Annotated in this window: 38 protein-coding genes (1 of these 38 cut by a window edge); 16 read left to right on the top strand and 22 right to left on the bottom strand. The window is 61.2% G+C overall.

The window, feature by feature from the left end; genetic code table 11:
* Together HMPREF3155_RS12970 and purT are read left to right on the top strand one after the other, a co-directional pair.
* A partial coding sequence (locus HMPREF3155_RS12970; protein ID WP_168162299.1) for a hypothetical protein occupies positions 1-428 on the top strand: 428 nt, incomplete at its 5' end.
* A 248-nt stretch (positions 429-676) separates the two neighbouring features.
* Positions 677-2,026 carry a formate-dependent phosphoribosylglycinamide formyltransferase gene (gene purT / locus HMPREF3155_RS00690; RefSeq protein ID WP_070432331.1) on the top strand — a complete coding sequence of 450 codons (1,350 nt, stop codon included), beginning with the start codon at positions 677-679 and terminating at the stop codon, positions 2,024-2,026.
* Between the two features lie 6 nt (positions 2,027-2,032).
* Here purT and HMPREF3155_RS00685 read toward each other — a convergent pair whose 3' ends face one another.
* Together HMPREF3155_RS00685 and HMPREF3155_RS00680 are read right to left on the bottom strand one after the other, a co-directional pair.
* Positions 2,033-2,860: a PRD domain-containing protein gene (locus HMPREF3155_RS00685; RefSeq protein WP_062037024.1), complete on the bottom strand. Its 828-nt coding sequence runs from the start codon at positions 2,858-2,860 to the stop codon at positions 2,033-2,035.
* Positions 2,861-2,989: 129 nt separating this feature from the next.
* On the bottom strand, positions 2,990-5,083 hold the full coding sequence (locus HMPREF3155_RS00680) for a glucose PTS transporter subunit IIA (protein WP_070432330.1): 2,094 nt from the start codon (positions 5,081-5,083) through the stop codon (positions 2,990-2,992).
* Positions 5,084-5,498: 415 nt separating this feature from the next.
* Here HMPREF3155_RS00680 and pta point away from each other — a divergent pair, with 415 nt between their 5' ends.
* The 3 genes from pta to HMPREF3155_RS00665 all read left to right on the top strand — a co-directional run bounded on the left by pta (position 5,499) and on the right by HMPREF3155_RS00665 (position 9,059).
* Entirely contained in the window at positions 5,499-6,857 is a 1,359-nt protein-coding gene (gene pta, locus HMPREF3155_RS00675; RefSeq protein ID WP_070432329.1) for a phosphate acetyltransferase, read from the top strand.
* The gene (locus tag HMPREF3155_RS00670; protein WP_061924828.1) at positions 6,858-8,078 is read left to right on the top strand and encodes an acetate kinase; all 1,221 of its coding nucleotides are present in this window, start codon (positions 6,858-6,860) and stop codon (positions 8,076-8,078) included.
* A 366-nt stretch (positions 8,079-8,444) separates the two neighbouring features.
* Positions 8,445-9,059 carry a hypothetical protein gene (locus tag HMPREF3155_RS00665; protein WP_148138202.1) on the top strand — a complete coding sequence of 205 codons (615 nt, stop codon included), beginning with the start codon at positions 8,445-8,447 and terminating at the stop codon, positions 9,057-9,059.
* Between the two features lie 318 nt (positions 9,060-9,377).
* Here the strand turns inward: HMPREF3155_RS00665 and HMPREF3155_RS00660 are convergent, their stop codons facing one another.
* From HMPREF3155_RS00660 to HMPREF3155_RS00650, 3 genes are all read right to left on the bottom strand, one after another.
* Entirely contained in the window at positions 9,378-11,750 is a 2,373-nt protein-coding gene (locus tag HMPREF3155_RS00660) for a serine/threonine protein kinase (protein ID WP_371441320.1), read from the bottom strand.
* A 114-nt stretch (positions 11,751-11,864) separates the two neighbouring features.
* Entirely contained in the window at positions 11,865-12,872 is a 1,008-nt protein-coding gene (locus tag HMPREF3155_RS00655) for a glutamate ABC transporter substrate-binding protein (protein WP_070432326.1), read from the bottom strand.
* Positions 12,872-14,332: a hypothetical protein gene (locus HMPREF3155_RS00650; protein WP_070432325.1), complete on the bottom strand. Its 1,461-nt coding sequence runs from the start codon at positions 14,330-14,332 to the stop codon at positions 12,872-12,874. Before HMPREF3155_RS00650 ends, HMPREF3155_RS00655 begins: the two co-directional genes overlap by 1 nt.
* A gap of 97 nt (positions 14,333-14,429) precedes the next feature.
* Between HMPREF3155_RS00650 and HMPREF3155_RS00645 the strand changes: the two genes are divergently transcribed.
* Genes HMPREF3155_RS00645 through HMPREF3155_RS00635 form a run of 3 tightly spaced genes read left to right on the top strand, consistent with a single transcriptional unit; the run spans position 14,430 to position 16,711 of the window.
* Positions 14,430-14,939, top strand: coding sequence for an NUDIX domain-containing protein (locus HMPREF3155_RS00645; protein ID WP_062044452.1), 510 nt, complete (start codon positions 14,430-14,432; stop codon positions 14,937-14,939).
* Positions 14,940-14,969: 30 nt separating this feature from the next.
* Positions 14,970-15,929: an ABC transporter ATP-binding protein gene (locus tag HMPREF3155_RS00640; protein ID WP_061924817.1), complete on the top strand. Its 960-nt coding sequence runs from the start codon at positions 14,970-14,972 to the stop codon at positions 15,927-15,929.
* A 14-nt stretch (positions 15,930-15,943) separates the two neighbouring features.
* Positions 15,944-16,711 carry an ABC transporter permease gene (locus HMPREF3155_RS00635; protein WP_062044454.1) on the top strand — a complete coding sequence of 256 codons (768 nt, stop codon included), beginning with the start codon at positions 15,944-15,946 and terminating at the stop codon, positions 16,709-16,711.
* 282 nt (positions 16,712-16,993) lie between these two features.
* On the opposite strand, the gene cls is transcribed toward HMPREF3155_RS00635, so the two are convergent.
* The 4 genes from cls to HMPREF3155_RS00615 are packed head-to-tail and all read right to left on the bottom strand — an operon-like array spanning position 16,994 to position 20,761.
* Positions 16,994-18,463, bottom strand: coding sequence for a cardiolipin synthase (gene cls / locus HMPREF3155_RS00630; protein ID WP_070432324.1), 1,470 nt, complete (start codon positions 18,461-18,463; stop codon positions 16,994-16,996).
* 16 nt (positions 18,464-18,479) lie between these two features.
* Positions 18,480-19,289: an exodeoxyribonuclease III gene (locus HMPREF3155_RS00625; protein WP_070432323.1), complete on the bottom strand. Its 810-nt coding sequence runs from the start codon at positions 19,287-19,289 to the stop codon at positions 18,480-18,482.
* A 3-nt stretch (positions 19,290-19,292) separates the two neighbouring features.
* On the bottom strand, positions 19,293-20,102 hold the full coding sequence (locus tag HMPREF3155_RS00620; RefSeq protein ID WP_061924807.1) for a GNAT family N-acetyltransferase, cg3035/Rv0428c family: 810 nt from the start codon (positions 20,100-20,102) through the stop codon (positions 19,293-19,295).
* 32 nt (positions 20,103-20,134) lie between these two features.
* Positions 20,135-20,761 carry a peptide deformylase gene (locus HMPREF3155_RS00615; RefSeq protein WP_061924803.1) on the bottom strand — a complete coding sequence of 209 codons (627 nt, stop codon included), beginning with the start codon at positions 20,759-20,761 and terminating at the stop codon, positions 20,135-20,137.
* 16 nt (positions 20,762-20,777) lie between these two features.
* Here HMPREF3155_RS00615 and HMPREF3155_RS00610 point away from each other — a divergent pair, with 16 nt between their 5' ends.
* The 3 genes from HMPREF3155_RS00610 (at position 20,778) to HMPREF3155_RS00600 (ending at position 23,079) form a co-directional block, all read left to right on the top strand.
* The gene (locus HMPREF3155_RS00610; protein ID WP_070432337.1) at positions 20,778-21,041 is read left to right on the top strand and encodes a DUF3263 domain-containing protein; all 264 of its coding nucleotides are present in this window, start codon (positions 20,778-20,780) and stop codon (positions 21,039-21,041) included.
* A gap of 17 nt (positions 21,042-21,058) precedes the next feature.
* Complete coding sequence (locus HMPREF3155_RS00605) at positions 21,059-21,835, top strand: LytR C-terminal domain-containing protein (RefSeq protein ID WP_070432322.1); 777 nt, start codon at positions 21,059-21,061, stop codon at positions 21,833-21,835.
* 107 nt (positions 21,836-21,942) lie between these two features.
* Positions 21,943-23,079, top strand: coding sequence for a glutamate--cysteine ligase (locus HMPREF3155_RS00600; RefSeq protein ID WP_070432321.1), 1,137 nt, complete (start codon positions 21,943-21,945; stop codon positions 23,077-23,079).
* 17 nt (positions 23,080-23,096) lie between these two features.
* Here HMPREF3155_RS00600 and HMPREF3155_RS00595 read toward each other — a convergent pair whose 3' ends face one another.
* The 8 genes from HMPREF3155_RS00595 to HMPREF3155_RS00560 form a co-directional block, all read right to left on the bottom strand.
* Positions 23,097-24,383: a glycosyltransferase 87 family protein gene (locus HMPREF3155_RS00595; RefSeq protein WP_083281213.1), complete on the bottom strand. Its 1,287-nt coding sequence runs from the start codon at positions 24,381-24,383 to the stop codon at positions 23,097-23,099.
* Positions 24,384-24,402: 19 nt separating this feature from the next.
* On the bottom strand, positions 24,403-24,783 hold the full coding sequence (locus HMPREF3155_RS00590; protein WP_061924793.1) for a monovalent cation/H(+) antiporter subunit G: 381 nt from the start codon (positions 24,781-24,783) through the stop codon (positions 24,403-24,405).
* Positions 24,783-25,055, bottom strand: coding sequence for a monovalent cation/H+ antiporter complex subunit F (locus tag HMPREF3155_RS00585; protein ID WP_061924789.1), 273 nt, complete (start codon positions 25,053-25,055; stop codon positions 24,783-24,785). Before HMPREF3155_RS00585 ends, HMPREF3155_RS00590 begins: the two co-directional genes overlap by 1 nt.
* The gene (locus HMPREF3155_RS00580; protein ID WP_061924786.1) at positions 25,055-25,573 is read right to left on the bottom strand and encodes a Na+/H+ antiporter subunit E; all 519 of its coding nucleotides are present in this window, start codon (positions 25,571-25,573) and stop codon (positions 25,055-25,057) included. Before HMPREF3155_RS00580 ends, HMPREF3155_RS00585 begins: the two co-directional genes overlap by 1 nt.
* Positions 25,573-27,345: a Na+/H+ antiporter subunit D gene (locus HMPREF3155_RS00575; protein WP_062043228.1), complete on the bottom strand. Its 1,773-nt coding sequence runs from the start codon at positions 27,343-27,345 to the stop codon at positions 25,573-25,575. The genes HMPREF3155_RS00580 and HMPREF3155_RS00575 overlap by 1 nt, the downstream gene beginning before the upstream one ends.
* Positions 27,338-27,838: a Na(+)/H(+) antiporter subunit C gene (locus tag HMPREF3155_RS00570; protein ID WP_070432320.1), complete on the bottom strand. Its 501-nt coding sequence runs from the start codon at positions 27,836-27,838 to the stop codon at positions 27,338-27,340. The genes HMPREF3155_RS00575 and HMPREF3155_RS00570 overlap by 8 nt, the downstream gene beginning before the upstream one ends.
* A 2-nt stretch (positions 27,839-27,840) precedes the next feature.
* Complete coding sequence (locus HMPREF3155_RS00565; RefSeq protein WP_070432319.1) at positions 27,841-30,786, bottom strand: Na+/H+ antiporter subunit A; 2,946 nt, start codon at positions 30,784-30,786, stop codon at positions 27,841-27,843.
* A gap of 377 nt (positions 30,787-31,163) precedes the next feature.
* Positions 31,164-32,546: a dipeptidase gene (locus HMPREF3155_RS00560; protein ID WP_070432336.1), complete on the bottom strand. Its 1,383-nt coding sequence runs from the start codon at positions 32,544-32,546 to the stop codon at positions 31,164-31,166.
* Positions 32,547-32,730: 184 nt separating this feature from the next.
* Between HMPREF3155_RS00560 and HMPREF3155_RS00555 the strand changes: the two genes are divergently transcribed.
* The 5 genes from HMPREF3155_RS00555 to ppk2 all read left to right on the top strand — a co-directional run bounded on the left by HMPREF3155_RS00555 (position 32,731) and on the right by ppk2 (position 38,805).
* Positions 32,731-34,752: an OPT family oligopeptide transporter gene (locus HMPREF3155_RS00555; RefSeq protein ID WP_246817620.1), complete on the top strand. Its 2,022-nt coding sequence runs from the start codon at positions 32,731-32,733 to the stop codon at positions 34,750-34,752.
* A 292-nt stretch (positions 34,753-35,044) separates the two neighbouring features.
* Positions 35,045-36,691 carry a chaperonin GroEL gene (groL, locus tag HMPREF3155_RS00550; protein WP_070432318.1) on the top strand — a complete coding sequence of 549 codons (1,647 nt, stop codon included), beginning with the start codon at positions 35,045-35,047 and terminating at the stop codon, positions 36,689-36,691.
* A gap of 670 nt (positions 36,692-37,361) precedes the next feature.
* Entirely contained in the window at positions 37,362-37,550 is a 189-nt protein-coding gene (locus HMPREF3155_RS00545; RefSeq protein WP_061924768.1) for a hypothetical protein, read from the top strand.
* Positions 37,551-37,622: 72 nt separating this feature from the next.
* The gene (locus HMPREF3155_RS13350) at positions 37,623-37,754 is read left to right on the top strand and encodes a hypothetical protein (RefSeq protein ID WP_256366445.1); all 132 of its coding nucleotides are present in this window, start codon (positions 37,623-37,625) and stop codon (positions 37,752-37,754) included.
* Between the two features lie 151 nt (positions 37,755-37,905).
* Positions 37,906-38,805 carry a polyphosphate kinase 2 gene (gene ppk2 / locus HMPREF3155_RS00540; protein ID WP_062037083.1) on the top strand — a complete coding sequence of 300 codons (900 nt, stop codon included), beginning with the start codon at positions 37,906-37,908 and terminating at the stop codon, positions 38,803-38,805.
* A gap of 215 nt (positions 38,806-39,020) precedes the next feature.
* Here ppk2 and HMPREF3155_RS00535 read toward each other — a convergent pair whose 3' ends face one another.
* The 5 genes from HMPREF3155_RS00535 to HMPREF3155_RS00515 form a co-directional block, all read right to left on the bottom strand.
* Positions 39,021-42,971: a Pls/PosA family non-ribosomal peptide synthetase gene (locus HMPREF3155_RS00535; protein WP_070432317.1), complete on the bottom strand. Its 3,951-nt coding sequence runs from the start codon at positions 42,969-42,971 to the stop codon at positions 39,021-39,023.
* Positions 42,972-43,430, bottom strand: a complete 459-nt coding sequence (locus tag HMPREF3155_RS00530; RefSeq protein ID WP_062037089.1) for a MarR family winged helix-turn-helix transcriptional regulator — start codon at positions 43,428-43,430, stop codon at positions 42,972-42,974.
* Between the two features lie 61 nt (positions 43,431-43,491).
* Positions 43,492-43,821: a type II toxin-antitoxin system HicB family antitoxin gene (locus HMPREF3155_RS00525; protein ID WP_062037092.1), complete on the bottom strand. Its 330-nt coding sequence runs from the start codon at positions 43,819-43,821 to the stop codon at positions 43,492-43,494.
* Positions 43,822-43,956: 135 nt separating this feature from the next.
* Positions 43,957-44,259, bottom strand: coding sequence for a rhodanese-like domain-containing protein (locus tag HMPREF3155_RS00520; RefSeq protein WP_070432316.1), 303 nt, complete (start codon positions 44,257-44,259; stop codon positions 43,957-43,959).
* A gap of 27 nt (positions 44,260-44,286) precedes the next feature.
* Positions 44,287-45,578, bottom strand: partial view of a hypothetical protein gene (locus HMPREF3155_RS00515; RefSeq protein WP_070432315.1) — the 3' portion only. Its footprint extends 724 nt past the window's final position; only the last 1,292 of its 2,016 coding nucleotides appear in the window; its start codon lies beyond the right edge, outside the window — the gene reads right to left on this strand; its stop codon occupies positions 44,287-44,289.

The raw sequence follows: 45,578 nt of genomic DNA, 5'->3' as shown, positions 1-45,578 counted from the left end.
TTAAGGGCCACGAGAAGGGCCAGGACAACAACGGCAACGGCACGCCTGCTGGTGAGCAACCGGGAGAGCCGAACGAGCCTACTCCGAATGAGAACCAGCGTTGCTTGGCTACTGGTCTGGGTGTTGGTATCCCGCTGCTGTTCCTGATTCCGGTTGGTTTGGCTTCCCAGCTGAACATTCCGGGTCTGAAGGACTTTGTTGCTCCGATTGATAGCCAGATTCAGGCTTTGAATACTCAGCTGCAGAAGCAGGCTGGTGTGTTCAATGGCCCGCTGGCTGGCCAGGTTGCTGGTATTGATGCGCAGCTGAAGCGCTTCGGTATCAATGGCAGCACCCTTGCTTTGGTTGCTGCTGGTGCGCTGGCTATCGGCCTTATCGCTGATGCTTGTGCTCCGGGTGCAGGTTCTTCCAACGATTCCTCCAAGTAAGAGAGACGCTGACGCACGCCGAGGGCCAGTCGGCCCTTAGGGGCCGGCTGACACATAGAAGGTCAGTCTAAAGACTAAGCCCCCTTTTCCACCGTTTCCCTGCGGTGGGGAAGGGGGCTTTGGTGATCCTGGGGCGAAGGGCGTGTTGTGTGCTGGTGCTCGGGTGAGGGAACGGTGAGATTGGGTAGGTGGGGGTTTGGGGGACGTCGCCAAGCAATGCAGCGCTAGAAGTGTGCGATAATTCGAGAATGACTACCGTAGGCGACATCGCAGGCCACATCGGAACCCCTCTGACAGGAAACGCCACCAAGGTGCTTCTTTTGGGGGCGGGCGAGTTGGGCAAGCAGTTGGTAATTGCCTTTCAAAACTTAGGGCTGGAGGTCCACGCCGTGGACCGCTACGCAGGAGCGCCGGCGCAGCAGCTCGCGCACTTTAGCTACATCGCAGATATCAGGGACCCGCACAAGGTGTGGGAGCTTACAGAGCGAATCAAGCCGGACTACGTGGTCCCGGAGGTCGAGACCGTCGCGGTGGAGGCGCTGAAGCGTATCGAGGAATTCGGCACCACCGTCGTGCCGACGGCGCGGGCCTGTGAGCTCACACAGTGCCGTGAGAGCGTGCGTGAGGTGGCTGAGAGCATCGGCCTGCCGGTTACGGCCTATCGCTTTGCTGAGTCCGCTGAGCAGCTGCAGGAGGCGGTGGGGGAGCTGGGACTGCCGTGCATCGTGAAGCCGGATATTACGACCTCCGGCAAGGGGCACGTCCTTCTTAAGGAAGAAGAAGAAGATGTGGAGGAGGCCTGGGCCATGGTGCGCCACGTGTCCTCCGATAATAAGCGCGTGGTGGTGGAGCGCTTCGTTGACTTTGATTATGAGGTCACGCTCCTTGCTGTACGCTCCATTGACCCGGCTACGGGCAAGATGGCCACGTGGTTCAGTGAGCCCATTGGCCACCGCCACGAGAACGGTGACTTGGTGGAGTCCTGGCAGCCCATGGCGATGAGTGAGGATGCGCTGGCGAATGCGCGCTCCGTCGCGGCGCGTATCTCCAACGAGTTGGGTGGGCGCGGCGTCTACGGCGTTGAGCTCTTCGTGGCGGGCGATGAGGTGTACTTCTCCTCCGTCTCACCGCGTCCTTTGGATACCGCCATGCTGACCGGCTACACGCAGCGCTTCTCTGAGTTTGAGCTTCATGTCCGCGCGATTTTGGGCTTCCCCATTGACGTGACGATGGTCAGCCCTGGTGCTGCGGTCATCCTGCACGCGGACGCTGAGCTTGACGACGTCTCCTTCACCGGCCTCGACACCGCCCTATCCTATGAAGAGACCGACGTGCGCCTGTTTGGCAAGCCCTGGGCCTACGCCGGACGCCGCATGGGCATGGTGGCTACGACCGCCGAGGACGTTGAGACCGCCCGCGACAGGGCAGCGCTCGCGGCCGGGAAGATTACTGTTGGGCCGAATACTGATAAAACCGTCCACGGTGACTCACAGCCGGTGGAACCGACGCCCAATGCAGTCTCCGATATTGAGGTCATTGAAGTCCCGGAACCGGTGGTCGATGTCGATCCGAAGCTGACCCGCTCCGCCGATGACTAGGCCTAGTTAAGCGGAGGACTCCTCTAGCCGCGCGATATGCAGCGTCAGGTAGGAGACTTCATCGGGGGTTAAAGTGCTGTCGAGGCGCAGCTCAATCAGGTTGGCTACCATCTGGGCGGTCTCGACGGCATCGGGGTAGCGCGCGGAGATGGCGGTGGCCACCTGGCGGTCGTCGGAGTCGAGCTGCTGGTGCTCCGCCATGCGCACGAAGAGATAGCGCAGGTGGGTAATGAAGCGGGCGACGGAGATATCTTCGCTGTTGAGCTCCGTATCGTTGTGAGATCCGATAACGGCCAGAATCTGTTGGATGAGGCCCGTCATGCGGTAGGTGCCGGAGAGATCCCCCACCGCGAACCCGGCGTTGACCAGGTGGAGGGTGATGGCCACGGCCTCATCAGGAGCCAGAGGTTTGTGCAGGCCGCTGTTGATGGCGGCGAGTAGCTGTTGCGCGAGGGAAAAATCGTCGGCGTAGAGGTGGCGGACCTCCGCTTCCAGTGGATAGGACACGGTGTTGCCGCGGCTGACTGCGCCGTGGATGTGATCCGCAATTGCCACGACCAGTGTGAGCTTGCTACGCAGTGTCTCCGACATGTCGACGGAGTGCATGGCGTCGATGACTAGCTGGACGTATTCGCCGGGAATACCGGCAATCATGGCGGCCAGGTGGTCCGGATCGCGGCCGGAATCAGGGACGAAGACCTTCACCACCTTGGCCGGGTCAATCTCAGCACCAGGTTTGGCTTGGAAGCCGATGCCGCGGCCGGTGACAATGACGTCTTCCGCACCGCGCCGCGCGAGCACGACGTTGTTATTGAACACGCGCAACAGTTGCACAGGGCACCTTTCTGGTTGGGGTTAACCGGTTAGGGCGAAAACGACTAAAGCCGGCCACGATGGTGGTTCCATCGAGCCAGCTTAGTCAGGGTTCGTTAGAGGCGTGCTAAAGGTTTCCTAGTGGGTCCTTTAGCGGGTCGTGGTGATGACCGTATCGCCAGCGGCGGCGTGGTTCAGACCAGCCGGGGTGACGGCGGACAGCGCCTTGGTGTTGGTGACGGCCAAGACGATGGTGGTGTCGTAGCCGGCTTCGGTGACCTTGGCAAAGTCAACGGTGGCAAGCAGCTCGCCCTGCTTGACCGTGTCGCCCTTCTTGACGGCTGGGGCGAAACCTTCGCCCTTCATCTTCACGGTGTTGATGCCGATGTGGACGAGGACCTCCACGCCGTCCTCGGTCTTGATGCCGTAGGCGTGGCCGGACTTCATGGCACTCATGACGGTGCCGCTGACGGGGGCGTAGACCTCGTTGCTCTCGGGGACGATGCCCACGCCATCACCCAGTGTGCCGGCGGAGAAGACCGGGTCATCGATCTCAGCCATGGGGACAACCTTGCCGGTCGACGGCGAAGCGATGTCGGTGGTGGTACCAGCGGCAGGCTCAGCCGCCTTGGCGGGGGCGTCTTCCTTGGTGGCCGTTGCGGTGGCAGCACCGGCGCCAGCGCCGGCAGCGGTGGTTGCGGGGGCGTCGGCAAGCGCGGCGTTGTCGGCGGTGTTGGCGTTGTCGAGCTCGGCCTTTTCGGCTGCCTCGCGGGCGGCCTTAGCCTCAGCGCGCTCCTCCGGGGAGCGGTAGTCAGTGATGAAGACCGCCAGGAAGGCCACGACGAATGCCACAGCAATGGCGATGGCGTACTTGGCCATCGGGCTAAACACAGAGATGGTGAGCACGGAGGTGAAGACGAAGGCATCGGTAGTAATGCCGTTCGTGCCCAGGGTCAAAAGTGCCACGGTCAGGCCACCGGCAAAGCAGCCCACCAGCATGCGCGGGTAGATGCGCTTGTAACGCAGGTGAATGCCGTAGAGAGAAGGCTCGGAGACGCCGCCCAGCAGGCCCGCAACCAAGGCGGAGCCGGCGGTCTGACGCATCACGGTGTCCTTGTCGCGGATGGACAGTGCCAGCACGGCGGCGGTGGCGCCGAAGCAGGCGAAGTTCCAAGCACCCATTGGGCCTTGGATGAAGTCATAGCCCAAGGTCTGGATGTTTACCAGCATCAAGGCGTTCAGTGGCCAGTGCAGACCCAGCGGAACCAGGAACGGGTAGATCATCGGGATAGCCAGGGCGAAGACGAACGGAACGTTGTCATTCATCCAGGACAGACCGGCGCCGATGCCGTTACCGGCCCATACGCCGAACGGGCCGATGATAAATGCCGTGAGAGGGATGACGATGAGCATAGTGAAGAACGGGACGAACACCATGTGCAGAGCCGAAGGAATGATCTTCTGGAAGAAGCGGTAGACCAGCGCTGCCACAAAGGCCATCATCAACGGTACGAAGACGTTGCCGCCGTACCCCGGAAGCTGCATGGTCATGCCAAAGATAGGAATGGAGCACTGCTCGCTGCCCAACGTATCGTTGACCACGCACTGGACGGCAGGGTTCTCAGAAAGGCCCAAGAACTCCGGAGTCAGCAGGGCGGCCATGATGGCGCCCGGGACCCATGGGTCGATGCGCAGCTTCTTGCCGGCGTTGTAGGCCACCATCAGCGGCAGGAAGTAGAAGACGGAGCGCCACATGGCGTCGACGAAGAACCACGAGGCGGGCTTGTCCTCGGCGCGGAAGTCGACGATTCCGAATGCGTCGAGGATCGACGCGAAGGCGATAATCAGCGAGGCGCCAAGCAACACACCCAGAATTGGTCGGAAAGAATCGGACAAGTACTCGAAGAACTCGTCCATAAAAGGAACCTTGCCCTTCGCCTTCGAGCGGGCCGCGGCTTTGATGTCCGCATTCGAAGCGCCGCCGTCTTTCATCTCCGGCAAAGCGTTGATCTCGTCGTAGACGGTAGCGACGTCGCCACCGATAACTACCTGGTAATTTGAGTCGCCTTGCGGCACGGCGCCGAGCACCTTGGGGATGGCGTCGAGCGCTTCCTTGTTGGCCTTCGAGGCGTCGTTAAGCTGGAAGCGCAGGCGGGTGGCGCAGTGCGTGAAAGAGGCAATGTTTTGCGCGCCGCCGATGCCATCCAAGATGGCCTCAGCTGTAGAGCGCGTTTGCGTCGACATGAGATTTCCTTTCGAACTTCTTTCAGGGCGCAATGCAGTTCGCGGAGGTTCCGGGGGCCTGCCCAGGAGGCCTAAAAACTACAAAAAGACCCAGGAAGCTGGGTCTTTGCATTTCACAGTTCAGTGGAATGCGCGGTGCACACAGCATCCTAGGTCTTGCCCGAAGTAACAATCCTTATAAATTGAACCTACTCCGCGGCTCTCACTCTGGGCAATTTATGTGACTCACCACACCGCTTTTTCGGGCGGCTGGGCGATTGGAGGTTCCTAAATGTGTTTTAGATTGCACTAAGCCTTTTTAAAACGGCTAAATTCGGACATCTCCAGTATGGTGAAGAGGTCACTGTATGTTGTGCCTCGTGACGCGCAACACACAACATCGTCTACTCTTTGGAAAGAGAAAGGCTAGCAGTAAATGTCTTCACAGAACTCCGCACTCGTGAGCGTCATGGGCCGTGGCTTTGACGGCCTCGATATCGCCTCCCTGGCAACCGACCTCGGCGCGACCTTCGCGCAGCTCGATGACCTGGGCACCACCCTGGACCAGATTCTGGTCACCGTTCCAGAAGGCGACGTCGTGTTGCAGGGCACGGGTGTGATGGACTTTGACGCCAAGGCCGCAGCGGCCCTGGGCATCCCGTTCGTTCTGATTTCCAACGCTCCGCAGCGCACCTCCGACCTGGCCCTTGCACATGCCCGTTCCCTGGGTGCTGAGGTAGTAGGCGCGTTTACCGACGTCGCGTCTGTCCCTGGTGCGCTCGCAGCCATCGAGTCCGTCGCGCCGGTCATGAGCGCGGAGGTCTTCCAGAAGCAGTTGCTTGACCAAGCCCGTGCCGCCGGTGCGCACATCGTTCTGCCGGAAGGCGAGGACGACCGCATTATCGAGGCAGCCGGAGCGCTTATGGCGGGCAAGGTGGCGAAGCTGACCATCCTGGGTGATGAGGCGGACGTCGCCAAGCGTGCGGAGCTCCTCGGCGTGGATCTCACTGGCGTGGACGTCATTGACCACCTGAACTCCCCGCTGGCAGAGGAGTTCGCGGCCGACTTCGCGGAGCTGCGCAAGAAGAAGGGCGTTACCCTCGAGCAGGCGCGCGAGACCATGAAGGATGTCTCCTACTTCGCCACCATGATGGTGCACAAGGGCCTGGCAGACGGCATGGTTTCCGGCGCTGCGCACACCACCGCACACACGATTAAGCCTTCCTTCCAGATCATCAAAACCGCGCCGGGCGCATCCGTTGTTTCCTCCATCTTTTTGATGGTGATGCGCGGACGCCTGTGGGCCTTCGGTGACTGCGCGGTCAACCCAAACCCGACCGCCGAGCAGCTGGGTGAAATCGCCGTGGTTTCTGCGAAGACCGCAGCGCAGTTCGGCATCGACCCACGCGTGGCCATGCTGTCTTACTCCACCGGCACCTCTGGCTCCGGCCCGGACGTCGACCGTGCAGTTGCTGCTGTTGAGGCTGCCCGCGGCATCGATTCCTCCGTCAAGGTGGACGGCCCGCTGCAGTTCGACGCCGCTTGTGACCCAGGCGTTGCCGCCAAGAAGGCACCGGAGTCCGAGGTGGCTGGTCAGGCAAACGTCTTCATCTTCCCGGACCTGGAGGCAGGCAACATCGGCTACAAGACCGCCCAGCGTACCGGCGGCGCACTGGCAGTCGGCCCGATTCTGCAGGGTCTGAACAAGCCGGTCAACGACCTTTCCCGCGGCGCTACCGTTCCGGACATCATCAACACCGTCGCAATCACGGCTATCCAGGCAGGAGTCAAGTAAATGGCTTACGTACTCGTTCTTAACTCAGGTTCCTCCTCAGTCAAGTTCCAGCTGGTTGACCCAGCAGGCAAAGCTACCGACGCCCCGCTGGTCTCCGGTCTCGTGGAGCAGGTCGGCGAGCCGATGGGTGCCGTCACCGTCAAGACTGGTGGCGAGGAATACAAGGAAGAGTTGGAGATTCCTACCCACTCTTTCGGCCTGGAGCGCGCGTTCGACATCATGCACCAGCACAATGTGGGCCCGATGGACGTTGAGGTCATCGCCGTGGGCCACCGCGTTGTGCACGGCGGCCGCCTCTTCTCCGATCCACAGCTGATTACGGACCAGATTGAGTCCATGATTGAGGACCTCATCCCGCTGGCTCCGCTGCACAACCCGGCCAACCTGGACGGCATTCGCGTGGCTCGCAAGATGCTGCCGAACATTCCGCACGTGGCCGTGTTCGATACCGCGTTCTTCAACACCCTGCCGCCGGCTGCTGCGCTTTACGCCATCAACAACGAGGTGGCCTCCAAGTACGACATCCGTCGCTATGGCTTCCACGGCACCTCCCACGAGTTCGTCTCCCAGCAGGTTCCGCGCCTTCTGGATAAGGACCCGAAGCGCGTCAACCAGATCACGCTGCATCTGGGCAACGGTGCTTCGGCAGCAGCAATCCGCCATGGCCGCCCGATTGACACCTCGATGGGCCTTACCCCGCTGGCTGGTCTGGCAATGGGTACCCGTTCCGGTGACATTGACCCGGGCATCATCTTCCACCTCTCCCGCCAGGCGGGTATGTCTATCGATGAGATTGACAACCTGCTCAACAAGCAGTCTGGCGTAAAGGGCATTTCCGGCGTCAACGACTTCCGTGTGTTGCGTGAGCGCATCGAAGCCGAGGACCAGGATGCATGGCTGGCATACAACATCTACATCCATCAGCTGCGCCGCTTCATCGGCTCGTACATGATTGCGCTGGGCCGCCTGGATGCGATCACCTTCACCGCGGGTGTGGGCGAAAACGACACTGAGGTGCGCCAGGATTCGCTGTTCAACCTGGGAATGTATGGCATCCACTTTGACAAGGAAGCAAACCTTGTGCGCTCGAAGGAGCCGCGCATGATTTCCACGCCGGACTCGCCGGTCAAGGTCTTCGTGGTGCCGACCAACGAGGAGCTGGCTATCGCACAGAAGTCCGCTGAAATCGCCGATATGGCGCGTGAGGCGGGGCTGTACTAGTCCGCGTTTGGAAGGGGCCAACCTGGTGGTTGGCCCCTTCGTCGCGATGAGTTATCCACAGATTTGACCTGTTGCGCCAATTCCCTCTTGCGCTAGTACTGGCCCTGCTAGTGGACTAGCCCTATGGAACAATTCGGGGGAGTAGTAGAAGGGCAGTCGCTGCCTTGGCATGAAGAGCAGCTGGCGCGGTGTTTGCGGGCGGGCCATTGTGCTAGGCGGGCTGTGCTCGTGGGAGTTTCGGCGGCGCGGGTGCATGGGTTGTGGGTCCTTCCGCCGCGGTGCGGCGAGGAGCCGGTGACGCTCGCTCTGCGCTCTGGCGTTATGCCGCCGCGGAGAGACTGGGGCCACGGCCGAAGTTACAAGAAGATGCGTCTGCCAGATTCTATGGTCGAGAAGGCGCAGGGCGTTCGCGTGACGTCTGCTTTGCGCGCCGCGTTGGATGTCGCGCGCTTCGAAGGCTGGATTCGCGGCTTCGTGGCACTCGAATCATGGTTCCGGATGCATCCTGAACTCGATGTCGAGGCTGCTAAGGCTATGGCTATGGATTGCCTCGAAACTATGGGGCGGGTCAAAGATATCGCTGAAGCACGTCGAGCTATATCGCTTCTCTCTGGTCAATGCGAGTCGCCCTACGAGGCATTATGTATCGCGTTATTGGCACACGCAAAGATGGGTCATTCCATCCAACAGCAAGTCTGGGTGATTCCCAGTGTTCGAGTTGATGTTCTGATTGATGGTTGGCTGGTATTGGAAATTGATGGAGCCGTGAAGTATGACGGCGAAACCTATGGCTCGGATACCCGGCGGGTAATCGTGGAAGAGCGTCGCCGCGAGGTGCGATTGCAGAATGCCGGCTACACGGTATTCCGTGTGACTTCGACTGAGCTGTTTCATCAGCCGCAGAAGTTCCTCGCAGATTTGCGGGCAACTTGGGTGTCTGGCCGTGAGCGGGGACTGCAGCAAGTGGTGCGCCAGGCGTAGGCGCTTCCTCTCACCAGGGTCCTCACCATTTGCAGGTGGTTGGCCTAGATGGTGGGGTCGAGCTGTAACTACTGTGACTGGCGCTGTCTGCTGGGGCTGGTGATCACTCACCTCACCATGTGGTCCTCACCATTTGGGCTGAGGCACGACGCGAATAGTCAAATGGTGAGGTCGCGATGTGGCTAGTGGAGTCAGTGTTCATGGTTGGGGCTAGTGATGGCTATTGAGGTGACGTTCGGGACGGTTGACCTCACCATTTGGAAGGGCAGACATGGCGGAAGGCAGAGCCATCGAGGGGAGCCGCGGAGGCGGACCAGGCTAAAAGTTGGTCACCGGCCGCACCTGGTTCGCCAGGTCCACCAGCGCGTAGCGGTGCCGCGCGAAGGGCGCCTGCCGAGCCAGGGCGCGCAGAGTATCGGCCAAGCCGTAGCGTAAGCCACGCTGCGTGAAGGCGAACTCGAAGAGGTCATTCGGAGAGGCCGCCGCATCGAGGTCACAGTCGCGGAGGAAGTTCAGGCCCGCGGAGATGACTGCCGCCTTGACCTGCAAGAATCGCGGCTCATTTTGTGGGATCTCCTCCAGACGGCGGGCAGCGCGGCGGATACGAGACTCGGAAAGATCGTGCAGTACCAGTTGCAAAATGGTGGTCAGCCGGGCCATGCGGTAGTGGCGCGAGGCGTTGGGCACGCGATCTAGCGTCGCCACGGCCAGCTCCACCTGCTGCTCCGAGCGCATCTGGCGGGCCAGGCCGAAAGCGGATGAGACCGTGGTCGGGTAGGTGGCCCACACGATTCCGTACAGACGCATCGAGTTAAAACGCAGGTGAGCCGGGTCATCGGTGACGTGATCCCAGATTCCTCGATCGTCGGTAAACAGTTCGTTCGGCAGCTCGTCCAGGCTGGTAGTGAGGTTCGCACAAGCCCGCGCGATGGCAGGATCGATGAGCGAGACTTCGTTGTAGCCCAGCTGCTGCAAGATGAGCTCGTTAATCGCCGCGATAGCCAGCTTCGGCGCCGGCTCGCCCGGCAGTAGGTTGAGGACGTTCGCGAAGTGCACTTGGGCGGCGCGATAGTCGTCGAGAAGCAGCACGGCGACGCCGGAGTACCACTGGAAGCGCCAATCGTTTCCGAGCTTGTCCTCAATCGAGGCGAGCCATTCGCGGGCCTGGCCGGTATAACCCAGGTCGATCATGGAACGCACCACGCCGAGCGGGATTTCTGCGGATTCCTCGTACTCCGGGGCCTGCATGGCCTGACGCAGCGTTTCGAGGGCTTCCTGCGGCTCCGTGTAGGAAGCACCCTGCAGGAGCGCGGCGCCCACGTCGGAGCGGTCCACCAGGGGCGCCGGCAGCGCCGAGACCACCTCGGAGGCGGTGATGCGCACGGTGCGGTCGATGCCGTCAATCAGCTGGTCCGTGCGAAAGACCAGGTGCTTGGTGCCGAAGGTCGTACGCTGTGGGGAAAACAGCGAGTGCTGCGAGGGATGCTGAACGCCATCGCGCAGGGCGATGACCTCGCGGAGCACACCAAAGAGCTGGTCCCGCAGCTGCGATACGCTCTGAAAGCGCTTGGCCGGATCTGGGTCCGTGGCGCGCAGCAGCAGCCGGTAGAAGGAGAGGTAGCGGCGCAGCAGCGGCTCCTCGGCAGGGGAGGGCAGTCCGGGTAAGTAGACGCCGTCTTCCTGCGGCAGATGGAAGGTCAGGCAGGCCAGCGTGCGGCCGATGGTGTAGATATCGGAGGCTACCGAGGGGCCATCCTTGGCAATCTCCGGGGCTTGGAAGCCCTTCGTGCCGTAGATGTGCCCGAAGGCGCCGATGCCGGAGACCGCGCCAAGGTCAATCAGCTTGACCTGGTCCTCGGTGATGATGATGTTCGAAGGCTTTAAGTCGTTGTAGACCACCCCGCGCGCATGGAGATAGTCCAGCGCCGGCAGCAGCTCCAAGATGTAGGCAATCGCGGTATCGACCGGGAACAGGCGGTCTGCCTGGTCGTTGCGCCGCTGTTTGAGCGAGGGGCCGCCCACGTACTCCATTACGATGAAGCCGCCGTCCACGCGGGGGTCATCGATGAAGTTGAAAATCTTCACGATTCCCGGGTGCGTAATATCCGCCAGGAACTCGCGCTCGACCTCTGCGGTGGCGGTCTCGTCTGATGACTTTTCCGCCTGCATGCCCTTGAGCACCACGATGCGCCCGGAGACGAAGTGGTCATTAGCCAGGTAAATCCAGCCCAGACCGCCGTGGGCAATAACGCCCAGAATTTCGTACTGACCTGCCACGATATCGCCGGGAGAAAGCTGCGGCGGGGCAACCTTCTCCTTTGCGGGGTCGATGAGCGCCGCCGTAGGGTTGCGCGGCACGATGAAAGGCAAGCGCGCCATGCCGTCGGCCACCTCGCGGTCGGTGCGCTTGGCCGCACGCCGCTGGCGGAAGGTATCGATGGCCGCGCGCCGCGAGCGCTGCGAGGCATCCTCCTGCTTGCGGCGGTCACGCAGCTGCCCCAGCTCCGCAATCAGGGCGCCGATATTATCCGGGTCGTTGAAGTCGCTGTCCGCATCCGCGCCGTCCTCGTCCGCGAAGGGGTCGAAGGCCACGGCCGAGGTACCCTCCTCATCTGCAAACGGGTCGAAGGGCACTGCTTGGGTGGCATCATGCGCCGCGCTAGCCGACGCCGCACTGGACGCCGTGTGCATCGCCGCCGCCGTCGCTTGATCGTCCGCGTGCTCGCTGGGCTCTTCCAGCTTCTCCGGCTCCAAGTGGTCGAGCTCGTCCTCGCTGAAGCTATGGCCTTGAGTAGGGCTCAACGCTTATGCCTCCTCATCGTCTAGGTAGTCAGGGCTGCCCAAAGCCGGCTTGGCCAGGTAGTCACCGAGCCAGCGATCAAAAAGCTTGTCCCAGGTGCCGTCGCTGTGGATGCGCTCCAGGGTGGAATTGACCTGGCGCAGCAGCGGCCGCGAATCATGGGTGGAATCGGGCTTGCGCACGGCCACGCCGTAGTCCTCCGTGGTCAGCGGCTCGCCGACGATCGAGGTATAGGAATCTTGGGCCACCATGCCCGAGAGGAGGGCGTCGTCAGCCACCACGCCGTCGACCTGGTTGAGCTGCAGCGCCATGAGGCAGTCTCCCCAGGCACGGGTCTGCAGGATATTCGCGGTGGAGGCCTCACGGCGGATGGTGTCCACGATGGTGGAGCCCTGGACCGCGCACAGCGTCTTGCCGGCGGTGTCATCGATCGAGCGGATGCCGGAGCTGGTCAGCACCAATAGGCGGGTCTTGGTGGTCATATACGGCGCGGAGAACGCAACCTCACGCTGACGCTCGGCGCTAATGGACATCGTGCGAATGACAATATCCACGCTTTCGTCGTTGAGCGCTCTCGTGCGCTCTGAGGACTCGACGAAGCGGAAGTCAACCTTGTCCGGGTCGCCGAAGATATCGCGGGCAATCTCGCGCGCGATATCCACCTCAAAGCCACGCACCTCGCCCGTTGCGGTGTCGCGGTAGCTCATCAGGTTATTGGAGCGGTCCACGCCGACGATGATGCGCCCGCGCTTATAAATGGCAGGGATTCTTTCCTTCGCGCTCTTGCCGTCCGGTTTATAGGTGCCCTTCAGCGGCGCGTCCAATACCGGCCGGGGTTCGGCGCTGCCGGCGGGCTCGAAGATGGAGTTATCGGGAAGGGGAGGGCCAGCCTCTGCGTCTAAGGAAGCGCGCGGAATCCTTTCCTCCTTGCTGCCTAAGTCGGGGACACCGCAGGAGGCGGCACACAGGGCGGCCGCAGATAAGACGGCTAGAAGGCGAGTGGAATGAGCCATTAGAGGTACTCCTGGAGTCGCGGACGAATACCCAACCAGACGGCGATGATAGCGCCCATGGTCAGCAAGAATACGGCCGTGGCCACCATGGTCATCGCGTTGAGGCCTTCTTCCAGATAGGAACGCATGGCCACGCGCGCCTCGCCGATGAGCTCCGCCAGCGCGGAATCCACGTCGTTGAAGGAGCTCGCGGTGGTCGGAGCGCCGTCCGGGGTAATCGCCGTGGCTTCGTGGATAGCGTCGTCATAGTGGCCGTCGGCAAGCGCGTTCATGAAGACCTCGTGTGAGGCCTCCCATTCTTTGGTGGCGCTTTGTGCGGTTGGCAGGAGGGCGGGATCGGTGACGGGAATGTCGTCGTCGGCAAGCGCGGCTTCGTAGTCCTCGAGGGCCTGGTTGATGGAATAGACCGTCGAGCCAAAGCGCACCGTCATGTCGGACTCTGAGGAGCGCAGGACCAGCGCCAGGGTCTCCGAGGTGCGGGTCTGCTGGGCTTCAATCCGGGAGGCGGTGAGCGAGTCCCACGGACGGGAGACCGTTTCGAAGCCGTGATAGCCGGAGCTCCAGGTGGCGAAGTTCGCCATCGCGGCCCAGGAAAGCGCCAGGAAGAGCAGCACGCTGGCGGCTAAGAAGCCACGGTTGAAGCGGCGGCGCGTCAGGCGCCACAGCCACCACTGCGCGACAAAGAGGAAGAAAAGCGCCGCCACTAAGCCGGAAAGCGGGACCCACTGGGGGCTGGTCAGGCGCTGCTGTTGCTCCTTGACCTTGGCCGTGGTGAGCGAGAAAAGCTCGGCGGCCGCGGGCAGGATCTTGTCACTCATCAGAGAAGAGGCGTTGGACATATACGAGTTCGCCACCGCATTGCCCGCGCGGTGGTTGGTTCGTGCCTTTTCCACCAGGGCGGTATAGACGGGCAGCTCGCGCTGGATAAAGGTGACCAGCTCGCGAATGCGGGCGTCGTTAGTGTTGGTGCCCAAAACGGACTCGGTGGCCGCCACGGAGGCAGCGTCGATGGCCTTGTTATAGCGCTTGCGGTTGATCTCGGAGTCCACGCCCGCCTGGACGAAGCCCGTGGTGGCGACGGTATCCGCCAGCGAAAGGTTGGTGTAGAGGTGGTGCGCCGCGTTAGACATCGGCTCGGTGGAATTGAGCAGCTCGTCCAAGGCCTCGTGGCGGCTGGCGGAAGTATTTGACATCGACAAGCCGGCGGCGGCGAGCGCCACCGTCAGAATCACAGTGACGGTAAAAAGCTTGCCTGGGGTAGTGGCCGCGAAGTGGTAGAGACGGCGGGCCAACCGCGCCGGGCCGGCGAAAGAGCTCATGGCCAGCTGCGTGGCGTTGTTGAAGGCCGGGGTAGCGGGCTCGGTGACTTCGTCGAGCCAGTGATCGCCTGGATGCGCTTCGTGCGCGGCCGGATGCTCGCTGGTACGTGCGGCAGCATCCTCCAACCCTGTGCCAGTCATTCCCATAGAATAGCGCAGTTCCGCGCCGCTTTGGTGATGCACGCCACCGCTGCGCGCTGTCGCTGCACGCTGTCGCATGCAGCGAGAGGATCGTAGGATGGGCGCCATGAAGCAAGGAGAGCACATAAGTGGCGATGGCTGGGCAGCCGGCCCGGGCGGGATAAAGCTATGGGGCAAGTTTGGCGCGGCCGGGCTTTTCCTCCTTGCCGGCGAGCGCGTGCTGCTCCAGCACCGTGCGGAGTGGACCAACCACGGCGGCACCTGGGGCATTCCCGGCGGCGCGCGGGATTTCCACGAAAGCGCCGTTGCGGCTGCACTGCGAGAAACGCAGGAGGAATGCGCCATCGCGCCTGCCGACGTCCTGGTGCTCGGCGAGCGCGTCACCGCCGGGCCCTATCCCGCAGTGGGCGAGCTGCCCGGCAACTGGACCTATACCACCGTCATCGCACGCACCCGTGGCGATGAGCCGTTGGACGTTATTGCCAACGAGGAGTCCAACGAGCTGCGCTGGGTGCACCTCGACGAGGTGGAAAATTTACCTCTGTTGGGGGCATTTCGTGAGGCCATCCCCTCCTTGCGGGCCTTTATTGCGGGCCAACCTCGGTGAGGAGGCTGAAACTATGGCACCCTTGACAGCATGATTGAAGTTGAGGGACTGACGAAACAATATAAGTCTGTCCGCGCAGTAGACGACCTCACCTTTAAGGTGGAGCCAGGCATCGTGACCGGCTTTCTAGGTCCGAACGGTGCGGGCAAGTCGACGACCATGCGCATGATTCTGGGCCTGGATACCCCCACGGCGGGTCAGGCCCGTATTAACGGCAAGGCCTACCGCGAGTTGAAGAGCCCGCTGCGGGAGGTCGGCGCGCTGCTCGACGCCAAGGCCGTGCACCCGAACCGCACCGCGGCCAACCACCTGAAGTGGATGGCGCAGTCCAACGGCATTCCTACTTCCCGCGTGGACGAGGTGCTGGGGCTGGTTGGGCTTTCCGACGTCGCCGGTAAGAAGGCCGGCGGCTTCTCCCTCGGCATGGGCCAGCGCCTCGGCCTGGCCGGCGCCCTGCTGGGTGACCCGGGAATCCTCATCCTGGACGAGCCGGTCAACGGCCTCGACCCAGAAGGTATTCGCTGGGTTCGCTCCTTGGTCCGCGCGCTCGCGGCAGAGGGCCGTACCGTCTTGATTTCCTCCCACCTGTTGTCGGAGATGTCCATGACCGCAGACCACCTCGTGGTCATCGGCCGTGGCCGCCTAGTGGCTAGCCAGTCCACCTATGACTTTGTAAAGCAGCACTCGGATTCCTCAGTCATCGTGCGCTCCGATCACCTCGAAGAGTTCGGCGGCGCGCTGCGTGAGGCCAACGTGGCTTATACAGACGGCAGCGACGAGGAAGGTCGCAAGACCCTCATCATCAATGACGTCAGCACCGATTTCATCGGCCAGCTGGCATATTCCACAGGCGTTCCGCTCAACGAGCTTAGCCTGAAGCGCGCTTCGCTGGAGGATGCGTTCATGCGCATGACCGGCGAGGACGTGCAGTACCACGCCAGCACCCCAGGTGCTGGGCAGCCGAACCAGCCTAACCAGCCTGCCGCATAGGAGGAATGCTAAAAGTGATTATCAATACCCTCCGCGCCGAGTGGACCAAGCTGCGCACCACCAAGTCCTTCTACTGGACCACCGGCCTGATTTTTCTCCTGTCCTTCCTGTGGGCGCTGTTCAACGGTCTCAACGCTGAGATGGACCCAGCGATGCCGATTAGCCCGCTTACTGCCGAGGGCATGAACTCCATCCTGCTGATGCTGGGCATCCCGATCATCATGATCCAGGCCATCATGATCGTGACCACCGAATACCGCTTCGGACTGCAGTCCACGGTCTTCATGGCGAACCCGAATCGCTCCATCGTCGCGCTGGTCAAGCTCCTGATGTACGCGGTTATTGCGGCGGTCATCCTGTTTCTGGCGCTGGTGCTGATTTACTTTGTCTCGGACCTTTCCGCATCCAAGGAAATCGCGGACATCTACAAGCCTTTCGAAGAAGACGGCGGCAAGCGCGCACTGTGGCTCTTACCTCTGCTGGGCTTTATGGTCGTGATCTTTGTGCAGGGCTTGGGCTGGCTGCTGCGCCAGACCGCTGGCACCGTGGCACTGTCCCTGATTCTCTACCTGGGCATTGAGAACGTCGTGCGCCTGCTGCCGAAGGTCGGCGACGACCTCATCCCCTACATGCCATTTTCCGCCTTCGGCAACTGGGCTTCGGACACTGTGCCGGAAAACGTCCCATGGGACTCCTCGGCGGGAAGCGCCATCGTCTTCATCGTTTGGGCGGTAGCGCTGTGGATCCTCGGCGTCTTCGTGCTTGAAAAGCGAGACGCATGATCTCTTGGCCACTCCTGGCTACATTGGCGCTGTTGTCTTCAACAGCGCCTTTTGTCACTCGTCGCCATTTGCAGCGTGCTTCCTCACCATTTGGCTATCTACCCAGGGCTGAAAACCCAGACCTCCTGTTCGTGGATCGCTGCGCTTGCCGACGCCCCTCATTCCAGCAGAGAGCTGCATTTCCAGGTCTGGGTATTTAGTGGGGAAGGGGCCAAACGCGACGGGAGCGCAGGCAGTGTGCGGGGGAGGGCGGCCCAGGCGGCGCTGACGGTGCCGGTGGCGCTATTGCAGCGCCGAGGTCAGGCGCATCACGTTGTCCATGTAACGGCGCACGAAGCCGCGCTCGTTCCATTCCTCCAAGGTCAGCTCATGGCACACCGCGCGGTAGTTGCTAGCAAGCTGGTTAAACTCCGCCAATAAGTTGCCCTTGGCCACCAGCATCGTGGATTCGTAGTTCAAACCGAAAGAACGCATGTCCATATTCGAGGAGCCGAACATGCACAGCGGGTGGCGGCCCGGCTCGTCTGGGTCCGTCATGATGAACTTCGAATGCAGCACGAAAGGCTCTGGGAATTGGAAGATCCGCACCCCTGCCTCCAAAAGTGCCTGGTAGTAGGAGGACTGCGCGTGGTTGACCATGAACTGGTCCGCCTTGGCCGAGACATAAAGCTCCACGTCCACGCCGCGATAGCAGGCAGTGGTGACCGCCTCCATCAAAGATTCATCGGGCACGAAATAAGGCGAAACCATTACCAGGCGGTCTTTGGCGTGGTGCACCAGTGAGTTGAACATGCGCAGGTTCGGCTCCGTGGTGTAACCCGGGCCGGACGGGATGAGCTGGAGGAAGTTGGAGTCCTCGGTATCCGCGTCGTCGTAAGGCAGCGGCTCCAAAGAAAGTGCTTCTTCTGATTCCAGGTACCAGTCCACCGCAAAGACCGCCGACATGGAGGTGACCACCGGGCCGGTGAGCTCTACCATGTAGTCCACCCAGTAGCGGTCCTTGGTGCGGTAGCTGCGCTTAATCATGTTCATCGAGCCCAGAAAGCCCGTTTGGCCGTCGATGATGACCAATTTGCGGTGGTTGCGCAGGTCAGGACGGCGGAAACGAAGCTTGTGCAGCTGCAGCGGCAGCATCAAGCGCCAGTCGACGCCGATCGCGCTAAGGCGCCGGCCGAATTTCCAATAGCCGTGGTACTTCAGGCTGCCAATCTGGTCTAAAAGCAGCTTGACTTCCACGCCTCGCGAGCGGGCGCGTTTGAGAGCCTGGTAGAAGACATCGGTGGCCTCGTCCCAGGATTGGATATAAATCTCGATGTAGACGTACTTCTCGGCGCGGTCGACGGCGCTGGAAATCGCGCGTATTGCCTCGTCGTAGTCGGCGTAAATGCCACGATTGTGGCCCACGAGCGCCGGGAAACCCGTCAGATTGCGATTGAGCGCAATGACGGATTCCACCTCCGGAGAAAGCCTGCCCAGCGGATGATTCGGCGTACTCGCCGTGACGTCTTCCATCAGGTCATGGGCCTCCTGCTGGATGCGGTGGCGGCGGCGATTGATATATGGCGAGCCCATCAGCAAAAACAGCGGCAGGCCCACGATGGGCAGCAGCAAAATAGCCAGCAGCCAGGCCGTGGAGCTCGAGGGTCGGCGGCCTTCGGGCACAAATCCGATGGCCAAGATTTTGATGCCGTAGTCCAAGATGAGGAAAAACAGCTGCCAGAAAGAAAGATCGATGTTTAGTGAGAAGTCCATGCCCCGGTAGGTGCTCCTAACGCACCGAATCGAAGTCAGGCAGATCGAAATCTGCCAGCAGCGGGCAGTGGTCAGAGGTCTTGTCGCCGGCGCGTTCTACCATGTCTACCTGCGCAGATTCCACCGTCGCGGCCAAGGACTTCGAAGCCAGCTGGAAATCGATGCGCATGCCCTCGTTCTTCTGAAAGCGCATCGACTTGTAGTCAAAGTAGGTCCAGCGCTGCTCTTCCGTAAAACGCCGCGTAACCTCCTCAAGGCCTGCCTCCTCCAGCATCTGGAAGGCCGCACGCTCTGGCTCCGTAACGTGGGTCTTGCCGCGGAAGGCCTCGATATCCCAGACGTCCTCATCGCGCGGGGCAATGTTGAAATCGCCGGTGAGCAGCAGCTTCGACTGCGCGCGGCTCTCGCTGTAGTGCGCCAGCGCGTAGAGGAAGCGCAGCTTGTAGTCGTAGTGGCGGTCGGTGATTTCGCGGCCATTGGGCACATAGAGCGACCAGATCTCTACGCCGCGAATCCGCGCGCCCACCGCACGGGCTTCCAAATCCTGCGGCTTTTCTGGGTCCTTGGCAAAGCCTGGCTGGCCGGGGAAGGAGTAGAAGACTTCCTCCGGCTCCGCCTTGGAGACGATGGCCACGCCGTTCCACTGGTTCAGCCCGTGATGGGTGACGTGGTAGCCGGCGGCTTCGAATTCCATGACAGGGAACTTATCGTCGGCAACCTTGGTCTCCTGCAGGCACAACACGTCGATGTCGTGTTTGGCCAGCAGGTCTACCGCCCGCTGCACGCGGGTGCGGACCGAGTTGATGTTCCATGTGGCTATGCGCATGGACTACAGGGTACCGCCTTTGCGCACGGCATACCCACGGCGATGGTGTTCTAAAAACCCGACTTCACTAAGCAGGGCCAACGCTGCGCTTTCCGACGCCTCCACCTCCACGAATGCATTCTCCGCACCGTTTGCTTTGCCCCAGGCCAAAAGCGCCTCCAGCTGTGAGGGGGTGGCGTTTCCAAGCAGCGAGATTCCCAGCCACACGCGCTCGTCGCCGGATTGGCTGAGCGTGGCGTCGAAAAGCGCGGAGTCAAGGTGCGGCTCGGCGCTCGCAGTGTCTAGGGAGCGGGTAAACACGAGGACCTCGGGCTCGAGCTGCCATGCCGCGGGCTCGTTATCGAGTACGCGCAATGCCGCCTTGCCGATGCGCTCCGGGATGGCCAGGCGGGTGGGCAGGTTGTGCTCGGCGTAGAAGGCGTCGATTTCTTCCATGGGCGCGGGCATGAAACCTGCGGAGGGGCCCAGAGGAATGGCGGAATCGGTGCCTTCGCCGAAGCGCATGAGCCATTGGCCATCATTGGTCCAGACTTTCGTCCCGCCGCGCGCTGCCGCGGCTGCCACCTCGACGGCGCGGATTTCGGAGTTGCGCACCGTGCGCGGCGAGAGCTTCTTGATGATCTTCAGCTGCTCGGCGGGGATTTCCACCGCCTCCAAGTCGGAAGGGTAGCCACCCACCGCCTGCGGCCGGATGACAAGCGGTGAGGTGCTCAGCACATGGCCGATGACATCGGAGTGGGTGCCGCCGAATTCGCGCCGGGCAACCACGCGGTCGCCGACGCTGACGGCATCAGAACGGAAGATATAGCTCATGTCGATTAAGGGCGATTAGGGGTGCAGTCTATTTACGCGCCGTGGCCGAAGGGATCCTCGTCCTCGCCTGGCATCCAGGTCCAGCCGGCCTCGGTCCAACCGTTGCGCTTGATGGTCTTCTTGGCCTGGCGCTTGAAGCGGCCGGTGAGCACGTCGGTGTAGACGTAGCCGTCCAGGTGGCCGGTCTCGTGCTGGAGCATGCGCGCGAAGAATCCATATCCTTCGATGGAAATGTCGTTGCCGTGCTCGTCCTTGCCTGTAACGCGGGCCCAGTCGGCGCGGCCGGTGGGGAAGCCCTCACCGGGCACGGAGAGGCAGCCTTCGTCCTCGGAGCCGTCGTCGGCAGGCATGCCCTCGGGGATCTCGGAGGTCTCCAGCACCGGGTTGATGACGCAGCCCTTGCGCATGCCGCTTTCTCCAGCGCCAAGCTGCTTGGCGCTGCCGTTTGGGCCGTCGGTGTCAGGGCAGTGGTAGACAAACAGGCGCTTGTTCACTCCTACCTGGTTGGCGGCAAGGCCGACGCCATGGGCGACGTCCATGGTCTCGTACATGTCGGCGATGAGCTGCTGCAGCTCTGGGGAGTCGATGGGCTCAGTGACCGGCTCGGTGGGATTGTGCAGAACCGGGTCGCCGTGGATAACGATGGGGCGAATAGTCATGCCCTACAGTTTAGGCATGCAATCCTTGTCAGACCTAGACGCGGCCATTTTGGAGTTCGAATCGCATGCCCCGCGCGGTATCGGGCCTAAGGAAGAGGCCATTCGCGCGGAGCTGGATATCTCGCCGGTGCGTTATCACCAGCGCTTGAACGTGCTTCTCGATGCCCCCGCTGCCGCCGAGGCCTATCCGGTGCTGGTTGCGCGTTTGCGGCGCGTGCGGGATGGCCGTCAGGAGGCGCGGCGCGCCGCGCGGGAGGATGCACCAGATCTCCCTAATTAGAGACTAGGGTTGCTGCTGTGACTAATGTGAATTCAGATAAAGCAGCAGAATCCACCTCCACACAGGGCTCACAGGGCTCAAAGGCGGGTGCGCACCGCAGCTCGTCTAGCGGCCTGCCGCTGCGCGGCTTCGCAATGGTGCTCATTGCCGTTGCTGTCATGCTCGGCATGTGGGGCCTGTACACGCTGACCTCCAAAGACTCCACCGATACTGCCCAGACCGGCAGCACCGGCGTCGCCACGCTGCCTGCTCCCGCCGAGGGCGAGCCCGGCGCACAGGGCAGCCCATCTGCGCAGCCGGGTGCTGCCGGCAGTGCCGCGCCGGGCACGCAGGATGCCAAGGCTGGCCAAGACGCAGCCGGACAGCCTGCCAAGGAAGGCCAGGATGCAGCCGGCCGTGAAGCAGCCAACAAGGACGGTGCCGCTGCCGGTGCTGCGGGGGCAGAGGGCGCCGCAGGCGTCGAGCGCGCAGCCAAGGACATCCCGGTCAACGTATTCAACAACTCCGGCCGCGCGAACTTCGCTGCAGAGCAGGCAGACAAGCTGAAGGAGAAGGGCTTCAAGATCGGCGAGGTGGGCAACCTGGCCGGCGATATCCTCACCGTTCCGCAGACCACCGTCTACTTCCCGGCAGGCGATAAGGACGCAGAGAGCCTCGCACGCGAGACCGCAGCGCAGTTCTACGGCGCGCAGTCCATCCCGGAGGGTGCCATCGCCGAGTACCCGGCAGAGCTCAAGGCTGAATTCACCAAGGGCAACGCAGTCGTTGCAGTTCTGGCCATCCCGCAGGCCTAAAAGATTCGCAAGATAGATGCACGGTGGAATAAAAGACAAAATCCACCGTGCATTTAATGCATAAGAAAATGCTCTAGCTGGACCTTGCTGCGGATAGACTCACAAGGGTGAACATTCCGGAAGAATCCTTCACCCGTTCGGCCGGGCCCACCTTGGGCGTTGAATGGGAAGTAGCCCTCGTCGATCCGCACTCTTGGGATCTGGTCCCACGCGGCGCCGAGCTGATTGAACGCGTGCAGGCGGCCACGCCCGAAATCCAGCTGGAGAAGGAATTCCTCCAAAACACCGTGGAACTGGTCACCGGAATTTGCCACACGGTGCCGGAAGCAATCGCGGATTTGTCGCACAAGCTAGAGCATGTGCGTGCCGCCGCCCGGGAAATGGGCGTGGCCCTGTGGGCCTCCGGCGGGCACCCTTTCACGGACTACCGCGAGAACCCTGTCTCGGATAAGGCAAGCTACTCCGAAATCATCAACCGCACCCAGTACTGGGGCAAGCAGATGCTGCTGTGGGGAACCCACGTGCACGTGGGTATCCGCCACGAAGACCGCGTGTGGCCCATCATCAATGCGCTGATGACCAAGTATCCGCACCTGCTTGCAATCTCTGCCTGCTCGCCAGGCTGGGAGGGCATGGATACTGGTTATGCTTCCAACCGCACCATGCTCTATCAGCAGCTGCCCACCGCCGGCATGCCTTATCAGTTTGCGGATTGGCGCGAGTGGCAGGACTATATGCGGGATCAAGCCATCTCCGGCGTTATCAACCACACCGGCTCGATGCACTTCGATATTCGCCCGGCGGCAAAGTGGGGCACCATCGAGGTGCGGATCTCGGATGCCTCATCTAATCTCCGCGAACTTTCGGCCATCGTCGCGCTCACGCATTGCTTGGTGGTCCACTATGACCGCATGCTTGATACAGATCAGGAGCTGCCCACGCTGCAGCCGTGGCACGTGGCTGAGAATAAGTGGCGCGCCGCCCGCTATGGCATGGACGCCTTGGTGATTACCTCTCGCGCCACGGATGAACGCTGGGTCAAAGACGAGTTGGTTGACTTGGTCGAGGAGCTAACTCCTCTGGCTCGCGAGCTGGGCTGCGAGGCCGAGCTGCAGCTCATCCACGAAATCATCGAGCGCGGGGCCGGCTATGAACGCCAGCGCCGCCTCTACGAGGAGACCGGCAGCTGGCAGAAGGTCGTGGAGGCCACGAGTAAGGAGATGGATAGCCTCCGTCCGCTCTAGGCCCCTCAAGGCTCGGCCTACTTGCGCACTACCGGAATGCGCACGTCGGTGGGGTAGTCCGCCACGTTACTCTGGCGTGCGGCATGCTTGCCGGATGGCTTGCCGTGCGGGAAGCACCCCCAAATGCCATAAACCGCGATGTAGAGGAAGCATGCAAAAGGCCACAGCAGCCATGCCCACGGATGCAGGTTCTCCATGGCCTCTAGGCCATGGGAGGACATCAAGCGCCACACCGGTGGGGAGACGAAGGGCAGCTCCACGAGCAGCAACGCCACGAAGGATGCCAGGCCCGCCAGCTGCGCACCCCAGAAGGAGGGCAGACGCTTGCCGACGGCCTCATTGACCGCCAGCATCACCCATACGCCGAGCGGTACTACCCAGACGAAGTGGTGGTACCAGGAAAAAGGCGAGACCAAGCAGGTGGCCAAGCCCGCCAGCGCCAGCGCGGCGGAGGAATTCCTATTGATCCAGGCGGTGCGCAGCGCCAGCATGGTCACCATCACCACGATGACCACGGCCAGGACCCACAGCGCGGTGTTCTCTTCGCCGTTGAGACGCGCGATGATCGAGCGCAATGACTTCGCGCCGGGGTGGTCCAGGTTGCCCACGCGATCAGAATTGAACATCTTATCCGTCCAGAAATCCCAGGCATCGGGGATCGTCCGCACTCCCACGTAGACGGTAAAGAAGAAGGTAAACACGCAAGCGAAGGCGGACCACCAGCGCTTCTGGAATAACAAAACCAGGCCCATGAAAGCAGGCGTTAGCTTCATGCCAGCGGCAAGGCCGATGCCGATGCCAGGCAGGCGCAACTTACGCGGTAGCAGGTCGAGGGAGACCAGGAACATCAAAAGGATGTTGATCTGGCCATAGAAGAAGGTGCCGTTTACCGGATCAGTAGCCAAGCTGCTTATAAGCAGCGCGAGGCCTACGAACCAAGAGGCTGGGCCCATCTTGTAGCCACGCTCGCGGATGACCAGCATGATAACGGCGAAAAGAGCGATGCCCGTGATCCACTGCCAAGTCACCATCAGGCCATGGTCGGAAAAACCAGCCATCCACTCGAAGAACCAGCCTGCAAACGGCGGGTAGGTGAAAGGAAAGTTGTGGATATACGGGGCGTCGTAAAGATCGCCGCCCGCCTTCACGTCGGCGCCGGCGAGCTGGTAGATCTTCAGGTCGAAAGGAATCCTGCCAAAGAAGGCGCGCCCGCGCTCATCCGAGACGTTGAAGCGGTAAATCACGAAGGCGGCGAAGGCCGTCAGGACAGTAGCCAACGTGGGCAAGCCGTAGAGCTTTTTCACCTGCTGTTCCCTTCAAAGGTTATTTTTTACGCAAAGCACGGGTTGCTGGTTTGTCGTTTCGGGACATCAGTTCCGGCGACCCGTAGAGGCCCTCACGGCGCGCGATTCGGGAAGTGCGCTGCGCCGTAACGGGACTCGTAATCATGGCAAACAGTACCAGCAACAACAGGATTCCCAGATCACCACGCTCTGCCGGGCCGAAGGAATCTGCGCCGGTGACGCGGAAGAATGCACCCAGGATGCTCAAGATGAGACCTGTCGTTTGCGGCTTAGAAATGGCATGCACGCGCGACATGGTGTCGGGAAAGCGCGCGACGCCGATTGCGGCTGCCAGCACCAAAAGCGCACCGGCGAGGATCAAGATGATCGAGATGATGTCGGCGAAAAGGTGATAGCTCACTAGGCATCCCTCTTTCGGAATCTGGTGACAGACACGGTGGAGATAAATCCCAAAAGGGCCACGACCAACATCGCGGAGACCACCGAGGTGTTCAGCGTCCAACAAATATAGGCGGCCATCGCGCATTGGAACATGGCCACGAACCCGTCCATGCCCACCAGGCGGTCCAGCGAATTCGGGCCGGTGATAATCCGCCAAGTGGTAATCAGGAAGGCCACGACCAAGATGCCGGCGGCAACGCCCAGAAGAATGTCATAAAGCTGGGGATCCATTAGGGGTGGCTCCTTTCAAAAATCTCAATCATGCTTGCTTCGAGCCCCGCGACGTTCGCGATTTCGCGCTCTAAAGCGGCTTCCGACGCCGCGTCCAGGACGTGGATGGTCAGCATGCGGTTGGCGATGTCGATGTCGGTTACCGTGCCGCCTGGCTGCAGGTTGTACAGGCTAACCGCCAGAGACAAGATAAACTCGCTGTCCAGGCGCATCGGCAGCTCGAGGATGGCCGTCTTCGGTGGATCTTGCGGGCGCACCGCCAGCCAGGCCACCTTGAACGAGGCGTGGAATAGGTCGATGGTCCAGCCCACCATGAATAAGGCTAGCTTGCCCCAGGAGACCTTCAGCTCGGCAATCGGCATGGCAGGCAGTGGCAGCGCAAGCACCACGAACAGGCCCACCAGTAGTCCGCCAACTAGGTTGGCTACGGTGACCTCGCCCATGAGTAGGCACCACATGGCGGTGATCCACGCGATGAACCAGGGGCGGAAGCGGTGGCGGAGTCCAGCAAATTTCATTACTTCGCCTCGCTTTCGGTGGGTTGTGATTTGGGCTGTTCCTGAGGCGCAGTTTCTACCGCCGGAGCTGGGTCCTTGATGGGCCCACGGCGTACTTCAAAAGAATCCTGCTCGTTGGTGTAGCGATCCTTCTGGTTCTTGTGCCGGGTGGGGTTATCTGCGTTATCGCCCAGGACCGCGTAGCGGTAGATGGAATCATCCTGCGCAGACTCGGCGGCGCGGCTGGTCACGCCGGAGATCGGGCCGGCCAGGAAGGTGATGGACACCGAGGCCAGCACCAGCAGGCAGGTGGAAGCCAGCATGCCAAAGGGCACGCGGCCGACGTCTTGGCGCTCGTCGAATTCGACGACATCCGTGACGTCGGAAAGCGGCGATGGATGCGCCATCACGATGTTGCCTTCCGGGGCGTCGGCGCGGTCACGCAGGAAGCCCTTGGACCAGACCAAAACCATGACGTAGAGGGTAAGCAGGGAGGTCACTACGGCACCGCCGATGACCACCCAGGCCTGCCAGGAACCCTCGTTGGCGCCGGCCTGCAGGAGGATGACCTTGCCTAGGAATCCGGAAAATGGCGGGATGCCGCCCAGGTTCATCGCCGGAATGAAATACAAGATGGCGATGAGCGGAGCGGTATAAATCAGCGAGCCCAGGCGCCGCAGGGAAGAGGTGCCGGCCTGGCGCTCGATGAGGCCGACCACCAGGAACAGTGCGGTCTGGACCAGAATGTGGTGCACGGCGTAGAAGATGGCGCCGGACAGGCCCTCGGCAGTGCCCAGCGAGACGCCGAAAATCATGTAGCCGATGTGGCTGACCAAGGTAAATGACAAAAGACGCTTGATGTCGGACTGCGCGATGGCGCCCAAGATACCCACCAGCATCGTGGCGAGGGCAACCCACATGAGCAGCTGGTCCAGCCCGCCAGCGGTGAAGATAGAGGTGCGGGCGCGGATAATCGCGTAGACGCCGACCTTGGTGAGCAAGCCCGCGAAGACTGCCGTCACCAGCGAAGGTGCGGTGGGGTAGGAGTCCGGCAGCCACGCCTCCAGCGGGAAGACGGCGGCTTTGATGCCGAAGGCGATGAGCAGCACCGAGAAAATAGCGGTGCGGGTACCGGCCGGGATTTCCTCCATGCGCATCCCGATCTGCGCCATGTTCATGGTGCCGACCGCGGCGTAGATATAGCCCAGCGCCAGCACGAATATCAGCGAGGAAGCCATCGAGACCATCACATAGCCCACGCCCGCGCGCACGCGCGCCGGGGAAGCGCCCAGCGTCAGCAGCACGTAGGAAGCCACGAGGAAGATCTCAAAGCCGACGTAGAGGTTGAAGAGATCACCTGCCAAAAAGGACACGTTCACGCCCATGGTCAGCAGCATGTACGTGGGCAGGAAGACCGCCACCGGCTCGTCCTTGGAACCGTCGCGAATACCCTGCGAGATGGCGTACCACATCACCGAAAACAGCACTACGGACGAGGTAAACAGCATCACGGCGGAAAGGCGGTCAGCCACCAGCGTGATGCCCACCGGCGCGTCCCAGCCGCCCACCTGGAGCGTTTGAATGCCGGCCGTATCGGCGATGAAGATCAGTAGCGCGTTCGCGGCGGCGAGCAACAGCAGCGAGAAGAATGCGATCTGGCGCTGCACGCCGGTAAAGCGCGCGCACAGCATGGTCAGGGCCGCAGCCAGTGCCGGGATTATCACCGGCATGGGGATGAGGAAGCCGGTATAGGGCAGCAGGAAGTTAACCAGCGGAAGCAGCGTCTCAGTCATCGTTTGCCTCCTTTACTGGCTCTTCGAAAAAGTTGGGGCCAAAGGCGTCGCCCTGCTTGGTGGCGCGGCCGGTGGTTGGGTCATTGGAAGCATCGTGGTCCGGTGCCGCCGCGGCGTTGCCAGGGCGGGTGGCCATCGCTGCAATCGCGGTATCTTCCGCGTCATCCTCAATGACGTCGGCGGTGCGGTAGCGGTACTGGCGGTAGGCCAGGGTCAGGATGAAGCCGGTCAGTGCCATGGAAATGACGATGGCCGTCAGAATCATGCCTTGGGCCAAGGGATCGGCGATTTGATCGCCATACTGGGCGGTCTCGCGGCCGTCGATAGGCGGCGAACCCGCCTTGCCGCCGGCCTGCAGCATGAGCAGGTTAGCGCCGTTACCGAGCAGCAAAATGCCCAGCAGCATCTTGGTCATCACGCGGTCCAGCATGAGGTAGACGCCGGTACCGCACAGCACGCCCGCGGCGAGGAGAAGGAACAGGTTTGCTTCCATGTTTATTTCTCCTTTCCGGAGGTCATTGTTCGGCTTGCGGATTGCGCCGTGGCGCGGTTGCGCTGGCGGCGCGCGAGGGAGCGGGCGCGGTCGCGGGCGCGCTGCTTACGCATGTCCTCTTCCTCGTCGAGCTTGGCGCCCAGCGAGTTCAGGATGTAGAGCGTGAGCCCCACGACGATGAGGTAGACGCCGGCGTCGAAGACCAAGGCCGAAGGTAGTGAGACATCGCCCACCAGCGGCACCGGCAGCTTGGTGTAGCCGGTGGTCAGCGGCGGATGGCCGAAGGCAAAGGGGACTACCACCGAGGCGATCGAAATCAGCAGGCCGGTGCCCATGGTGCGCCCGCCGTCGATTGGCAGTGCCTCATCGAGCTCTGCGCGGCCGCCGGCGAGATAGCGCAGGATGAGCGCGAGCGCGGCCACCAGGCCACCGGCGAAGCCGCCGCCCGGCGCGTTGTGGCCGGAAAAGTAGAAGTAGAGCGAAAGTGCAATCATTGAGGGGAAGAGCAAGCGCGTGGTGACGTCCACCATGAGCGAACGGTTCAGCGCCTGCTCGGATTCCGCACCGGCTGCCAGCCAGCGACGCCCGGTCACGCGCAGCGTAGGACGCCGCGAGGAGCGGGTAAAGGACTGGGTGCGGTAGATCAGCGAGGCGATGCCGGTGGCCGCGATGACCAGGACGGTGATCTCGCCGAAGGTATCCCACGCACGCAGGTCCACCAGCAGCACGTTGACGGTGTTTGCGCCGTGGCCGATTTCCTTGGCCAGCTCCGGCATGAAGCTGGAGATGGACTCGCTGCGGCGGGCATTGATGGAAAACATGCCCACCAAGGTCACGCTAAGGCCAACGCCAACGGCAAGCCAGGCGCGCAGGCGCGAGACCTTGGGGTCTTGCTTCCAATCGGTGTTTGCCGGCATGCGGCGCAGCACCAGCATGAACAGCACCATGATGATGGTCTCCACGAGCAGCTGGGTTAGTGCCAAATCCGGTGCGCCGTGCAGGGCGAAGATGAAGGACAGACCATAGCCGGTCACGCCGACGATGATGACGCCGGAGAGGCGGTTATCGGTCACCGTCGCCGCAATTGCCGCGATCATGATGATGACGGCGGCGACTACCTGCCATGGGTTTTCCGCGACTTCCATGTGCACGTTGGTCAGATCGCCGCGGATCAGCATGATGACCGGCAGGATCATGAGCGTGCCGAAGATGATGGACAGGTTCATTTGCAGCGAACCGCGCTGGGTGGAGGCGGTGGTGCGCAGCGAGAGGGTGCGCAGTGCCTGGAGCACGGAATCGTAGGCGGCGTCGGCTGAGCCCAGCGCCGGGTACTGGAACTGCCACTTGGCCACCACATTGCGCTGCCAGTGCACGACGATGCCCACCACCACGATGAGCAGCGACAGGCCCAGCGGAATGGTGATGCCGTGCCACAGCGCCAGATGGGTGTGCTCGTGGTGGCCGAAGAGATTGTCCAGATGCTGGTTGATGCCGAGGGAAAGCGGGCTTGGCTGCAGGCCCAAGAAGATGGTCAGCGCGGTCAAGATTGCCGGCGGAATCCACAGCAGCGGGGCGAGCGCATGCATGTTTTCCACGGCTTCGGAGGTGCCCAGACGCTCGCCGTCTTTATCCTTCTTTACGGCGAAGGCGCCCCACAGGAAGCGCAGCGCATAAGCCATGGTGAGCATAGAGCCCACCACGACGCCGACGAGCAGCATGTTGCGCGGCATTCCCACGAGGAGGGACTCGTGGAGGATGGCCTCCAGCGTTGCCTCCTTGGCCACGAATCCCAGCAGTGGTGGGATACCAGCCATGGACAGCGCGGGGATGATGGCCAGCAGATACAGTCCCGGTTTAGCGCGGCCAAGGCCGGAAAGCTTGGCGATGTCGCGCGTACCCGAGGCGTGGTCAATGGCGCCGACGATCATGAACAAAGCAGCCTTGAACAGCGAGTGCGCGAAGGTCAGTGCCAGGCCTGCTTGCAGCGCCTCCCGGGAGCCGATGGCCACGATGGAGGTGATAAAACCGAGCTGGGAGACGGTGCCATAGGCCAGAATCAGCTTGAGATCGCGCTGCTTTAGGGCCATCCAGCCGCCCAACAGCATGGTGAATAGACCCAGCGGAATAATGACGAGATGCCAGGTGGCGACCTCGTGTAGTTCGGGAGCGAGGCGGGTGACCAGGTAGATGCCTGCCTTCACCATTGCCGCGGAGTGCAGGTAGGCCGAAACCGGTGTTGGCGCTGCCATGGCGCCGGGCAGCCAGAAATGGGCGGGGGCGATGGCGGACTTGCTGATCGCACCGGCCAGGATCAGGACGATAGCGATCGTGATATAAGGCGTCTGTGTGATCTGCTCGAAATCTGCGAGTGCGCTGAAGGTCCACTGGCCGGTCTGTCGGCCCAGCAAAATGATGCCCATGAGCATCGCCAGGCCGCCCAGGGTGGTGATCATCAATGCCTGCTGGGCCGCACGCCTCGAGGAAGCTCGTTCTCCGTAGTAGCTAACGAGGAGGAAGGAAAGCAGGGAAGTGATTTCCCAGAAGACGTACATCATCAAGATGTTGTCTGAAACCACCAAGCCAAACATGGCGGTGGCAAAGGCAGTCATCTGCGCGCCAAACATCGCAAGGCGCCGCCGGGTTTGGTCGAAGTAGCCCCAGCAGTACAAAAGCACGAGCGCGCCCATACCTAAGATGATGAGGCTAAATAGCGCCGATAGCCCATCCATCCGCAGGGTGATGTTGAGGTTGGCGTCCGGCATCCATTTCAGGTTGTACTGCAGCGAGTTGCCGTCATTGAACGTGGAGTTTGTCAGCTGGCTGAGTACCCAGAAAAAGCCAGCGCCTGGGGCGATGGCAAGAATGCCGAAGGCAGGCCTGCCCAAGTAATAGATCAAAAATGGGGCGAGGACTGTGGCCAGTATTAGAGCACTCAGCACTGCTATCACAGTTAAGCCGGATCTCCTTTGCAAGATGGAGACGCGCGAGCATTTTTAGGCGCACGTGCGACGTTATATGTACACGAAATCGAGCATGCGCCGATGAAGACATCTAGGCCACCGAAAAGGCCTGGTTGATGAACCACTGTGAAAAGGAAACCCCACTAGAGGGGTGCCGCTGGCAGCGTCAACGCCCTGCCTCAAAAGAAAGTAGGGGGCGTGTCACATTTGGCGCAGCCAATACGGCCACTATACCGGCATAACCGGCAAAAGTCACAGGTTTTTAATTAGACAGTATTATATGGGGCTATTTTGGCTGAATACAGCCTCAATAGCCCCATGAGCTCAAGGCAGTCACAGCGCCTGCTGTGCGGTCTGCCGCGCGATTAGGCGAAGCGCTGGAGGAAATAAGCCTCGGCGGTGGCGATCTTTTCGATCTCGTTTGGATCGACGGACTCGTTTGCCGAGTGGATGGTGGCCTGCGGATCCTCCACTCCGAAAAGTGCGATCTCCGCGTTCGGGTGCTTTTCCTGCAGCTCTACGGTCAGCGGGATGGAACCACCCATGCCCTGGGAGATGGTCGCAGTGCCGTATGCCTCAGCTAGGCACTCGCCGAGCAGCGCTGCGGCTGGCTTTGCAGGATCGGTCTCGAAACCGCGGTTGGCCTCCAGAATGTCGACCTTGATGTGAGCGCCCCACGGAACGTGGTTCTTCAGGTGCTCGGCAACTGCCTCGGCGGTGGCGCGCGGATCCATGGTGGCCGGGGTGCGCAGGTTCAGTTTTGCAGCGGCGGTAGCTGGAACGGCATTGACGGCTTCGGCAACCGGGGTAGAGGTAAAGCCGGTGACGGTCACGGCCGGGCGAGCCCAGATCATGTCGGCGATTTCGGTGGCGCCGGCCGGATCTTGTGAGCCCATGATTTCGGTGCCCTCAAGCATCTGCGCGTCGGTACGGAAATCTTCCGGCTTATAAGCGGTGGTCTGGCCCTCAGCCAGCGGCCAGGTGCCGGCGCAATCGACGCCGTCGATAGTGGTGCGGCCGTGCTCGTCGCTCAGGGAATCGAGTGCGCGCATCAGCGCCTTAACGGCATCCGGAGCGGCGCCGCCGAACTGGCCGGAGTGTACGCCGGATTCGAGGGTGTCTACCTGGACATAAATCTGCGCGCCGCCGCGCAGGGAGGTGGTCAGCGTGGGCTGGCCAGCCTTGGCGTTGCCGGCATCGGCGATGAGGATGGCGTCGGCAGCGAAAAGCTCCGGGCGCTCCTCGATGAGTGCGGACAGGCCCTCGCCGCCGCGTTCCTCAGAACCCTCGATGAGGAAGGTCAGGTTGAGGTCGGTGCCACCGTTTGCATCGATAGCGCGCAGGGCGGCCAGGTGCATGGCGATGTTGCCCTTGCAGTCTGCCGCGCCGCGGCCATACCAGCGAGTATCGCCGGAAGGTGCAGTGCGCTCGGTCAGGGTCAGCGGGTCAGATTCCCATGACTCGCGTGGGCCGACCGGGACTACGTCGTAGTGGGAGTAAAGCAGGACGGTCTTGGCACCCTCTTTGCCGGCGCGCTTGCCAACGAGCGCGGTAGAACCGTCCGCAGTATTCACCGCCTCGACCTTGACGCCGGCGTCAGTAAGGGTCTTTTCAACCCACTGCGCTGCCTTCTGGGCTTCTTCCTCGAGGCCCGGCTCGTTGTGTACGGAGTTGAAAGAAACGAGTTCTTTGAGCTGCGCGAAGATATTCGCGCGATCATTTGCGATGTAGTCAGAAATAGCAGTCATGTTGTCCAACATACTCGCAGGGTTGGACACGCACGCCAGGTGCCGTTTGGAGAACCTGTCCGAAAATTAGTATTGCCTGAACGTTTGAGATCGTGCCCGGGTGAACTAGAGTTCTAAGAATATTTAATTCCCATAATTAAATACACATACCTTCACATTGGTTTCTCGTTAGAAAGGTCTCGGCATGGCACACGACGCCGTCCAGGCTTCCCCCGCTTCTGCGTCCCACTCACCAGGGGCAACAGACAATGATGCAAGTTCTTTGCGCGAGCTGACGCTGCGCGGCATCCTAATCGGCGGACTCATCACGTTGGTCTTTACCGCAGCCAACGTCTATCTCGGCCTCAAGGTCGGCCTGACCTTCGCCACCTCGATTCCGGCAGCCGTTATTTCTATGGCTGTGCTGCGTCGCTTTGCCGGGCACAATGTCAAAGAAAACAACATTGTGCAGACCATCGCTTCTGCGGCCGGCACTCTTTCTGCCATCATCTTCGTCCTGCCGGGCCTGGTCATGGTGGGCTACTGGAAGGGATTTAGCTTCTGGGAGACCGCAGCTGTCTGCGCCATCGGTGGCGTGCTCGGCGTAATGTACTCGATCCCGCTGCGCCGCGCGCTGATTACCAGCTCTGACCTGCCCTACCCGGAGGGCGTTGCCGCCGCTGAGGTTCTCAAGGTAGGCGATAGTAACGGTGCGTCGGAAGCCGCTGCGGAAGAAAACGCCCAGGGCTTGCGCGTCATCTTGGTTGGCGGCGTTATCTCCGCGGTGATGGCGCTGTTGGCTGCGATGAAGGCTGCAGCCTCCTCAGTCTCGACCTACTTCAAGCTGGGTTCTGGTGCCACCACCTTGGGTACTTCGCTGTCGCTGGCTCTCATCGGTGTGGGCCACCTCGTTGGCCCGGCCGTCGGCTTTGCCATGCTCATCGGCGTCATCATTTCCTATTTCTTCCTGCTGCCGATGCACACTGCGGGCGACGTCTCTGGCCTAGACGCCACTGCGCTGGCTGATACCGTCGATTCCGTTTTCTCCGGCGAGATCCGCTTCATCGGTGTTGGTGCCATGGCCATCGCCGCGATCTGGACGCTGATCAAGATCACCGGCCCGATCATCAAGGGCATTTCTGAGTCTCTGGCTTCCTCCCGCAAGCGCAAGGAAGGCCACACCGTCGACGTCTCCGAGCGTGACATCCCGTTCCCGTACGTGCTTGGCACCATCGTCATCTTGATGGTTCCGATTGCGCTACTGCTATGGGACTTCGTACGCGGCACCGATATCCACGAGCACATGGTCGTGCTGATTACAGTCTCGGTGCTGTTTACCTTGCTGGTTGGCCTCATCGTCGCTTCCGTGTGCGGCTACATGGCCGGCCTGATTGGTGCGTCTAACTCGCCGATTTCTTCCGTTGGCATCATCGCCGTGCTGGCTGCCTCGCTGCTGATTGCCGCGGTAACTCGCGGCAGCAGCGCGGACCCGCTTTCGCTGGTGGCTTATACCCTCTTCACCGCGGCGATCGTCTTCGGTATCGCCACGATTTCGAATGACAACCTGCAGGACCTGAAGACCGGTCAGCTCGTTGGCGCGACACCGTGGAAGCAGCAGGTTGCGCTAATTATTGGCGTCCTCTTCGGCTCCGTTGTCATTCCACCGATTCTGCAGATCATGCTCGACGGCTTCGGCTTCCAAGGCATGGAAGGCGCGGGCGAGGACGCTCTCGCTGCCCCGCAAGCTGCGCTGATGTCTTCGGTGGCATCGGGCATTTTCGATAACTCCCTGGATTGGAACCTTATCTTCACCGGTGCCGTCATCGGCGCGGTTCTCATTGTTATTGATGAGGTTCTGCGTAAGACCACCAAGAAGTTCTCCCTGTCCCCGCTGGCAGTGGGCATGGGCATGTATCTTCCGGCCGCGCTGACCATCATCATCCCGATTGGCGCAATCCTGGGTTACTTCTACGATAAGTGGGCGGCAAGGCAGGCTAATCCGGACTTCTCCAAGCGCATGGGTACCTTGCTGGCAACCGGCCTCATCGTTGGTGAGTCTCTGTTCGGCGTGGTCAATGCCGCCATCATCGCGGCAGCCGGCGGCGAGTCCCCGCTGGAGATCTTCGAAGGTGGCACCTCCGCCAACGTCTTCGGCCTCATCCTGTTCATCGCAGTGCTGGGCTTTATTTACCGTTGGACCGCCAAGAAGGTGAAGAAGGCCGAGTAGAACCGCGAAAACGCGAAGAACCCAGGAGACTCCGCAAACTCCGTAACTTAATTTCTGACACGAACTCCCTCTGGAACGCTCACAGCGAACGTACCGGAGGGCGTTCGTGTCTTTCCTTGCACTCGTAGTGGTCGAGTGCCAGAATGGTCGCTAGCACTCCCACCGGGTAAGTGCCAGAAAATCTCATCTATGTGGTTGAGGCTGGTTAACACTCACCAGCCGTGCCGTCGCGGGCGTCCGTATAGATACAGACGTGAGTGTCGTCCTAAACAAATCAAGGAGCACAAACACAATGGCAAAGCTTATTGCTTTCGATGAAGAGGCACGTCGCGGCCTTGAGCGTGGTCTGAACACGCTGGCCGACGCAGTAAAGGTCACCCTCGGCCCGAAGGGCCGTAACGTCGTCCTGGAGAAGTCCTGGGGCGCTCCGACCATCACCAACGATGGCGTCTCCATCGCTCGCGAGATCGAGCTGGAAGATCCTTATGAGAAGATCGGCGCTGAGCTGGTTAAGGAAGTAGCAAAGAAGACTGACGATGTTGCCGGTGACGGCACCACCACCGCTACCGTTCTGGCACAGGCACTCGTACGCGAGGGTCTGCGCAACGTTGCAGCAGGCTCCAACCCGATGGGCATCAAGCGCGGCATCGAGACCGCTACCAAGGCAGTCGTTGACTCCCTGCTTTCTTCCGCTAAGGAGATTGAGACCCAGGAAGAGATCGCTACCACCGCTGGTATCTCCGCCGCTGACCCGGCAATTGGCGCCAAGATCGCTGAGGCTATGTACACCGTGGGTAACGGCTCCGTGAACAAGGATTCCGTTATCACCGTTGAAGAGTCCAACACCTTCGGCGTGGACCTCGAGGTAACCGAGGGCATGCGCTTCGACAAGGGCTACATCTCCGGCTACTTTGCAACCGACATGGAGCGCCAGGAGGCAGTCCTCGAGGATCCGTACATCCTGCTGGTTTCTTCCAAGATCTCTAACATCAAGGACCTCGTTCCGCTGCTGGAGAAGGTCATGCAGACCGGCAAGCCGCTGCTGATCATCGCCGAGGACGTTGAGGGTGAAGCACTGTCCACCCTCGTCGTGAACAAGATCCGTGGCACCTTCAAGTCCGTTGCTGTTAAGGCTCCGGGCTTCGGAGATCGCCGCAAGGCTACCCTGCAGGATATGGCCATCCTGACCGGCGGCCAGGTCATCTCCGAAGAGGTTGGCCTTTCCCTCGAGACCGCGGAGATTGAGTACCTCGGCCAGGCACGCAAGGTTGTTGTCACCAAGGATGACACCACCATCGTCCAGGGTGCTGGCAACCAGGAGCAGATCGACGGCCGCATCAAGCAGATCCGCGCTGAGATTGAGAACTCCGATTCTGATTACGACCGTGAGAAGCTGCAGGAGCGCCTGGCCAAGCTGGCTGGCGGCGTTGCTGTCCTGAAGGTCGGCGCTGCAACTGAGGTGGAGCTCAAGGAGCGCAAGCACCGCATTGAGGACGCAGTCCGTAACGCAAAGGCTGCCGTTGAAGAGGGCATCGTTGCCGGCGGTGGCGTAGCCCTCCTGCAGGCTGCTTCCGCTTTGGATGCGCTGAATGACCTGACCGGTGACGAAGCAACCGGCGTCAAGATCGTTCGTGAGGCACTGTCTGCACCGCTGAAGCAGATTGCTCACAACGCTGGCCTGGAGCCGGGCGTTGTTGCTGACAAGGTTGCATCCCTGCCAGCAGGCGAGGGCCTGAACGCAGCTACCGGCGAGTACGTTGACCTGATGTCCGCTGGCATCAATGACCCGGTCAAGGTCACCCGCTCCGCACTGCAGAACGCTGCTTCCATCGCAGCGCTCTTCCTGACCACTGAGGCTGTCGTTGCTGACAAGCCGCAGCCGGCTGGCGCTGGCAATGCAATGCCTGACGCTGACGCTATGGGCGGCATGGGCTTCTAATAGAGCCAAACCCCTAAAGGCGTCCATGTAGCTCCGTGCGAGCTAGATGCTGTCGATTTAAGGCGCCCTACGTGAGATAAAGAACGTCTCTCGTAGGGCGCTTTCGCGTGTCGCTACACGGAAGAGATGAAAAGTGTGCTTCCAAACCTCAACTTTCACACTAAATAACAATTTTCACAGCCAGTGGCCCATTTTTGAGACTGAATGGCGGTTGATTGGTCGCGCCTTTGTCTCTATTTGACTGCCTAGAACTCCGGGCGGAAGCGGAAACGGCTAATCTGGGGCCGTTGGTGCACCCCCGCATTGGGGCAATTTTGAAACTAATTTCCTGCTGAATTTCTAACTTTTGGACCGTGTTCATCGGCGGGGTCCTGATGTTTGTTACACACTTTTTCCAAAGAATTTGATCATTTCTGTTCAGTGTCAGAAAACCCGCTGGTAATGGGCATTCTAATTAACTTTCGAGTAAGAAATGACTTGGAGTATGCTGTGTATAAAGTGACGGTTGGGAACTGTGGGGAGCTTTCCCGAGATTTAAAAACTCGAGAGTTTCGGATTGATCTTTGAGCGCTGTGTGACAAAATAGTTACTTGTGACGCCCGCAGAGGGTGTCTGCAAATCCGCAATACCCTCGGGTGTAAATACCCGAAACCTATCCAAGGAGTTCATTATGGACCTCTCCATGATTCAGACCCACCTCGACAACTTCGTTGACACCTGGGAAGGCTGGGGCAAGATCCTGGGCAACGTTGGTTCCTTCTTCCAGAACACCATCAAAGTCTTCGACTTCCTGTCCTCCGAGCCTGAGGCATCTGACTTCTTCCCAGGCACCTCTTCCCTGATTGCTGAGAACAAGTAATTCATTTACTTCTCATCGGGGCCTTTTAGGTTCTGATCTTCAATCTTCAAATACTAGTCCTAAGGAGATAAAATGGACGGCTTCATTAACTTCGCAATCGGTTCTTCCGAGTTCGCAAACGACCTGAACATCTACGCAACCCTGATCGATCCGCTCGTTCAGATTGCTAAGGGCGCTTCCCAGCTGATCGGCATGTTCGTCTAAGAACATCCATCGCGTAAGCGATTCTAAGAGCCTCACCTTTTGGTGGGGCTCTTTTGCTATGTCTGGGTGGGGGAGGGCTTAGGGGTAAATCGGTGGAGTTGCGGTGTACTTTAACGCGCCGAATAGTTGGGTGACCGGTAAACTTTTGAGTATGGCTGACATTAAAGACGACGAACTTCCCGAGATCGACCTTGCTAAGACCGACGGCTACGTCGTCGATGATTCTGATGAGGATGACCCGGCGCTGATCATGCCGGATGGTTCCCCCATCGATACCTGGCGAGAGAACTACCCTTACGAAGAGCGCATGTCGCGTGATGAGTATGAGGCCACCAAGCGCGCGCTGCAGATTGAGCTTCTAAAGTGGCAGAACTGGACCAAAGAAACCGGCCAGCGCCACATTATCCTTTTTGAAGGTCGAGATGCAGCCGGCAAGGGTGGCACCATCAAGCGCTTCAACGAGCACCTGAACCCGCGTGGTGCGCGCACCGTCGCACTGGAAAAGCCCTCCCCGCGTGAGTCCACCTCCTGGTACTTCCAGCGCTACATTCAGCACTTCCCAGCAGGCGGCGAAATCGTATTCTTCGATCGCTCCTGGTACAACCGCTCCGGCGTCGAGCGCGTCATGGGCTTTTGCACCGAGTCCCAGCACGCGGAGTTCCTGCGCGAGGTGCCAATGCTCGAGAACATGATTCTTGGTTCCGGTATTTCCCTGACCAAGCTGTGGTTCTCCGTTACTCGTAAGGAGCAGCGCACCCGCTTCGCTATTCGTCAAATTGACCCAGTGCGTCAGTGGAAGCTTTCCCCGATGGACCTGGCGTCCCTCGACAAGTGGGACGACTACACCAGCGCGAAAGAGGAGCAGTTCCGCTACACGGATACTGAAGAATCGCCGTGGATCACCATCAAGTCCAACGACAAGAAGCGCGCCCGCATCAACGCTATGCGCTACGTGCTTTCCAAGTTCGAGTACACCAACAAGGACCATGAACTGGTCGGCGAGCCGGATCCGCTCATCGTTATGCGAGGCCGTGACCAGATTGGCGACTAGCGTTAGTTTCGCCGTGGGGATCTAAGCGGCTGAGAACGTCGAAAGGCTGGATGCACGATGCATCCAGCCTTTTGCTTTGCGCCCTATCGCCCTAAGTGCCAAATCATGGGCCTACGATGGCTAAATCTTCCCACGATTTGGCATCTAGGCAGGCAAGCCGGCGAAAAATGCCGCTGCAGCCAATTCCGCAGAGGATAATCGGCGGCAGGCCGGGCCTAGTCCCACGGCTCAATTGGATTGCCCTGCCATACGGAGTTGGCGGGCACGCGGTCGCCGCGCATGACGAGCGAGCCGGGGCCGACGGTGCCGGCGTCGCCAAGCAGCGATGCTGGCAGTGCGACCGAGTGGGCAGCAAGGGTCGCGCCGTCTTCGATGGTGACGGTATCCAAGCTCATAACGCGGTCCTGGAAGAGGTGGGTCTGCACCACGGTGCCGGGGCCCACGGAAGCGCCCTTGCCCACGTAACAGAGATCCGTCTCCGGGAACCAGTAGGAATCGATCCAGGCGCCCGCGCCGATCTTTACGCCCAGCGCGCGCAGGCCGAGATTGATCTCCCCAGTGCCCAGCGTGTGCTGGAAGAACCACGGCGCCGCGACGGCCTCAACGAAGGTGTCCTGCAGCTCGTTGAGCCACACGAACGCGGACCACAGTGGGTGGTCGGCCGCGCGGTGCTTGCCCACGCAGATCCACTTCACGGCCACGGTGATGGCCATGCTGACCGCGCCAATTGCCATAAGCAGCAGTCCAGAGACAGCCCAGGCAAGGCCCACACCGTAGTTATCCACGAGCACGTAAATGGTGGCTAACGTTGCTGCCAGCAGCATCGCCGAGGTCATCGGCGCGAGCAGGCGCATGGTCTCAACGAGACCGCGGGCCGCCTTCACTCCGAAGCCAGGGTTATAGGTCAGGGACTCGCCCTGCACGCCCTCAACGCTGGCCTCCACGCGGCGCATGCGCTCCGGCGGCGAACCCCACCAGTTCGAGCCCGCCTTGGACTTCTTCGGCGTCGAGGAGAGCACCGCAACCAGCGAGTTCTTACCTAGCTTGCGGCCCGGGCCCGTGATGCCGGAGTTGCCCACGAAGGAGCGCTTGCCCACCTTGGTCTCACCCGTGAGCATCCAGCCGCCGCCCAGCTCGTAGCCGCCGATCATCGTGTCGTCGGCTAGGAAGGCGCCGTCCTTGATGTCCGTCAGCTTCGGAATCATCACTGCTGTGGAAATCTCCACGTCTTTGCCGATCTTCGCGCCCAGCGAGCGCAGCCACGTCGGGGTTAGCTGCGAGGCGTAGAGCGGGAAGAGCGTCGTGCGGGCTTCGTCCATGAGACGCTCAACGGACCACAGGCGCCAGCCAGCCGCAGAGCGCACCGGAGCTACTCCAGGTTTGAGGCCGATGGAGAGAATCCGCACTCCCAGCCAGGTCTGCGCCATGAAGCAGGCGAATGCCGCCAGTGCGCCTAGCGGCGCGAAGAAGATCGAGCCGATGAAGTCGTTGCCCGCGGTCATGCTGAGGCCCGCGACCACGACGGCCGCGCCCACAGCGAGAGCTACCACCGGCTGGATGGCCAGCAGGATCGACGTTGCGCCGTAGAACGCAACCCACCACGGGCGGCGCTTCGGCGGCTCGGCGGGGAAGCGGTGCTTGGAGCGGCCTACCTTCTTGGCAGGCGAACCGGACCAGCGCTGACCGTCCTTGATCTTCTTTCGAGCCGTGACCGTGGAGCCGGCCTCCACGTGGGCGTACTTGCCCACATTGGTGCCCGGCAGCAGGGTAGATCGCGCACCAACGCGCGCGCCTTCGCCAACGTTGATGGCGCCAACGTGCAGTACGTCGCCGTCGAGCCAGTAGCCAGAAAGATCCACTTCCGGCTCGATAGCCGCGTGGTCACCCAACTTGAGCAGGCCCGTCACCGGGGGAAGAGAGTGCAGGTCAACGCCGCGGCCAATCTTCACGCCGAGTAGGCGCGCGTAGTTGTTCACCCACGTCGCGCCCGCAATCGAGCGCGAGCCCGAGGCATCAGCCCAGCGCTCCGCGGCCCAAATACGCAGGTGCGTCGAGCCTCCGCGCGGGTAGTCGCCCGGCTTGATTCCCGCAGTGATGAGGCGCGCTCCGATGCCGCCTATCGGGATGCGGCCAATCGGTGTCGCAAAGAGCACCACCATGACGGCAACCAGCCACCACGGGGTAGTCAGCGCCCAATCCACACCGAGCGCGTTCGCTACATTCGAGCCAAGCAACAGCCAGGTCAGCCACGAAGTCGCAGCCAAGGTCATCACTGGAATCTGGATGAGCGTCTGCACCACGCGCGTGCCCATGCCCACCTTGCGCACCGTGCGTTTGGGCGCAGCCGAAGGCCGCTCCTCGACGCCGCCGATGTGCTCGGCCAGCGAGCCCAGGCGCGGGTGGTCGTAGAGGTCACGCACCGCCACGGTGGGGTAGCGCTCACGGATGCGGCCTACCAACGTCGCCGCGGCCAGCGAGGTGCCGCCCAGCGAGAAGAAGTCCGCGTTCTCATCCGAGACGGAAACGCCCAGCGTTTCCACCCACAGCTGCGCCAGCCACTGCTCGGTCTGGGTAAGGCCCGCGGCCTCCACACCCACGCCTGGAAGTGGCCACGGCAGGGCCTTCTTATCCACCTTGCCCGAGGTGCGAACCGGCAGCTCTTCCATCACGCAGATGCGAGGGACGAGTGCAGCCGGCATGGTCTCGGCCAGACGCTCGTGCGCGGCTTTTTCGTCAAAGCCCTTCGCCTCATCCTCCAAGGAAACGTAGCCCACCAGCACGGACTCGCCGCCCGGCGTCTTCTGCACTGCCACCGCGGAGTTATAGACGTTCGGCAGGGCCGCCACGTTGGCTTCGACCTCGCCGAGCTCGATGCGCCGGCCGCCAATCTTGACCTGGTCATCGATACGACCCACGAAATACAGGCCGTCTTCCTCCAGACGGACGTGGTCGCCCGTGCGGTACGCGCGCTCCCACGCCATCGAGTCCAGCGGTGCGTACTTTTCCGCATCCTTTGCCGGATCCAGGTAGCGCGCCAAGCCGACGCCGCCGATAACCAGCTCGCCGACCTCGCCTACGCTCACCGGGAAGCCTTGCTTATCCACGACCACCAAGCCCCAGCCGTTCAAAGGCAAGCCGATGGAAACTGGCTGGCCCGGCACCATGCGCTGGGCACAAGCGACGACCGTCGCCTCCGTCGGGCCGTACGTATTCCACATCTCACGCTCGTCTGTTGCCAGGCGGTCTACCAGCTCCTGCGAGCAGGCCTCGCCGCCGACGATGAGCAGGCGGATATTGTCCAGCGCCTCTGCCGGCCACAGGCCCGCCAAGGTCGGCACCGTGGAAACAACCGTGATGTCGCGGCGGATGAGCCACGGGCCTAGGTCCATGCCGGAGCGCACCAAAGAGCGTGGCGCCGGCACCAGGCAGGCACCGTGGCCCCAGGCCAGCCACATCTCCTCACAAGAAGCGTCGAATGCCACTGACAGCCCGGCTAGCACACGGTCGTCGGGGCCCAGCGGGCCATGTGGGTGATCGACCAAAAACAGTGCGGCCTCGGCATCCACGAAAGCGGCCGCGGAGCGGTGGGTGACGGCCACGCCCTTCGGCTTGCCCGTGGAACCGGAGGTAAAGATGATCCACGCGGTATCATCCGGCGTCGGTGCACCCTGGTGGGCGTCCTTTCCTACGCGCTCAGCTGAACGCAGCGATCGGAAGCCCTCATCCGTAAACAGGCCATCGATGTCGGCCTCGCCAAAGACCATCTCGGCGCGCTCGTCGGGATCGTCTGCGTCGACCGGCACATAGGCCGCGCCCGCAGCCAAGGTGGCCAGAATCGCGAGATAGAGCTCTCGCTTGCCGGAGGTCATGCGGATGCCGATGCGGTCGCCGCGGCAGACGCCGTTGGCCTGCAGCTCGGCGGCCCATGCCTGGACATCGGTGATGAGCTCTGAGTAGGTGAGCACCTCGCCGTCGTCAAGCGCGGCGGCGTCCGGGTTTAGCTCTGCAGTGGTTTGCACGATGTCCCACAGTGTGCGCTCGCGCGGCGCGCGATCCCGCAACAGGTATTGCTCCGGAACATGCACGAAGCCCGCGCCGGGCTGCCGGGAATCTAAAAGGTCTTCGGGCAGCGCGTGGCGCCCGGTACTAGCGTCCTCTTCCGCCATTTAAGCATCACCCTCGCTTGAAGACATGATGGCGCGGGCCAGCTTGCGCAGGTGCTTGAGCTGCTTGGAGGTGGACTCGTCGAGGGCTTCGTCCTCGGCTGCGGCGACGAGCTCCGCGAGCTCCTTGTGGGCCTTCACGCCTTTCTTGGTGGAAGCCACGATCTGACGGCGGCGATCCTTCGGGTCGCGCTCGCGCTTGGCCCAGTTGCGCTCCTCCAGGGAATCGATGAGGCGCACCATGTCGGAGGCGTCGATCGCGAGGGTCTCGGAGAGCGCGGACTGGGAAGCAACGTCACCATCGACGAGGCAGGTAAGTACCCAGTACTCGCGGATGGTGGTCTGCCGGGTGCTGAGCGCTTGCTCGACGCCGTCGCGGGTGCGGCGGCGGAGGCGCTCCAGCTGGAAGGAAGGAGACTCTAGGAGCGCGGTAGGGATGGAAATAGAATTCAATGAAGGCATGCCGATGATTCTAACGCGCCTACGGCGGAACACCTAAATTATGGGTTATGGCCCATTAGTTTTACGCCGAGGCTAGCTTCTGAACAATGAGGGTGTTAAGGGATACGCCCTCTCGCTCCGCTTCAATGGTGAGGCTCCGGTGGAGCGATTGAGGGATGCGAAGGTTGAACTTTCCGGAAAAGCTGCGTTGGCCAAAAGGTTCTGGGGCTTGCTCATTGTTGCGTTGCATATCTTCTAGAGTTTCTTCGACGATGCTGCGCAGCTCGGACTCAGCGGTAGCTGCAGTGGAGTCGAGCCATGACAAGGAGGGGAACTCTAGGACTGTGGCAACGAATTCTCCATCCTCTTCGGACCACGCGGTTTGGTAGGTGTATTTGTCTGCGAGGTTCATGGTCTGCTCCTAGAAATAGAAGTCGCACTCAAGTTGCAGCTCAGAGAAGCGAACATTATTCCGAGAAGTCCGCATCTTGATGAGGATCTTTTCTATCTTTGAAACCACACTTTAGTGGTACCGAAAATAGTACTACTACTGGTTGGGGTAAACCATGGGGCGGCCCTGGGCTTTCCACGCATCCGTGCCGCCGTCGACGTTGATGACGTCCCAGCCCTTGGTGTGCTCCAAGTACTGGCACACCTGCATGCTGCGTCCGCCTAGGTGGCAGATGACGTAGATGTCTCGGTCCGGGTCAATCTCGTCGAGGCGCTCGACGAGGTCTCCCATCGGGATGTGCGTGGCGCCCTGGGCGTGCTCGGTGTTCCACTCGTGGTCCTCGCGGACGTCGATAAGCTGGGCGTTCTCTGGTACTTCCTGGGGCGTTACGTTTCTCATGCCCCATACCCTAGTCACGCGTTGGGCCTAGTGCTGTTCCTCCACTCGCCGCGTCCAGGGAAGGGCTTCAAACTCCGCGCGGTCTCCGTTCACAAACCGCTCAAGGAGGGACAAGGCTTCGTCGATGTCCTCAAGGAGCATCTGGAAGTTTTCCTCCTCACCGTTGTTGTGGCCCCATTCGACGAGGTAACGTGCCGCTCCTGTTTCTGAGGGTTGCACGCGGTCGACCTGGCAGTAATCGCCCGGGACTATTCGGTCAAAGGCCGCTACCCACGCTCCCACTTCGGGGAAGCCGTCCTGGCGAACTGCTTCGAGAAGGTCATCGTTGAAAAGATATGCAGCTGAGCCGAAGACCGTGGCATTGACCATGAAGCGCTCTTCCTCAGGGATATCTGAGGATGACTTCTGATCTTGCCAATTCACTTTGTCTACCAATTGCGCTGGGGAGTAGGTGAATTCAACCATCAAATCCAGAGCAAGGGGCAGTGGGATGGATGGGATTTCGTGTAGGTTCCCGTCGGGGGTGACAAGGTCAAGCGAAACGTTGTCGCCCGTATAGGTTGTTTCCAAGGTATAACGCTCCTGGAAGTCCACCTGACTCCCGGATCGAACCTCAAGCCTCCATCCTGTGAAGAGGCGAAGCCCTGCCTCGAGTACGGAGGAGGATGTAGTCACCTCCCAGGTGTTCACATACAACTTATCCGCGAGTAGCTTCAACTGGCAGCTCTCAGCCCCCGGAAGCGGCTTGCCCGACGGGTTGTACAGTGCCAGGGAATCATCGACAACAAGCGAAATGCCATGATCCTGCGCCAGATGAGTAAGCCTCTCTATCGTGACCGACCTGACGTCGGCAGGGATGAGCAGCCGAGTGAGTGCTTGTGCCTCCACGTGCTCCTCGGCGAGGAGGATTTCGCTTCCGAGCTTTGCGTTAATCCTCTCAATATATTTCTGCATCCGGGGGCTGGGCTCGCCATTATGGTCAGCGCGGATGCGGTGCATCATGCATACTGATGCTTCTGTCCACTGCTCCTCGCGCTCCGGAAGCTCCATTGCGGTGACCGTGGTGTACGGTGCCGGATCCGAAGATGAAGAGTCCGGGAAGACCGTGGAAATCATCTCGCCGTTGCCGTCCAAATAGTGCTCCGCCACTGCGATGACTTCGTCTGCGATATCGAAGGTCTGCACATTGTCGGTGCCGAGGTTATCGTAAACCTTTGCGGTCCACTGTCCCTGTGCATTGCGGCCGTAGGCCAGGGAAAATGTTGGCCATTTGTGCAGGTGGACCATCACGCCTTCGGGGAGCTCCTTCACCGCGTCCA

It is taken from the genome of Corynebacterium sp. HMSC06D04 (assembly GCF_001807315.1).
Classification (GTDB): Bacteria; Actinomycetota; Actinomycetes; order Mycobacteriales; family Mycobacteriaceae; genus Corynebacterium; species Corynebacterium simulans.
Note: the sequence above shows the minus strand (reverse complement) of the source record. Positions and strands in the feature narration are given on the sequence as shown.

What these genes read in the sequence shown, in the direction of transcription:
- HMPREF3155_RS00660 (WP_371441320.1), bottom strand. Translation starts at nt 11,750, where the DNA reads ATGCACACGGCGTCCAGTGCGGCGTCGGCTAGCGCGGCGCATGATGCC.
- HMPREF3155_RS00585 (WP_061924789.1), bottom strand. Translation starts at nt 25,055, where the DNA reads ATGGATCCCCAGCTTTATGACATTCTTCTGGGCGTTGCCGCCGGCATC.
- pta (WP_070432329.1), top strand. Translation starts at nt 5,499, where the DNA reads ATGTCTTCACAGAACTCCGCACTCGTGAGCGTCATGGGCCGTGGCTTT.
- HMPREF3155_RS00655 (WP_070432326.1), bottom strand. Translation starts at nt 12,872, where the DNA reads ATGGCTCATTCCACTCGCCTTCTAGCCGTCTTATCTGCGGCCGCCCTG.
- HMPREF3155_RS00645 (WP_062044452.1), top strand. Translation starts at nt 14,430, where the DNA reads ATGGGCGCCATGAAGCAAGGAGAGCACATAAGTGGCGATGGCTGGGCA.
- HMPREF3155_RS00525 (WP_062037092.1), bottom strand. Translation starts at nt 43,821, where the DNA reads ATGAACCTCGCAGACAAATACACCTACCAAACCGCGTGGTCCGAAGAG.
- HMPREF3155_RS00670 (WP_061924828.1), top strand. Translation starts at nt 6,858, where the DNA reads ATGGCTTACGTACTCGTTCTTAACTCAGGTTCCTCCTCAGTCAAGTTC.
- HMPREF3155_RS00575 (WP_062043228.1), bottom strand. Translation starts at nt 27,345, where the DNA reads ATGACTGAGACGCTGCTTCCGCTGGTTAACTTCCTGCTGCCCTATACC.
- purT (WP_070432331.1), top strand. Translation starts at nt 677, where the DNA reads ATGACTACCGTAGGCGACATCGCAGGCCACATCGGAACCCCTCTGACA.
- HMPREF3155_RS00520 (WP_070432316.1), bottom strand. Translation starts at nt 44,259, where the DNA reads ATGAGAAACGTAACGCCCCAGGAAGTACCAGAGAACGCCCAGCTTATC.
- HMPREF3155_RS00615 (WP_061924803.1), bottom strand. Translation starts at nt 20,761, where the DNA reads ATGACTATTCGCCCCATCGTTATCCACGGCGACCCGGTTCTGCACAAT.
- HMPREF3155_RS00640 (WP_061924817.1), top strand. Translation starts at nt 14,970, where the DNA reads ATGATTGAAGTTGAGGGACTGACGAAACAATATAAGTCTGTCCGCGCA.
- HMPREF3155_RS00530 (WP_062037089.1), bottom strand. Translation starts at nt 43,430, where the DNA reads ATGCCTTCATTGAATTCTATTTCCATCCCTACCGCGCTCCTAGAGTCT.
- ppk2 (WP_062037083.1), top strand. Translation starts at nt 37,906, where the DNA reads ATGGCTGACATTAAAGACGACGAACTTCCCGAGATCGACCTTGCTAAG.
- HMPREF3155_RS00680 (WP_070432330.1), bottom strand. Translation starts at nt 5,083, where the DNA reads ATGTCGACGCAAACGCGCTCTACAGCTGAGGCCATCTTGGATGGCATC.
- HMPREF3155_RS00570 (WP_070432320.1), bottom strand. Translation starts at nt 27,838, where the DNA reads ATGGAAGCAAACCTGTTCCTTCTCCTCGCCGCGGGCGTGCTGTGCGGT.
- cls (WP_070432324.1), bottom strand. Translation starts at nt 18,463, where the DNA reads ATGGACTTCTCACTAAACATCGATCTTTCTTTCTGGCAGCTGTTTTTC.
- HMPREF3155_RS00555 (WP_246817620.1), top strand. Translation starts at nt 32,731, where the DNA reads ATGGCACACGACGCCGTCCAGGCTTCCCCCGCTTCTGCGTCCCACTCA.
- HMPREF3155_RS00545 (WP_061924768.1), top strand. Translation starts at nt 37,362, where the DNA reads ATGGACCTCTCCATGATTCAGACCCACCTCGACAACTTCGTTGACACC.
- HMPREF3155_RS13350 (WP_256366445.1), top strand. Translation starts at nt 37,623, where the DNA reads ATGGACGGCTTCATTAACTTCGCAATCGGTTCTTCCGAGTTCGCAAAC.
- HMPREF3155_RS00620 (WP_061924807.1), bottom strand. Translation starts at nt 20,102, where the DNA reads ATGAGCTATATCTTCCGTTCTGATGCCGTCAGCGTCGGCGACCGCGTG.
- HMPREF3155_RS00580 (WP_061924786.1), bottom strand. Translation starts at nt 25,573, where the DNA reads ATGAAATTTGCTGGACTCCGCCACCGCTTCCGCCCCTGGTTCATCGCG.
- HMPREF3155_RS00535 (WP_070432317.1), bottom strand. Translation starts at nt 42,971, where the DNA reads ATGGCGGAAGAGGACGCTAGTACCGGGCGCCACGCGCTGCCCGAAGAC.
- HMPREF3155_RS00665 (WP_148138202.1), top strand. Translation starts at nt 8,445, where the DNA reads ATGCGTCTGCCAGATTCTATGGTCGAGAAGGCGCAGGGCGTTCGCGTG.
- HMPREF3155_RS00610 (WP_070432337.1), top strand. Translation starts at nt 20,778, where the DNA reads ATGCAATCCTTGTCAGACCTAGACGCGGCCATTTTGGAGTTCGAATCG.
- HMPREF3155_RS00560 (WP_070432336.1), bottom strand. Translation starts at nt 32,546, where the DNA reads ATGACTGCTATTTCTGACTACATCGCAAATGATCGCGCGAATATCTTC.
- HMPREF3155_RS00625 (WP_070432323.1), bottom strand. Translation starts at nt 19,289, where the DNA reads ATGCGCATAGCCACATGGAACATCAACTCGGTCCGCACCCGCGTGCAG.
- HMPREF3155_RS00650 (WP_070432325.1), bottom strand. Translation starts at nt 14,332, where the DNA reads ATGACTGGCACAGGGTTGGAGGATGCTGCCGCACGTACCAGCGAGCAT.
- groL (WP_070432318.1), top strand. Translation starts at nt 35,045, where the DNA reads ATGGCAAAGCTTATTGCTTTCGATGAAGAGGCACGTCGCGGCCTTGAG.